34 protein-coding genes are annotated in these 57,671 nt (G+C 70.0%); 7 read left to right on the forward strand and 27 right to left on the reverse strand.

Annotated elements, in window-relative coordinates:
• Positions 1-123: 123 nt before the first annotated feature.
• Positions 124-1,266, reverse strand: a complete 1,143-nt coding sequence (locus ACFWZH_RS23060; RefSeq protein WP_384434228.1) for a CobW family GTP-binding protein — start codon at positions 1,264-1,266, stop codon at positions 124-126.
• A gap of 107 nt (positions 1,267-1,373) precedes the next feature.
• Positions 1,374-2,543 (reverse strand): citrate synthase/methylcitrate synthase, encoded by a 1,170-nt coding sequence (locus tag ACFWZH_RS23065; RefSeq protein ID WP_384434230.1) that lies wholly within the window; start codon positions 2,541-2,543, stop codon positions 1,374-1,376.
• A 113-nt stretch (positions 2,544-2,656) separates the two neighbouring features.
• On the opposite strand from ACFWZH_RS23065, the gene ACFWZH_RS23070 reads away from it, so the two are divergent.
• From ACFWZH_RS23070 to ACFWZH_RS23085, 4 genes are all read left to right on the forward strand, one after another.
• A complete protein-coding gene (locus ACFWZH_RS23070; protein ID WP_384434233.1) occupies positions 2,657-3,904 on the forward strand; it encodes a citrate/2-methylcitrate synthase in 1,248 nt (415 codons plus the stop codon).
• A 135-nt stretch (positions 3,905-4,039) separates the two neighbouring features.
• Positions 4,040-5,038 (forward strand): sucrase ferredoxin, encoded by a 999-nt coding sequence (locus tag ACFWZH_RS23075; RefSeq protein ID WP_384434236.1) that lies wholly within the window; start codon positions 4,040-4,042, stop codon positions 5,036-5,038.
• Positions 5,039-5,698: 660 nt separating this feature from the next.
• Complete coding sequence (locus tag ACFWZH_RS23080) at positions 5,699-7,357, forward strand: ATP-binding protein (RefSeq protein ID WP_384434501.1); 1,659 nt, start codon at positions 5,699-5,701, stop codon at positions 7,355-7,357.
• Positions 7,354-8,028, forward strand: coding sequence for a response regulator (locus tag ACFWZH_RS23085; RefSeq protein ID WP_384434239.1), 675 nt, complete (start codon positions 7,354-7,356; stop codon positions 8,026-8,028). The genes ACFWZH_RS23080 and ACFWZH_RS23085 overlap by 4 nt, the downstream gene beginning before the upstream one ends.
• A gap of 156 nt (positions 8,029-8,184) precedes the next feature.
• Here the strand turns inward: ACFWZH_RS23085 and ACFWZH_RS23090 are convergent, their stop codons facing one another.
• The 4 genes from ACFWZH_RS23090 to ACFWZH_RS23105 all read right to left on the reverse strand — a co-directional run bounded on the left by ACFWZH_RS23090 (position 8,185) and on the right by ACFWZH_RS23105 (position 12,867).
• Positions 8,185-8,859: a response regulator gene (locus tag ACFWZH_RS23090; RefSeq protein WP_384434241.1), complete on the reverse strand. Its 675-nt coding sequence runs from the start codon at positions 8,857-8,859 to the stop codon at positions 8,185-8,187.
• Positions 8,856-10,022 (reverse strand): sensor histidine kinase, encoded by a 1,167-nt coding sequence (locus ACFWZH_RS23095; protein ID WP_384434244.1) that lies wholly within the window; start codon positions 10,020-10,022, stop codon positions 8,856-8,858. The genes ACFWZH_RS23090 and ACFWZH_RS23095 overlap by 4 nt, the downstream gene beginning before the upstream one ends.
• A 78-nt stretch (positions 10,023-10,100) precedes the next feature.
• Positions 10,101-10,589: a DUF1453 domain-containing protein gene (locus tag ACFWZH_RS23100; protein ID WP_384434247.1), complete on the reverse strand. Its 489-nt coding sequence runs from the start codon at positions 10,587-10,589 to the stop codon at positions 10,101-10,103.
• Positions 10,590-10,746: 157 nt separating this feature from the next.
• The gene (locus ACFWZH_RS23105; protein ID WP_384434251.1) at positions 10,747-12,867 is read right to left on the reverse strand and encodes a type IIA DNA topoisomerase subunit B; all 2,121 of its coding nucleotides are present in this window, start codon (positions 12,865-12,867) and stop codon (positions 10,747-10,749) included.
• A gap of 444 nt (positions 12,868-13,311) precedes the next feature.
• Between ACFWZH_RS23105 and ACFWZH_RS23110 the strand changes: the two genes are divergently transcribed.
• The gene (locus tag ACFWZH_RS23110) at positions 13,312-13,542 is read left to right on the forward strand and encodes a hypothetical protein (protein WP_033267354.1); all 231 of its coding nucleotides are present in this window, start codon (positions 13,312-13,314) and stop codon (positions 13,540-13,542) included.
• A 124-nt stretch (positions 13,543-13,666) separates the two neighbouring features.
• Here the strand turns inward: ACFWZH_RS23110 and ACFWZH_RS23115 are convergent, their stop codons facing one another.
• The 7 genes from ACFWZH_RS23115 to def all read right to left on the reverse strand — a co-directional run bounded on the left by ACFWZH_RS23115 (position 13,667) and on the right by def (position 24,186).
• Positions 13,667-14,476 (reverse strand): serine protease, encoded by an 810-nt coding sequence (locus tag ACFWZH_RS23115; RefSeq protein ID WP_384434254.1) that lies wholly within the window; start codon positions 14,474-14,476, stop codon positions 13,667-13,669.
• A gap of 137 nt (positions 14,477-14,613) precedes the next feature.
• Complete coding sequence (locus ACFWZH_RS23120; protein ID WP_384434257.1) at positions 14,614-16,164, reverse strand: RNA polymerase sigma factor; 1,551 nt, start codon at positions 16,162-16,164, stop codon at positions 14,614-14,616.
• 402 nt (positions 16,165-16,566) lie between these two features.
• Entirely contained in the window at positions 16,567-17,571 is a 1,005-nt protein-coding gene (locus ACFWZH_RS23125; RefSeq protein ID WP_384434260.1) for a FadR/GntR family transcriptional regulator, read from the reverse strand.
• Between the two features lie 722 nt (positions 17,572-18,293).
• Positions 18,294-19,058: an NUDIX domain-containing protein gene (locus tag ACFWZH_RS23130; RefSeq protein ID WP_384434263.1), complete on the reverse strand. Its 765-nt coding sequence runs from the start codon at positions 19,056-19,058 to the stop codon at positions 18,294-18,296.
• 49 nt (positions 19,059-19,107) lie between these two features.
• A complete protein-coding gene (locus tag ACFWZH_RS23135) occupies positions 19,108-21,111 on the reverse strand; it encodes a glycogen debranching N-terminal domain-containing protein (RefSeq protein ID WP_384434504.1) in 2,004 nt (667 codons plus the stop codon).
• Between the two features lie 215 nt (positions 21,112-21,326).
• The gene (locus ACFWZH_RS23140) at positions 21,327-22,937 is read right to left on the reverse strand and encodes a DUF4192 family protein (RefSeq protein ID WP_384434266.1); all 1,611 of its coding nucleotides are present in this window, start codon (positions 22,935-22,937) and stop codon (positions 21,327-21,329) included.
• Between the two features lie 589 nt (positions 22,938-23,526).
• Positions 23,527-24,186 carry a peptide deformylase gene (gene def / locus ACFWZH_RS23145; RefSeq protein ID WP_384434269.1) on the reverse strand — a complete coding sequence of 220 codons (660 nt, stop codon included), beginning with the start codon at positions 24,184-24,186 and terminating at the stop codon, positions 23,527-23,529.
• A gap of 427 nt (positions 24,187-24,613) precedes the next feature.
• Here def and ACFWZH_RS23150 point away from each other — a divergent pair, with 427 nt between their 5' ends.
• A complete protein-coding gene (locus ACFWZH_RS23150) occupies positions 24,614-24,829 on the forward strand; it encodes a hypothetical protein (protein ID WP_384434272.1) in 216 nt (71 codons plus the stop codon).
• Between the two features lie 277 nt (positions 24,830-25,106).
• Here the strand turns inward: ACFWZH_RS23150 and meaB are convergent, their stop codons facing one another.
• From meaB to ACFWZH_RS23220, 14 genes are all read right to left on the reverse strand, one after another.
• Complete coding sequence (meaB, locus tag ACFWZH_RS23155; RefSeq protein WP_384434276.1) at positions 25,107-25,826, reverse strand: methylmalonyl Co-A mutase-associated GTPase MeaB; 720 nt, start codon at positions 25,824-25,826, stop codon at positions 25,107-25,109.
• On the reverse strand, positions 25,823-26,230 hold the full coding sequence (locus tag ACFWZH_RS23160; RefSeq protein WP_384434279.1) for a cobalamin B12-binding domain-containing protein: 408 nt from the start codon (positions 26,228-26,230) through the stop codon (positions 25,823-25,825). The genes meaB and ACFWZH_RS23160 overlap by 4 nt, the downstream gene beginning before the upstream one ends.
• Positions 26,231-26,273: 43 nt before the next feature.
• Positions 26,274-27,596, reverse strand: coding sequence for a crotonyl-CoA carboxylase/reductase (ccrA, locus tag ACFWZH_RS23165; protein ID WP_384434282.1), 1,323 nt, complete (start codon positions 27,594-27,596; stop codon positions 26,274-26,276).
• Positions 27,597-27,598: 2 nt separating this feature from the next.
• Complete coding sequence (locus ACFWZH_RS23170) at positions 27,599-29,422, reverse strand: condensation domain-containing protein (RefSeq protein ID WP_384434285.1); 1,824 nt, start codon at positions 29,420-29,422, stop codon at positions 27,599-27,601.
• Entirely contained in the window at positions 29,419-30,999 is a 1,581-nt protein-coding gene (locus tag ACFWZH_RS23175) for an amino acid adenylation domain-containing protein (RefSeq protein WP_384434288.1), read from the reverse strand. Before ACFWZH_RS23175 ends, ACFWZH_RS23170 begins: the two co-directional genes overlap by 4 nt.
• Positions 30,996-31,241, reverse strand: coding sequence for an acyl carrier protein (locus ACFWZH_RS23180; protein WP_384434291.1), 246 nt, complete (start codon positions 31,239-31,241; stop codon positions 30,996-30,998). The genes ACFWZH_RS23175 and ACFWZH_RS23180 overlap by 4 nt, the downstream gene beginning before the upstream one ends.
• Before the next feature lie 110 nt (positions 31,242-31,351).
• Positions 31,352-32,812: a methylmalonyl-CoA mutase family protein gene (locus ACFWZH_RS23185; protein WP_384434293.1), complete on the reverse strand. Its 1,461-nt coding sequence runs from the start codon at positions 32,810-32,812 to the stop codon at positions 31,352-31,354.
• Complete coding sequence (locus ACFWZH_RS23190) at positions 32,805-47,585, reverse strand: amino acid adenylation domain-containing protein (RefSeq protein ID WP_384434296.1); 14,781 nt, start codon at positions 47,583-47,585, stop codon at positions 32,805-32,807. Before ACFWZH_RS23190 ends, ACFWZH_RS23185 begins: the two co-directional genes overlap by 8 nt.
• Positions 47,586-47,993: 408 nt before the next feature.
• Positions 47,994-49,178 carry an NAD(P)/FAD-dependent oxidoreductase gene (locus ACFWZH_RS23195; protein ID WP_384434299.1) on the reverse strand — a complete coding sequence of 395 codons (1,185 nt, stop codon included), beginning with the start codon at positions 49,176-49,178 and terminating at the stop codon, positions 47,994-47,996.
• A gap of 55 nt (positions 49,179-49,233) precedes the next feature.
• A complete protein-coding gene (ddaH, locus tag ACFWZH_RS23200; RefSeq protein ID WP_384434302.1) occupies positions 49,234-50,109 on the reverse strand; it encodes a dimethylargininase in 876 nt (291 codons plus the stop codon).
• A gap of 217 nt (positions 50,110-50,326) precedes the next feature.
• Entirely contained in the window at positions 50,327-50,983 is a 657-nt protein-coding gene (locus tag ACFWZH_RS23205) for an FMN-binding negative transcriptional regulator (protein ID WP_384434305.1), read from the reverse strand.
• A gap of 2 nt (positions 50,984-50,985) precedes the next feature.
• The gene (locus ACFWZH_RS23210) at positions 50,986-52,275 is read right to left on the reverse strand and encodes a lysine N(6)-hydroxylase/L-ornithine N(5)-oxygenase family protein (RefSeq protein ID WP_384434307.1); all 1,290 of its coding nucleotides are present in this window, start codon (positions 52,273-52,275) and stop codon (positions 50,986-50,988) included.
• Between the two features lie 102 nt (positions 52,276-52,377).
• Positions 52,378-52,596 carry an MbtH family protein gene (locus tag ACFWZH_RS23215; protein WP_384434310.1) on the reverse strand — a complete coding sequence of 73 codons (219 nt, stop codon included), beginning with the start codon at positions 52,594-52,596 and terminating at the stop codon, positions 52,378-52,380.
• A gap of 1,621 nt (positions 52,597-54,217) precedes the next feature.
• Entirely contained in the window at positions 54,218-56,377 is a 2,160-nt protein-coding gene (locus ACFWZH_RS23220) for a RecQ family ATP-dependent DNA helicase (protein ID WP_384434313.1), read from the reverse strand.
• 467 nt (positions 56,378-56,844) lie between these two features.
• On the opposite strand from ACFWZH_RS23220, the gene ACFWZH_RS23225 reads away from it, so the two are divergent.
• The gene (locus ACFWZH_RS23225; protein WP_384434318.1) at positions 56,845-57,552 is read left to right on the forward strand and encodes a hypothetical protein; all 708 of its coding nucleotides are present in this window, start codon (positions 56,845-56,847) and stop codon (positions 57,550-57,552) included.
• The last annotated feature ends 119 nt before the right edge of the window (positions 57,553-57,671 follow it).

Consider the following 57,671-nt stretch of genomic DNA (forward strand, 5'->3'; position numbering starts at 1 on the left):
GGCCGGAAGTCCACCGGTCCGACAGCGCCCGTCCGCGTTCCTCAGCCGCTCTCCTCGGCCACTCTCCTCAGACGTCTGCCTCCACCGCCCCCCTCAGACGTCTGCCCTCCTCAGGCATTCCCCTCAGAGGTCCGATCCGATCTCTTCTTCACGGGCAGCCACATAGCGCAGTACGCCCCACATGCTGTTCACATCGGCATCCGACGGGCCGGTCTCCCGGCAGTTCTCCAGCTCCTTGCGCAGTGCCGGCGCGTCGATGCCGCTGCCGATCATGACGAGCTGGGTGCATCGCTCCTCGCCCTTCGGCCACGGCTCAGGGTAGAAGCGCAGGAAGTCGCCGACCGCGTGCAGCGTGAACCGCTGGCGGTTCTCCGGAACGTCGAAGTGGACGAAGCCCTTGATCCGATAGAGGCCGGTCGGGCGACTGTCGAGGAAACCCATGAGCCGGCGTGGGTGCATCGGCTCCGACGAGGTGAACTCCACGCTCTGATAGGCGGCGTGCAGATGGCCTGCGTGACCGGGGTGATGCGCGTGCTCCGGGTGATCGCAGTGCCCTTCGCCGTCATCGCAGTGGTCGTCGTCCTGGACGGCGGGCCCGCCGTTCGCCGCGGCCTCTCTCAGCAGATCCTCGAACGACAGCTGACGCACGGACGCGTCGAGGTCCTCCCCCGTCCCGCGATCGAAGAACAGCTCGGGGTCGACCCGGCCGTACGCCGTGCAGATCACCGGCCGTCCCGGAGCGAGCTCCGCGAGCCGGTCCATGAGTGCCTGTCGCGCCGCCTCCCCGATCCGGTCGGCCTTGTTGAGCACCACGATGTCGGCGATGCCCACATGCCGGTCCAGTTCGGGATGCCGCGCCCGGGTGTCATCGAACTCGGCGGCGTCCACGACCTCGATCAGCCCGCCGTAGACGATCCGGTCGTTGTCGCTGGCGAGGATCATCCGGATGAGTTCCTGCGGCTGGGCCAGCCCGCTGGCCTCGATGACGATCACGTCGATACGGGCGGCGGGGCGGGCCAGCCGCTCCAGGTAGGTGTCCAGTTCGCTGGTGTCGACGGCGCAGCACAGACAGCCGTTGCCGAGCGACACCATCGAGTCCACCTGTCCGGCGACGGTCATGGCGTCGATCTCGATGCTGCCGAAGTCGTTGACGATCGCGCCGATACGGGTGCCGTCGCCGGCGCCGAGCAGATGGTTGAGGAGGGTGGTCTTGCCCGACCCGAGGAATCCCGCGAGTACGACGACCGGGATCTGTTGCGTGGCCAAGGGGCGCCTCCATGGTGCGGGTGGCGGGCCGCCCGGACCGGCGGCGAACGAGCTGTCGATCGTAACGGACCGCCGGCCGCCACGGGCTCGGCCCGCCCCGTCGGCTCCTAGAGGGCCGCGGCGGCGGGCAGCGGCTGCGGCGGGGGCGGGCCGACGTACCGGGCCGCGGGACGAATGATCTTCGAATCCTCCGCCTGCTCCAGGATGTTGGCGCTCCAGCCGACGACGCGGGCCGCGCAGAACGTGGGCGTGAACATCTCACGCGGCAGTCCGCACAGCTCCATGACGACGCCCGCGTAGAACTCCACATTGATGTGCAGCTCACGACCCGGCTTGAGCTCGGCCAGCAGTGCCTCGGCCCTCGCCTCCACCTGGAGGGCGAACTCCACCAGCGGTCCACCGAAGCCCTCGGCGATACCACGCAGCATCCGGGAGCGCGGGTCCTCGGTGCGGTAGACGGGGTGCCCGAATCCCATGATCCGCTCGCCGCGCAGCACGCGGTCGCGGATCCAGGCGTCGATGCGGTCCGGTGTGCCGATGGCGTCGAGGGTGTCCAGTGCGCGGCTGGGCGCACCGCCGTGCAGCGGGCCGGAGAGCGCGCCGATGGCACCGACGAGGCAGGCCGCGAGATCGGCGCCGGTGGACGTGATGACGCGGGCGGTGAAGGTCGAGGCGTTGAACCCGTGGTCGATGGTGGAGATCAGGTAGGCCTCGATCGCGCGCACCTGCTCCGGCTGAGGCTCTTCGCCGGTGAGCATGTAGAGGTAGTTGGCGCCATGGCCGAGATCCGCACGCGGTTCCACGGGCTGCTGCCCCTGACCGAGCCGGTGCAGCGCGGTGAGCAGGGTCGGTACGGCGGCACAGGCGGCAAGTGCGTCGGCCCGCCGCTGGTCGGCATCGATGTCGTACAGAGGCCGAAAGCCGGCCGTCGCACCGAGCAGTGAGAGCGCGGTACGCAGCCCGGCAAGCGGGCCGGCGAGCGCACCGGCTTGGGCGAGGGCGGGAAGCGCGTCGCGCACGGCGGCGGGCAGCGGCCGCAGTACGGCGGTCTGGGCTGTGAAGGCCGCCAGCTGCGCCGCGTCGGGCAGCTCACCGTGGAACATCAGGTACCAGACGTCCTCGAAGCTGCGGCGCGCGGCCAGCTCGACGGCGGAGTACTGGCGGTAGTGGTAAAAGCCCTCGAGGCCCCGGACGTCGCCGAGTTGGGTCTCGGTGACGATGACGCCCGCGAGTCCCCGGGGCGCGTCGATCGGTGCGTTCGCCTCGGCGATCGGCATGGCGGATCTCCTTTGTTCTTCCTCCCCGAATATTGATCCGACTATCTATGCTTGACTCAACAGTCGTCAATATTGATTGAATCAATATGTATGAGTCTGGATACGGTGACCTCATGGCGGACCAAGACACCACGCAGGACGCGGGCGGGCGACGGCTGAACACCCGGGAGGCGGCCGACCGACTCGGAGTGAAGCCCGAGACGGTGTACGCGTATGTCAGCCGCGGCCAGCTGACCAGCCGCCGCGAGCCGGGCAGCCGTGGCAGCACCTTCGACGCGAAGGAGGTCGAGGCGCTGGCTCGCCGCAGCGGCCGGCGCGAACCGCCCGCCACCAGTGGCGAGTTGGCCGTCCACACCGGCATCACCCTCATCGACCGCGACCACTGCTACTTCCGTGGCGTCGATGCATCTGAACTCGCCGCCCACTACAGCTACGAGGAAGTGGCCGAGTGGCTGTGGACCGGCGAAATGCGCCGCGGCATCCGCTTCACCGCACCACACGACGCCCTGTCCGCCGCCCGCCGCGCCGTACACGCGCTGCCGGCCCACAGCGGACCGATGGACCGGCTGCGAGTCGCAGTGATCGCTGCTGCGGCGGCTGACCCGCTCCGCTTCGACCTGTCCGAGGACGTCGTCCTCGACACGGCCCGCACTCTGATTCCGACCCTCGTCGACGCGCTCCCGTCACAGGCCGCCGAGCAGTCCACCGCGGCAGCACTGGCACCTCGCCTGTGGTCACGCCTGACCTCTGAGCCAGCCGACCCCGCATCGCTGCGCATCCTGGACGCCGCGCTGATCCTGCTCATCGATCATGACCTCGCCGCCTCGACCCTCGCGGTACGAGTCGCCGCCTCCGCACGCGCGCATCCGTACGCGATCGTCTCGGCCGGCTTCGGCGCACTGGACGGCGCGCTGCACGGCGCGGCGAGCGGACTCGCCCACCGGATGCTGCTCGAGGTGCTGGACCGGGGCAGCGCAGCCGCCGTCGTCGCCGACCATCTGCGAGCCGGCCGCCGGGTCCCCGGCCTGGGGCATCGCCTTTACACGGGCGAGGACCCGCGCGCCCACACTCTCTTCGAGCTGTTGGAAGAGGTACCGCGCGCCAGCCCCGCACTGGAGGCTGCTCGCGAGGTGATCACCACCACTGCTCGGCACACCGAGCTGCACGCCAACGTCGACCTGGCACTTGCCGTGCTGACCGTCGCGAGCGGAATGCCGACCGAAGCAGGCGAAACCATCTTCGCCGTCGCTCGCACCGCCGGCTGGATCGCCCACGCCCTGGAGGAGTACGACGAGCCCCCCGTCCGCATGCGCCCCAGCGGTCGATACTGCGGCCCGAAGCCCCCGCAGCCGCTGCCGTAAGCGGAGGGACGGCACGTTCACGTGGCCCTGAGCTGCTCAAGCCTCTGTCCTCAGCCGGGCACTTTCCGTGGACGCGCGAGCCTCTGGGCCCCCTCCCAGAATCCGTCCACAGCAGATGAGGTTAGGCTCACCTTTGTGAGTACCTGCGCCTCCGCTTCCCTCGATTCGGCCGAACCTCTCGCTGGGACGGCAGCCACCGCCCTGACCTGGCTACTCATCGAGCAGTCCGGGCCGTGGGGGGCCAACGCACTGACGGACAGCCACCTTGCCCCTGACGTCGGCCGGGCTCTGGAAGCCGCTACAGAGCGCACGGGCGTACGCGTCGCCCTCATCCGCAGGCCAGGACGTCATGCCGACTGCCATGACGCCTCCCCGCGCCGCATGTTCCTCGCGCACACCGCCCCAGGGCGTTCATGGATCCGCACGACCACGGTCACCAACCCGCGAGCGGCCCTCGGCCTGGATTTCGCGGCCCTGAGTGCCGGAGAGCATGGCGGCCTCTGGGAGCCGTACACCGGTGAGCCTCTGGTCCTCGTGTGCACCAACGGCAAGCGGGACCGTTGCTGCGCCCTCCTCGGCCGGCCGCTCGCCGCCGAGCTCGCCGCCGGCGGAGTCGGGGCGTGGGAAGTCACCCACATCGGCGGCCATCGCTTCTCCCCCACCCTCTTCGTCCTCCCCTACGGCTACGCCTACGGCCGCGCCTCGGCCCCCCTGGTCAAGGACGCCGTGGAGTCGGCGCGCGACGGACGGATCGCGCTCGACCACTGCCGCGGCCGCTCGGCGTGGGGTCGCCCGGCCCAGGCGGCCGACCTCGCGGTCCGCCGGCTCATTTGGGAGGACCGCGCGGACGCACTCGATGTCGTACGGACCGACGCGGTGCGGCCCGAACCGTTGCCGGCCGACCACCGGGCGCTTCACAGCAGGACGCCTGCGGGTGCCGTCCCCACCTGGGCCGTCATCATTGCGCACACGGACGGCCGCACCTGGCGGGTGATCGTCCAAGAGCGGACCGACGGAGCTCCGGCGCCCGCTAGCTGTGGTGCGCCGCTCGGTCCACCGGCTCGGATGGCGGTTGGTTCCATCACCGCCATCGCTGGTGCGACACGGGCAAGGGCAACAGCATCCTGTAGCTGATCTCCCGGGCCTCCGCAGGGGCGCGCCCGAACCGTTGGCGGCGCCTCGCGGCCGCCTCACCGCCCGGGACTCACCGGGAGACTGCCGTAAGGACGCGTCGCCAACGGCCGCAGCGCGCGGCAGGCGCCCGGAGCCTCCAGGTCGCTTGATGACCAAGGCAGCGAGCCCCAGGCCCAGCATCGCTCCCGCTGCCCGCCACGCCACCATGCGGCGGCCGCCTCCCCGCGCTGCTGCACACCACGTCCCCTTGCCATCCCTCGTGGACCACATGACCGCTCCCCTCTTCGCGCCCTACCGCGCGGACGATCCGCATCCGGCCGGATTCGACTTCACGCTGCGAGGCTAAGTGCGTACGATCTGCGACCGAAAGGCCTGTGGATAACCACTCGCGCATCCTCCCCGTCGTCCACAGCAACGCTGCGAGTCGCCGCCCGAACACCCTCCGAATTCGGCCCGCCGGGGATTACCGCCCGGCCGCCCCCGCGCTTACTGTTCGTTCGTATGGGCGAGAAGGATGCGTCGGCTCCGCGCCCGAGAGGCGTTCGCCCCTCGGGTTCCGCGGCCATCCCCGCCGACGCGCTGGCTGCCGGCACCGCACCCAGGCTGCGCCTGAAGTGGCCGCGCCTTGGCTGGCCACGCCGCGTCTTCTCCCAGGTGCTGATGGTGCAGCTGGCCATCGCCACGGGAGTCACCGCACTGGCAACCGGCCTCTTCCTCGCTCCGCTCAGCGCCCAGCTGGACGATCAGGCGATGCGCCGTGCCCTCGCCATCGCGCAGACCACCGCCGCGGCACCATCGCTCGACGACGCCCTGGAATCCTCACACCCCAGCCGTCACGGCCCCGTCCAGAACGAGGCAGAGCGGATCCGTGCCGCCACCGGCGCCGAGTACGTAGTGGTCATGGACGAGCGCGGGGTGCGCTGGTCCCACACCGACCCTGACGAGATCGGGCACCACGTCTCCACCGACCCCAGCGTCGCCCTCTCCGGCCACGAGGTCATGCAGATCGACGAGGGAACCCTCGGTCGCTCCGCGCGCGGCAAGGTCCCGCTGCGCGACGAGAACGGCGAGGTCATCGGGGCCGTCTCGGTCGGCATCGCGTACGAGAGCGTGCAGGAACGGCTGCTCTCCACCGTCCCGCAACTGCTCGCTTACGCGGGCGGAGCTCTCGCCGTGGGCGCACTCGCCGCCTACCTCGTCTCCCGCCGTCTCCAGCGACGCACCCATGACCTGGCGTTCTCCGACATCTCCGCGCTGCTCGCCGAGCGGGAGGCGATGCTGCACGGCATCCGTGAAGGGTTCCTCGCGCTCGACGGCCGGGGCCGGATCCGCCTGATGAACGATGAGGCACAGCGCCTCCTCGACCTGCGCTCCGAGGACACCGGCCGCCCTCTCGAAGCCGCTCTGCCACCGGGCCGTACGACCGATGTGCTGGCCGGCCGTGTTTCAGGGGCTGATCTGCTGGCCGTCAGCGGACAGCGGGTTCTGGTGGCGAACCGCATGCCGACCGACGACGGGGGTGCGGTAGTCACTTTGCGCGACCGCACCGAACTGGAGCGGCTGGGCCGCGAACTGGACGGTACCCGCGGCCTGATCGACGCCCTGCGCGCCCAGGACCACGAGCACGCCAATCGGCTGCACACACTCCTCGGACTGCTCGAACTGGGGCTGCACGAAGAGGCCGTGGAGTTTGTGACACAGGCCGTGGGCGTGCATCGGGCGACTGCGGAACAGGTCACCGAGCGCATCCACGATCCACTGCTCGCCGCCCTCCTGGTGGGCAAGGCAACGGTCGCCACCGAGCGTGGCGTCTCCTTGCGCATCGCACCCGCAACCCATCTGCCCGACCGGCTGGTCGACCCACACAGTCTGGTGACCGTACTCGGCAACCTCATCGACAACGCCCTGGATGCCACATCGAGCGATCGTGACGCACAACTGGAGGTGGAGATCCGGGCCGACGGCCACACCGCCATCGTCCGCGTCAGCGACAACGGGCCAGGAGTGCCCGAGCCACGCCGCGCGGAGATCTTCACAGAAGGTTGGACGACCAAGGAGCCACCCGCCCACGGGCAGCGCGGCATCGGCCTGGCCCTCGTCCGCCGACTCGCCGAGCGCTACGGGGGCAGTGCGGAGGTCGGCGAGCGCCCGGGTGGTGGCGCGGTGTTCACCGTCACCCTCCCTGACGCACTGTCCAAGGAGATTCCCCGACTGGGTGGAACGCCCCGGGAGGCAGTGATGAACACCCGTCTCACCGGGGAGGCCGGAGATGGCGAGGACGCTCGTCACGCCGCAGGGGTCACGGAGGCCGGGCGATGATCGACGTACTGGTCGTGGACGACGATGTGCACGTCGCGCGGATCAACGCGGCGTATGTCGCCAAGGTAGGGGGGTTCCGAGTCAGTTGCCTCGCGCATACCGCCGCCGAAGCCCTCGCCGCCCTTGAGACGCACCCTGTCGACCTGATCCTGCTGGACCACTACCTCCCCGACAGAACGGGGCTTCAACTGGTCGGCGACCTGCGGCGGCGTGGTCTGCTCACTGACGTGATCATGGTGACGGCGGCTCGCGACATCGCGACCGTGCAGGCAGCGATGCGCCACGGCGCACTGCAGTATCTGGTCAAGCCGTTCACCTTTGCGGGTCTGCGCTCCAAGTTGGAGGGGTACGCGGCGCTGCACCGTACGTTCGCGGACGGCGGGCAGGCGGAGCAGTCCGAAGTGGACCGGATTTTTGGGGCGTTGGGAGCCGCCAACGCCGGCCCCGCCGAGTTGCCCAAGGGCCACTCCTCCGCCACTGCCGACCGTGTGCGCTCGGTGCTGCGATCCGCGGACTCCCCGTTGTCGGCCCAGGACGTCGCCCTCCAGGCCGGCCTCAGTCGGCAGACCGCCCAGCGCTACCTCAAGCTGCTGGAGCGGGCCGGACGGGTGCGCCTCACTCTCAAGTACGGCGAGACCGGCCGCCCGGAACACCGTTACGACTGGGTCTGAGACCGGAACGACGTATCAGGTGCCCGCGCTCTAAGCCGCCCCCGCCCCGTCAGCACCTGTGGCTACGTCTCCGCACTCCGGGACTTGTCGATAAATCGCCCAACCGCCCCGGGTAGTGCACTTCGTTCCAGTCCCTTCACCCCATCGGGTGATGAGCTATCCGGGCGGCTGTGCGAGACCGTGGCGGTAGGCGTAGTGGACGGCCTGAGTGCGGTCGCGCAGTCCCGCTTTGGCGAAGAGGTTGTTGATGTGGGTCTTCACCGTCGCGGTGGAGACGTGCAGCATGCGCGCGATCTCGGGATTGGACTGACCGTCGGCGACCAGCCGCAGCACCTCCACCTCGCGGGCGGTGAGTCCGTCCGGTGGCTCGTCGGGCGGTTGCGGCAGGGGCCGTACGGGCTCCGTGACGCGTTCCAGGAGCCTGCGCTGGATCCTCGGCGACAGCCCGGCCTCTCCCGAGAGCACGTCGTCGATGGCCCGGACGATCTCATCGCCGTCCGCGTCCTTGGTCAGGTAGCCACGGGCGCCGGCCTGCAGGGCAGGGAAGAGCGACTCGTCGTCCGCGTAGGTGGTGAGCACCACGACCTGGGTGCCGGCGTGGTCCGCGCGGATGCGGCGGGTGGCCTCGACGCCGTCGCAGCGCGGCATGCGCAGGTCCATCAGGACGACGTCGGGGGCCAGTTCGGCGACCATACGGACGGCTTCCTCGCCGTCTGCGGCCGATCCGACGACCTCGATGCCCGGCAGCAGCCCCAGCAGCATCACGATGCCCTCACGCACCACGGTCTGGTCATCGGCGACCACGACCCGTGCCGTCTTGCGCGCCGTCATGCCGGCACTCGCAGCCGCACCACGAAACCCTCCTCAGTGGGGCCGGACTCAAGCGTTCCGCCGAGGAGTTCGGCGCGCTCCCGCATCCCGAGCAGACCGTAGCCGGAGCCGCTCTCGGCGAGCTCGGCGGCCTGCCCCCGGCCTCCGAAGTCGCGCACCTCGAGGCGCACGTCGTCTGCCGTGTACTCCAGCAGCACGTTCACCCGGGCGCCCGGGGCGTGCTTGCGTACGTTCGTCAGCGCCTCCTGGGCGACTCTACGCACCGCGAGGCCCGCCTCGGCCGGCAGGGGGCGAGTCTCACCCGAGACGTCCAGCCGCGCGCCCTCAGCGGCCGCCAGACGGCTCAGGAAGTCCTCGACCGGGATCATCTCCCCGCGGAGTGCGGAAAGCGCCTCACGGGTGCCGTCCAGCCCTTCACGGGCCATTCCGCGGCACGCCACCACCCGTTCCATGAGCTGTTCACGGTCGGCCTCGAGGTCGGTGCTGCGCTGGATCAGCAGCCGCGCCGCCTCCAGGTGCACCAGCTGGGCGCTGAGGCTGTGGGCGAGGACATCGTGGATCTCCCGTGCGATACGTCCCCGTTCGGTCAGTGCCGCCGATTCGGCCTCGGCCTTACGGGCGGCCCGTTCCTGGGCCAGCAACCGCTGGGCGTTGCCGCGTGCCTCGGCGTCCAGCCGTACGACATAGCCCGCCAGCGCCAGGCCCGCGGTGGTCGTGGTGGTCGTCAGCCAGTTGTCGGTGTTCATCACCGCGTACGCACCGAGTGCCGCTCCGGCGCACGGTACGGCGACGCTCAGCGGGAGACGCTCCATGGCGACGATGGCACACGCGCACCACAGGACGATCGCCGGCGTGCGCGCATCGGCGTACCGGAAGCCGAAGGCGGCAGCCTCCAGTACGGCGAACAGCGCGATGGCCGGCCCCAGACGGTGCTGCAGCGTCACACGGAAGAAGCCGCGGAACGCCAGCATGGTGAGGGCCAGTCCGGCGACGGCCGCCACCAGTGCCCAGCTGTGGAAGTGCGGCCCCGTCACGGTGGCCCACGTCAGTCCCGCGACCACCAGGACGCGCACGGATCGGCCGATCCACAACCGGGCGCTGCTGATGCCTTCCCGGGACAGTGACTCCCTCAGGGGCCAGCTCGTCCAGGCGTTCGGCGTCACGTGCGGTCCTTCGTGGTTGCGGTGCGGTGCGAGGCGTTCACCCCATGGGCCTCAGCCCGGCGCGTACGGCCAGGGGCATCAGCCGACGGCAGGGACACGGTACGTCTGCCGCAGGTCCTGAGCCCGCCAAGCGGTGACACCTGCCCGTGTCAGCAGCATCGCGGCGACGCCGAGCATGACGGCCGCGCTGCCCTGGTGGATGCCCATGGTCGCGGCGACACCCATCAGACCGCCGCGCAGCGCCATGCCGCAGAGCCAGACACCGGCCGCCGCCCAGCCTCCCTTGGTCCATACCGCGCCCTCCGCGTCCGTCCAGATACGCGTCGTCCAGGCCCAGCCGGCGCCGCAGGCCAGTCCGATGAGCAGCTCCACGGCGAGCAGGACGGCAGATGCCGTGTGGTGCCGGGCGTCGAGGAGATCGGGTTGCCGCAGCGCCATGACCGTCAGGACGGCGGGGATCAGCCACCACTTCCTGCCCTCGGACGTGAGGCGCTGCGCCTTGAACTGCTGGATGAACACGAACACGACAGCCGCGGTGATCACGACGATGTTGACCAGGCCGCTCATGAACTGAGCCTCCGTGGAACGGGGAACTTCGACCCTCTCGACGCTATGGAGCGCGGCGGCCGTCCGGATCGGAGCCAGGGTGGGGAGCGGGTGGAAATGGCGTCGGGCGCCTCTCCACCCCAGGGTGGAGAGGCGCCCGACGGGTGCCGCGGTGCGCTCAGGTGTCGATGCGCGAACGGTCCAGGGTGGAAGCGGAGTTGGTGATGAACTCCTTGCGGGGGGCGACTTCGTTGCCCATCAGGAGGTCGAAGGCCTGCTCCGCCGCTTCCAGGTCGCTGATGTTGATGCGGCGCAGGGTGCGGTGGCGCGGGTCCATGGTCGTCTCGGCGAGCTGGTCGGCGTCCATTTCACCCAGGCCCTTGTAGCGCTGGATGCTGTCCTTGTAGCGGACCTTCTTGCGCTCGAGTTCGAGCAGCGTCTGGCGCAGCTCGTTGTCCGAGTACGTGTAGATGTACTTCTCCTGGCCCTTCTTGGGGTTGGTCAGCTCGACGCGGTGCAGCGGTGGGACGGCGGAGAAGACCCGGCCCTGTTCGACCATCGGCCGCATGTAGCGCTGGAAGAGGGTCAGCAGCAGGCAGCGGATGTGGGCGCCGTCGACATCCGCGTCGGCCAGGAAGATGACCTTGCCGTAGCGGGCGGCGTCGATGTCGAAGGTGCGGCCGGAGCCAGCCCCTATGACCTGGATGATGGCGCCGCACTCGGCGTTCTTGAGCATGTCCGAGACCGACGACTTCTGGACGTTGAGGATCTTGCCGCGGATCGGCAGGAGTGCCTGGAATTCGGAGTTCCGGGCCAGCTTCGCCGTACCCAGCGCCGAGTCGCCCTCGACGATGAAGAGTTCGCTGCGGTCGACGTCGTCGCTGCGGCAGTCCGCGAGCTTGGCCGGCAGCGAGGAGGATTCCAGCGCCGTCTTCCGCCGCTGGGCCTCCTTGTGCTGGCGGGCGGCGATACGCGTACGGGCCGCCGCGACGACCTTCTCCATGACGGCGCGTGCCTGCTGCTTGGCGTCCCGCTTGGTGGAGGTCAGGAACGCCTTGAGCTCCCGGCTCACCACCTGGGCCACGATCCGGGAGGCGGCAGAGGTGCCGAGCACCTCCTTGGTCTGGCCCTCGAACTGCGGCTCGGCGAGCCGCACGGTCACCACGGCGGTGAGGCCCTCCATGGCGTCGTCCTTGACGACGTCGTCCTCGGCGACGCGCAGCAGCTTGCTGGATCGCAGGGCTTCGTTGACGGTCTTGGTGACCGAGCGCTCGAAGCCGGAGACGTGGGTGCCGCCCTTGGGGGTGGCGATGATGTTGACGAACGACCTGACCGTGGCGTCGTAGCCGGTGCCCCAGCGCAGCGCGATGTCGACGCCCAGTTCCCGGGTGACCTCGGTCGGTGTCATGTGGCCGCGGTCGTCGAGGACCGGCACGGTCTCCTTGAAGGTGCCCTGGCCGGTCAGCCGCAGCACGTCGCAGACGGCCTTGTCCTGCGCGAGGTACTCGCAGAACTCGCTGATGCCGCCGTCGTAGCGGAACGTCTCCTCCGTCTTTCCGGCGCCGTCGATGCCGCGCTCGTCGCGGACGATGAGGGTCAGGCCCGGTACGAGGAAGGCCGTCTGGCGGGCGCGGGCGTGCAGCGTCTCCAGGGAGAGCTTGGCGTCCTTGAGGAAGATCTGCCGGTCGGCCCAGTAACGGACGCGGGTGCCCGTCCTGGTCTTGGGGATCCGCTTGCCCTTGAGCAGGCCGTTGCCCGGGTCGAAGGGCGCGTCGGGGCCGGATTCGGTGAAGATGCCGGGGACGCCGCGTCGGAAGCTGATCGAGTGCGTCTTGCTGTTGCGGTCGACCTCGACGTCGAGTCGTGCGGAGAGGGCGTTGACGACGGAGGCGCCGACGCCGTGCAGGCCGCCGGAGGCCGCGTACGAGCCGCCGCCGAACTTTCCGCCGGCGTGCAGCTTGGTCATCACGACCTCGACGCCGCTCAGACCGGTCTTGGGCTCGACGTCCACGGGGATGCCGCGGCCGTTGTCCCGGACCTCCACCGACCCGTCGTCGTGGAGGATCACCTCGATGTGGTCGCAGTAGCCGCCCAGCGCCTCGTCGACGGAGTTGTCGATGATCTCCCACAGGCAGTGCATGAGGCCACGGCTGTCCGTGGAGCCGATGTACATGCCGGGGCGCTTACGGACGGCCTCGAGGCCCTCGAGGACGAGCAGATGCCGCGCGGTGTAGTTGGAACCGTCCCGGTCTGCCCCGGTCAGCACTGCGGTGGACGGCACGGACATCTCGGCGGTCACGCGGTTCGCTCCTCGCTGAATTTCTGGCAGTCCGCATTCCGCGGACTCGGTTGTGGCGGTGTCGCCGGTCAGAGGGTACCGAGGCCTAGTAGAGCCGATGTGACGCCACCCGTAAGCATGCTCATGGTAGTAGAATTTCGCTCGTACGTTCGATCCCTCGTTGGGGTGACGTCCGAGTGACGTGCACATCACGTTCCCTTCGAGGCATGAACCATTTAGGCTCCGGGCACGTCCTCATCAACAACCGGCAAGCCAGCCGGGGGGACGGACCCAACAACCAACGTGAATCAGACCACCAAGCAATACGGCTCATTCGCCGCCACCCGGCAGCACCCGGCCCCCTCGGAGAATTTTTTTCGAGGAAAAGGCACGAGCGGGAACGTTTTCGGCCTGGTTGGATGTTGACCCTGGTACGACAGCTCGTCGAGCTAGAGAAGAGGCGACGTGACTACTGTTCTGACACCCGCGAGCCCGCTGACGGCCGCTGACCGCTGCGACCGCTGCGGCGCCCAGGCATACCTGCGCGTCGTCCTGATGTCCGGCGGAGAACTGCTCTTCTGCGCCCACCACGGTCGCAAGTTCGAGCCAGAACTCAAGAAGATCGCCGCGGAAATACAGGACGAGACGGAGCGGCTGACCGCCCCTCCGGCGTCCGCGTCCGATGAGGAACGCTGACACTTCGCATCCACGACGAGCGAGCAGCGGCCCAGGGCCGTGCAGCGGGCGGTTCCCCCGGCACCACCGGGGAGACCGCCCGCACTCGTACGCTCACGCATACCCGTCGGCTCCCCCGGCCTTCTCAGCCGGCCCCGTGTGCCAACAGCGCCGGAAGCAGCGCCGAAGCGCGCGTATAGACGCCGGGGCTGCCCGCCTGGCCGCAGCCGGTCCCCCATGACACCAGTCCCACGAGCCGTCCGCGTACGACCAGCGGCCCGCCGCTGTCCCCCTGGCAGGCGTCCCGGCCGCCCGCCGGTTCCCCTGCGCACAGCATCGAAGGCGACCGGTACGTACCGTCGGCGCTGCCCGGGTAGGCCCGCGCACAGACGGCGTCGCGCAGCACATTGACGTGCGCCGACCGCAGCCGCGTCGCATAGCTGCCCTCACCCGTGGTGTCTCCCCAGCCGTAGACCGTGGCCCTGCTTCCCGGCCGGTAGGCGGCGTCATGCCGTCCGGCTATCGGAATGGGTCGGTTCGGGACGGGCTTGTCGAGCGTGATCACGGCCATGTCGCCGTCGTTCGTCCAGTTGTCATAGCGCGGGTTGACCCACACCTTTGCGGGCTTGCGCTCCTGGCCACCGCCGCCGGTGAGGTTGTCGCGCCCGACCACGATCCGCAGATCCCGCACCTGCTGCCAGGGCACGCCCAGCACCTCCCTGCTCAGGCAGTGGGCGGCCGTCACCACCGTGGAGTGCCCGACGAGCACGCCGCCGCAGAACTGTCCGGAGCGCTGGGCCCCGAAGCGAGCGTGGGAGGCCAGCGCGACCGCCCAGGGGCTCTGCGACATCTGGGTGGGCTTGCCACCGATCACCGACTCGTCCGCGGCCGCCGACGCCGGCAGGGCAAGGACCAGGGCGAGGGCTCCGAAGGCAGCGCGTGCGGTCGGACGCATACGGACTCCTGACTCTGGGAGATAGCTCGCCAACCCAGAGTGACCCCAAGCGGCCTCGACCCGCACCCGGACGGACGCGAGCCCGGCCCCTCCACGCTGGAGGAACCGGGCTCGTGACGCTGTCCGGGCAGGTTGGACTAGTCGAGGTAGTCGCGCAGCACCTGGGAGCGGGACGGGTGGCGCAGCTTCGACATCGTCTTCGACTCGATCTGGCGGATCCGCTCACGCGTGACGCCGTAGACCTTGCCGATCTCGTCCAGCGTCTTGGGCTGGCCGTCCGTGAGGCCGAAGCGCATGGAGACCACGCCGGCTTCGCGCTCGGAGAGGGTGTCCAGCACCGAGTGCAGCTGCTCCTGCAGAAGCGTGAAGCTGACCGCGTCGGCCGGGACGACTGCCTCGGAGTCCTCGATGAGGTCACCGAACTCGCTGTCGCCGTCCTCGCCCAGCGGGGTGTGCAGCGAGATCGGCTCGCGTCCGTACTTCTGGACCTCGATGACCTTCTCGGGGGTCATGTCGAGTTCCTTGGCCAGCTCCTCCGGGGTGGGCTCGCGGCCCAGGTCCTGGAGCATCTGACGCTGGACACGGGCCAGCTTGTTGATGACCTCGACCATGTGGACGGGGATACGGATCGTACGGGCCTGGTCGGCCATGGCGCGGGTGATGGCCTGGCGGATCCACCACGTCGCGTAGGTCGAGAACTTGTAGCCCTTGGTGTAGTCGAACTTCTCGACCGCACGGATCAGACCGAGGTTGCCCTCCTGGATCAGGTCCAGGAAGAGCATGCCGCGGCCGGTGTACCGCTTGGCCAGGGAGACGACCAGTCGGAGGTTGGCCTCCAGGAGGTGGTTCTTCGCGCGGCGGCCGTCCTCGGCGATGATCTCCAGTTCGCGCTTGAGCTTCGGCGCGAGCTTGTCGGAGTTCGCCAGCTTGTCCTCGGCGAACAGGCCCGCCTCGATGCGCTTGGCGAGCTCCACCTCCTGCTCGGCGTTGAGGAGCGGGACCTTACCGATCTGCTTGAGGTAGTCCTTGACCGGGTCGGCGGTGGCGCCGGCCGCGGCGACCTGCTGCGCGGGGGCGTCGTCCTCGTCGTCGTCGGACAGGACGAAGCCGGCGTTCTCCGCGCCCTCGGCGGCCTCGGGAGCGTCGCCCTTGCCGGGCGCCGGGGTCTCCTCGGTCACCTCGTCGTCGAGCAGCTCGTCGACGTCCTTCTTGGACGCGGTCTTCTTGGCGGTGGCCTTCTTGGCCGTGGTCTTCTTCGCGACCGCCTTCTTGGCGGTCGTCTTCTTCGCCGCTGCCTTCTTCGCAGGCGCGGACTCGGACTCACCGACCGACGGGTCCGCCACGGAGGCGGGGGCGGCGGCGGTGGTCTTCCTGACCGTGGCGGTCTTGGCCGCGACGGTCTTGGTGGCGGTGCGCTTCGCCGGACTCTTCGCTGCGACGCTCTTGCGGGTGCGCTTGGGCGCCTCTGCGGCACTGACCATCAGCGTCACACCCTCCTCGTCGAGGATCTGGTTGAGGCTGCGCAGAACGTTCTTCCACTGGGTTGGCGGAATCTGGTCAGCCTCGAAGGCCCGACGCACGTCATCGCCGGCGATCTGCCCATCTGCCTTTCCCCGCTCGATGAGCGCCATCACAGACTCGGACTCGGCGATCTCCGGCGGGAGCGTACGGGATGTGCTGGCCGACACGAACAACCTCTCGGAACGATGGAAACGGCTTCCGACCCCGTCCAGTGTGGATCGGAGCCGACGACCGCCGGTGGGGATGGACCGACGGCGCAGGGGCAACCGGGGAGTTGAACAGCGTCACGAACGCCGTCCGTATTCCCTCCTCGGCTATCACCTCTTAAGTCATCGCGCTTCCCTGAAGAGCGTTACGCCCAATCTGCGTGGCCCGAGTCACACCCCATAACGACCCATTCCCAGTCATATGACATGCAATCCTCCCAAGGTCCGCCGCCGGATCCGGTCGACGTCCCGGATCCGGCGACCATGTGCGCCTCCGCCGCGTACGGCGTGCCCCGCCCAAGGGGTACGCGGGGCACGGGGCCGCGCGGCGCCTACGGTCCGTATGCGGTCGTGTACGGGCCTTCAGTGCTCGCGGGGCGCGGGGACGACGTGGTCGACGGGCGTCCCGGAGCCCTGGCCGGCGGCCTCGCCGTGTGAGGCGAGAAGCTGGCGCATCGCGGATTCGGCCGCCGTGGCGTCGCCGGAGCCGATGGCGTCGACGACCCTCATGTGCTGACCCACGGACGTCTCGACCGGTCGCTCGCAGCCGCCGCTGGGGCCGCCGGAGACGTGCAGGGCGGCGGAGACGATGCCCGAGAGGTGCTCGAGCATGCGGTTGCCCGCGAGCTGCAGCAGCAGGGAGTGGAACTCGGCGTCGGCGCGGGAGAAGGTCATGGTGTCGCCCTGGGCCGCGGAGTGGCCCATGATCTCGACCATGTCGGCGAGCCGCTGCTGGATGTCCTCCCGGCCGTGGCCGGCGGCGAGCCGGGCGGCCAGCGGCTCGATCGTCCAGCGCAGCTCGCACAGCTCACGGCGCTGATCGTCGCGCTGCGGCCCGTAGGCCCGCCACTCGATGATGTCGGGGTCGAGGAGGTTCCAGTCGCTGACCGGGCGCACCCGGGTGCCGACGTTGGGGCGGGCGCTGACGAGGCCCTTGGCCTCGAGGACGCGCAGCGACTCACGGACGACGGTGCGGGAGACCTCGAAGCGCTGGCCGATCTCCTCGGGGACGAGCGGGCGGTCGGCGCCGAGATCGCCGGAGACGATCATCTGCCCGAGCTGCTGGACGAGTTGGCCGTGCAGGCCGCGGCCGCGGCTGCCGGCGGCGCGGCGGCCGACTCGGCCGATGTCTGCTTCGGAGCCGTCCCAGACCTGCGAAACGCGCTCGGTACGCTCCGGACCGGCTGTGCTGTTGGCGCTCGCGGCGTTGGCGGCGGCGTTGGCGTAGGAGTAGCGGTCAAGCTCGCCCGGGCCTGCAAGGCCGGTGTCGCCGGGGCGAGCCGCGGTCATCATGGTGTGCGCAAGGGTACTCACGCATCCTTTGTCGGCGACACCCTGAACACCCTTGAGGTCTTTGGTGAAAAGCACACGAAAGGGTGATCGCCCCCCATCTCCGAATTGACGCTTTATCGGAAGGAAACGCACGCTCCATGGCGAGTTGCGAACAACAGCCATAACAACACCGCGCCAAAACAGGCGCCTTACTCGGTCAGAAGGCGAAGCCGTATCACGCCGAGGGGGCATCACCGCAGGCCAGGGCTGGTGAGCGCCAACGCCATTGCGCTGTCCGCAAGTTGGCTGACGAGCGACCTCGCGACCGATATGCCTCGGTCGATTCCGGAGGGGCACTTGACGGCGGCCGATGGATCGACGACCGACGCCGGGGCCGGCTCGCGCGGGGACGGGGAACTCCACGGCGCCAACCCTGTTGCGGCGAACCGGAGTACGGAGGCAGCCGGGATCCGGGTGCCGCCACGGCCGTTGCAGGCAAGGGCAGTTGAGGGCGCAACTCACCCTGTGAGCAGGTGAGGCGCCACAGCGCGCCCGCAGGGCATGGCGGACACAGACCGGCCCTGGCGCGGGGTTCGGCCGTGCGCGAGCCGGCCGGGCGGGGCGGCACGGGGCGCCGGGGGCATATCGCGCCCGGCCGGAAGCGCCGGCCGGGCGTCGACTATCGGGGGCACGAAGGAGTTCACCCAGCCAGGGTACTGTAATATGTCCTATTTTCTCGTAATTGGTCTTTCTTGACGCTGTGTCGTGTCCACGAGGGCGCACGCCGGTCCGGTGGCAGCGCGGTATGCGCCCCGGGCTCAGATCTCGGGGCGCAGCATGGGCGGGTTGAGCAGGGTCGCTCCGCCGGCCCGGAACAGCTGCGCGGGGCGGCCGCCCTGGCGTGTGGTGGTTCCCCCCGTGGGCACCAGGAACCCCGGCGTTCCGGTCACCTTGCGGTGGAAGTTGCGGGGGTCGAGCGCCACACCCCAGACCGCCTCGTAGACCCGGCGCAGCTCGCCCACGGTGAACTCGGGCGGGCAGAAGGCCGTGGCGAGCGAGGAGTACTCGATCTTCGAGCGGGCGCGCTCCACGCCGTCGGCGAGGATCCGGGCGTGGTCGAACGCGAGTGGCGCGGCCAGCTCGCCCTCGCGGGCGTGGGTGTCGTCCTGTTCCAGGAGGGTCTCCACCGGTGCCCAGCGCGCGCTGTGGGCGTCTCCACCGGCAGTGGGGGCGGGCAGGTCGGGGGCGAGGACCAGGTGGGCGACGCTGACGACCCGCATCCGGGGGTCGCGCTTGGGATCGCCGTAGGTGGCGAGCTGTTCGAGGTGCGCGCCGTAAGCGGGCGACGCGTCGGCCGGGGACTGGGCGTGCAGGCCGGTCTCCTCGGCGAGCTCCCGGGCTGCCGCGTCCTCGAGGTCCTCGTCGGCCCGGACGAATCCGCCGGGCAGGGCCCAGCGCCCCTGGAACGGCGGCTCACCGCGGCGCACGGCCAGTGCGCACAGGGCGTGGCGGCGCACGGTGAGCACGACCAGGTCGACGGTGACAGCGAAGGGCGGGAAGGCCGACGGGTCGTAGGGAGGCATGGCGTGATCATAGTCGTCCGCCTGACGATAAACAGGCCCACGAGCTACGTCACGTGCCCAGCTGCAGGCCTTCCGCCGCCGCCTCGACCATCCCCATGCCGAGTCTGCTGATCCGCAGGGCGAACGGCTGCTCCGCGACCCTCAGGTCGGTGAGCTCCATCGCGCCGAGCGGGGCGGTGCCCAGCGGCCGCAGGGACACCGTGCCGGCCGGGACGTCGGGGCGCAGTCCGGCGAGCGTGATCAGTATCTGCACCGCGCCGGCCGCCGCCACGGCCGCCGGACGGCAGGCCGCCGGGTGCGGGACGGGCGCACCGTCGGCGGTGCGCTGCTCCCCCGCGTACATCTCAGGAAGACGGTGTCCAAAGCTGTCGGCGGCGTCGAGGACGCCCTTGGTCAGGGCGCCGGCTGCCCGTTCGTGGCCGGCCGCGGCCAGGCCGGCGGCGGCGATCGCGGTCTCGTGGACGCGTACCGCGCCGCTGCGGTGGCCGAACGGGTTGTAGCCGCTCTCCTTGGCGCCCAGCCCGCGCAGGCCCCACCCGGAGTCCATGGCCGGGCCGCCGAGCAGTCTGGCCAGTTGGTCGGTCTGTGTCGGGTCCAGCAGACCGGGGGCGAGGGTGCCGCCGCCGAGGAGGCCGGTGTCGAGGAGGTGGGCGGTGGTGGCGGCGAGATGCGGGACGGGCCGTCCGTCGGCGGTGAGAAGAGCCGCGGGGCGGCCGCCCATGCGGTCCTCGACCCAGAAGTCCGTACGGAAGCGGGAGCGCAGGTCCGCGGCCCACTCCCGCAGGGCTGCCGCCTCGGACGAGCCGTACGCCTCGAGGAGATCGGCGCCGAGCAGGGCGGCGCGGTGGGCATGGGCCTGGGTCTCACAGCGGTACGGCCCGCCGGGAGCGGGGTCGGGCACATAGCCGCCGCGGCCGCCGCGCGGCGGGGCGGTCACGATGCGCAGCCAGCGCAGGCAGCGCTCCGCGGCGGGCATCAGCCGCTCGGTCTCCCGCTCGGGCAGGCCCCAACGACGCGCCTCGGCCAGAACGGTGGGAAACAGCAAGGTGGCCTCGATGCCCGTGCAGCTCGGCGGGGCATGCGGTCCGGCGTCCCGGAGGGCCCCGGGAATTCGGCCGAAATCCGCCCCTGGAGCGGCGTGTTGGCTACGGGCGAGCGCACGCAGGGTGCCCGCGGCAAGCCGGGTGCCGAGCGGCAGCAGCATCCGGGCGGTCCACAGCGCCTCGGCCGGTGCGAGGCCACAGCGCCAGGGGAAACCGCCTGCGACGTACACGTCCGCGGGTGCGATCGGGTCGCGCATCGCCAGGCCGTACAGATCGTCGAGGCTGCCTGCCATCAGGGCGTCGGCCCGATGGTCGTCGCATTTCAGTCGGGCGGCCGCCCAGGGCTGCGGTGGCCGGTCACCGCGTTTGTGCGGCGCGGACGTTCCGCGGCGGGGGCCGGGGATGCGGACGCCCCCGGTGCGTCGGCTGACGGGAGCGCCGGCGCCGGGTCGGCCGGGGGCGTGCTCCAGTCCGGCGTCCAGTTCGATGGTGCGGCTGCCGCCGGGCGGCAGGCTCAGCTCCCAGCGCAGCAACCCCGCCGAGGCGAGGGCGTCCTCGGGTGTGGGTGTCGCCCGCACCACCGCATGCAGCCCGGGCCCCGACCAGCGGAGCCCGGAGCCATGGACCACGGCCCGAAGTTCGGGGCCAGGGAGGCCGACGGCGACGGCTCCGAGCTCCGCGAGGTCCGTGCCGAGGCGGATCTCGACAGGCAGGCGGACCGGCCGGGCGGCGCTGCTGCGGAAGGTGATCCGCTCGGTGCCGTCGGCGTGGCGCAGCCGCTCCATGTGGATCTCCGGGTCCGGTCCGCGCTCGCCGGTCCTGCGGATCGTCCCGATGAACCGGGCGCGGTCCGCTCCGGTCAGCCTCCCCTGGACAACGAGCGGTTCGCCGCCCGCGACCCGCAGTTCGCAGTGGGACAGGACCCGTCGGCCGTCGCGGTAGAAGCCCTCCAGACCATGGCCGGTCAGCTGGCCCGAGCCGGGGGACACGGCGAGCGCGGGGAGGGCCACACAGACCAGTGAGGAGTGGACGGGTTGGGGTTGCGGGGTGCGGGGCGGCGCCGGACGCCGCTCTCCGGATGGTCGGTGGACCGGCTGGGTGGTGGGGACGATGCCTGGCACGCTCTGCGCTCCCTGGTGGGGTCGGGGATCCGTACGGCCTGCTCCAAATAGGTGAACGGTCCGGCCGGTGCCCAGGTCACGCCGGTCGCATGGCGGCGGTGCGATCATCGCCTGCTCCGGTCGTCGTCCCGGCGCGCCCTGCGCCTGCCGCGCCCGTCGGTCGTACGGGCACCGGGGCCGGTGCCGCCGCGTGGTCCCCGGGGACGGCCGGCGGGCCCGGAGCGGGCCGGGCCCGATCGCCGCGCGTGCTGCGACGTGTCTTCGGCGGCGGGCGCCGACTCGGTGGGAGGCGTCGACTCGGTGGGAGGCGTCGACTCGGCGGTGGGCGCGGCACCGTCGGCGGCGGCCAGCGCCTCCCGGTGCTGCTCGCGCAGGCAGCGGCGCAACGGCTCCGGATCGAGGCCTTCGTTGATCGCGCGGTGCAGCAACTGCGCGAAGGTGTAATCGGGGTCGATGGCCAGGGCGCGGCTGAGGGCGACCCGTGCCGAAGGGCCGTCCTCGGTGGACCAGCAGACCCATCCGGCGAGGGTGAGCGGCGCCACCGCGTGTTCCATGTAGCCACCCGCGCAGCGGCGGGCGAGGGCACGCCAGAGCCGGAGGGCCGGCGCGGCGGCGGGGCCGTCCATCCACTCGGCCGCCCGGTCGCGGGTGATCCGGTCCTGGAGGCCGAGGATGAGGTCGGCGGCCTCGGCGTCGGTGATCAGCGCGTCGTCGCAGGCGTCCCGGGCCCGGTTGCTGCCCGAGGGGGTGTCCTGGCGGAAGCGGTGGATCATGGCGGCGGCCAGGTCGAGGGTGTCCTTGCGGACGGCCACCGCACCGGCAGCCTGCAGCATGCGGGGGACGAGCGCACCGGCCGCCTTGTCCAGCGCCTTCTCCTGGTCGGTGGCGCGCGGCCCCCTGCGGGGCGCCAGCCGGGCCTCCATTTCCTTGAGTGAACCGCGCACCTGCATTCCCGCGTACGCGGCGGCCGCGGCCATCACGGAGGTGCCCGGCATGACCATGGGCGTGCCGTCCGCGGGGCAGCACCGGAAGTCGGGGCAGCAGTAGGACCAGAAGCGGCCGTTGGAGATGCAGAGTGCTTCGAGGACGGGGACGTCGAGTGCGCCGCAGGCGGTGCGCAGTCGCTGGGCGAGCGGGCGGAGGCGGTCCTTGACATCCTTGCCGCTCTCGCCTGCCGCGGGCTCCTGGCAGAGGTAGACGATGATCGCCGTGGGCCGGGCTGCACGCTCCTGACCTGCTGAGATCAGGCAGTCTGCGAGCTGGTCGGCGGTGTCGGGCCACTGGGTGGTGTCCGTCGGGATGCCGAGCCGGACCCGGCCGCCGAAGCGTCCGCGCTCGCCGTGCAGCGCCACCATCACGATGGAGTCGTCCGGGAAGAAGCCCATGAGATACGGCAGGGCGTCGGCGAGCTCGGCCGGTCCGCGCAGGGTGACCTGCGCTTCGGCATGCTCGGTCCGGGCCGAGTCGGCGGCGGCGGAGTGGGAAGGGCCTGCGGGCTGGGAGGGGTGGGAGGGGCCGGGGGAACTGGGCGAGGTGGTGCTCTGCGCGGGGATGGCCGGGGACGGTGGCTCGAAGGCGCGGGAGGCGGGTGAGGGAGGTGAGGAGTTCGCCGGGTGGCCGGAAGCGTCGGGGGAATTCGCGGCGGATGAAGCCGGGGGCGTTTCAGCGGAGTTGAGGTCGGTGCTGCGCTTGCGCGGTTCGCTGTGCGGATTCATGGCTCGAAGATCCCGCGACCGGCCGCCGCTCCGCGACCCCTGTGGATAACTCGCGGGCGACGAGGTTATCCACAGCTTCGGGCGAGGGTTCGCGCGTTGTCAGTGGCATCGGGTTGCATGGGGGCATGAGCGGCGAAGTAGATGTCTCACAACGCGGCGGCAAGAGCTGCGGTGGTCGCGGCCGCCAGTGTCAGCGTTCCCGCGAAGGCGCCCTCAGCCCGGGGAGGAGGAGACGGATACGAGGCGCCGTCCGGGCGCGCGGGTTTGTCGGCCGCGGCTGCGGCCGACAGGGCGACAGGGCGACAACGACGATCACTGCGAGGCTTGTCAGAGCAGAGTGATGACAAAGCTGACGCGGCAGATGCCACCGAGAGATGGGGGCTCTTGGCAGTCGAGTAAGCCCGCGTCGCGTTCTTTCGGTGACCGACTCAGGGCGGCGGGCCGGGAATTGCATGTCGTTCCGCTCCGAGAGAGCGGTGACGGGTGGGGAGACAGGTGGGGAGGTGGACTCGGGCGCCTGCCGGAGCGGGCAGGCAGGCGCCCGAGGATTTCTCCGCCGCTTACGCCCCCGCGTAGTGGGGGAGCAGGGTCACTTGCCCAATTCCTTAGCCACGGCGGCTCGGCGGGCGAACATCTTCTCCTTGGACTCGGCCATCTCGCGGAGCGCCGACTTCCGTTCCCGCTGGGCCAGCCGGTCCAGATAGAGGTGACCGTGAAGGTGGTCCGTCTCGTGCTGCAGGCATCGGGCGAAGTAGCCCCGGCCCTCGATCACCAGAGGGTTGCCGTCCTTGTCGCGGCCTCGTACGACGGCACGGTCGAGGCGGGGCACAACACGGTAGGGGCCGGGAACCGACAGGCATCCTTCGGTTTCCTCGATCAGCATGCGGTCCTCGGCCACGACCTCGTCCAGGACCGGGTTGGCGATGTGCCCGACGTGGCGCACGCCCCACTCATCGGTGATGTCCCACACGAACAACTGCAGGTCCACGTCGATCTGGTTGGCGGCGAGCCCCGCGCCCTCTGCCACCTGGTTCGTGGCGAACATGTCGTCGATCAGCTGCGAAAGCTCCGGCGTGCCGAACTCGGTGACCTCCCGGCACCGTCGGTGCAGGATCTCCTCCCCGACGACGGTGATGCGGCGCACGGCACCCCGTTCGACCTCGGGAGCCATCTGCGGGTAGGACTCGACGGGTTCGCCCTGCACTCGTACTCGGCGATCCTGCGAGATGTCACCGGATTGAACAGCCATGGAGTTTCAACGCCTTCCACACATGCGTGAGCCGACCGGGGACGGGCCCACCGGCCGGCTGCAGTCCAGCTTGATCGAATACTTTCCAAAGTAGCACTCTTTGCAAAGTGGGTGACGAAAACCGTCAAGCCGCATTCGTGGGGCCGCCGTTGCGACTCGCGGCGCAGCCGCCTTCGGACCATCTGACCCACAGCATCATGCTGACATCGAGGACCTGATCAATCGGCGGCTCACACTCACGACCCGTTACGAGCCCTTGTACGGCGGAGAGAACGGCACAGCGGACTAGGACCAATCCGTTGAAGTGCATCACCTGAGGGGCATCACCTCTGCTGAACTCACGTCAGCCCGACGTAGTGCAGACCGGGAACGAGGGAGATGAATGTGGTCAGGTAGGCACGACAGCTACTTCGAAGAGACTGCGCGGATGATCGCGGAGCAGTTGGAGCGAAGCCGTTCCAGGCAGCGCGCCGAAGCGGTCAAGTACAGCAGAGCGCAAGTCCGGCAGAGCCGTGAGATCTCCCGTGAAGCCGAGGTCACCGAGCTGGAGCGTCTCGCGGTTCTCGGGCAGATTCCTCAGGCCGCATACAAGGCTCGTCTGGCCGCCTTGGACGAAGCCGCCGAGGAAGGGACCGGGGAGTAGAAGCGTCGCCGCGCTGACAGCCGGGTTGCGGCCGTGCCCCATCACGGGAGTACGGAGGTACGACCTGGGCGACCCATGCGACCTGGGCGACCTGGGCGACCTGGGGGGGAGTGCTTCATTCCGTGCGTTTCCGCGTATTTTCGCGCCTCTTCCGCGCCTCTTTCCGCGCTTCTTTTCGCGCAGCCGGCATGGGCTGTCGACGCGGCGCCACGGCGATACGGCGTTGTCGTTGCCGGTCAGAAGCACTCCCCCGCTTGTGCGGTCGTCCTCGGCCCGTTCAGTCGACTTCGAGGGCCGCGATGACGTCCGCGGCCCCTTCGCGGCGGCTGGCGGTGGTGGTCACCACGGGTGTGGGTCGGGTGCCGAGTGCGACCATCGCCCGGAGTTCGCGCAGGATCGTGCCGACCCCGTCCTGGTCCGCCTTGTTCACGACGTAGAGGTCGGCGATTTCCAGTACGCCGGCCTTGGCCAGCTGAATGCCGTCGCCCGCTCCGGGGGAAAGGACGACGATGGTCCGGTCGGCGACGGATGCGATCTCGACCTCGGACTGCCCGGCCCCGACGGTCTCGATGAGGATGACGTCGAATCCCGCCTCGGAAAGGATCGAGATCATCGGCCGGGCGGTGGCCGAGAGCCCGCCGAGATGGCCTCGGCTGGAGACCGACCGGATGAACACCCCTGGATCTTCGGAGTGCTCCTGCATCCGGATCCGGTCGCCGAGCAGCGAGCCTCCGGTCACCGGTGACGACGGGTCGAAGCAGAGCACCGCCACACGGCTTCCGCGCCGCCGGAACTCGGCGATGAGGCACGACGTCAACGTCGACTTGCCGACGCCCGGCGGACCGGTCAGGCCGATCACCGTCGCGGAGCGTGAAGGCGCTTGGAGATCGGCCTCCGTGATGTCGTAGTTCTCCGCGCGGGCCATGAGACGGGCCAGCGCCCGCACATTGCCGTGCCGGGCGGATTCCAGCGATTCCCGAAGCTGCTGACTGGTCAATCCGTCACCTCGATGAGGTGCAGATTCGCCTGCGCCCATTCGATGATCTCCGGCAGCGAGTCACGTGAGGTGAACACCCTGAGCACACCCATCTCGACGAGTTCCCGGGCGTCCTCCGGCGGGATGATTCCGCCGCAGAACACCGGTACGTTCGCCGCGTCGTTCTCGACGAGCAGCTTCAGGATCCTGGGCACCAACTCCATATGCGCACCCGAGAGCAGGGACAGGCCGATGGCGTCGGCTCCCTCTTCCAGAGCGGTGCGGACTATCTGCTCGGGCGTCTGGCGCAATCCGGTGTAGATCACTTCCATACCGGCGTCGCGCAATGCCCGCGCGACCACCTTCGCCCCTCGGTCGTGGCCGTCCAATCCCGGTTTGGCGACAACCACTCGGACGCGATTCATCTGTCCCCCGGCCTTTCCTTTGTCTGAATGATGACGGGCGTCGTCATGCCGCCATCAGTGGGGTGATCCGGTCCTCGCCGATGTGCGAGCGCAGCACGGAGTCGGTCACGCCGAGGCCCCTCGACGGCGCCAGACAGAGCACGCCGACCTTGCCGAGGTGTCCGTTGCGCTGAATCATGCGTGCGGCTTCGGCGGTCTCGTGGAACGGGTAGACCTCGGACAGCATCGGCAGCACGCGCCCGCGCTGGATGAGGCGATTGGCCTGCCACTGCTCGTAGAGATTCGCTCCGTGGCTGCCGATGACCTTCTTCAGTCGCATCCACAGGTAGCGGTTGTCGAAGGTGTGCTGGTACCCGGTGCTCGACCCGCAGGTCACGATGACACCACCGCGCCTGGCCACGTATACCGAGATGCCGAAGGTGTCGCGTCCGACGTGCTCGAAGACGATGTTCGGGTCCTCGCCGATCTCGCGTCTGATGATCTTCCCCAGCCGCTTTCCGGTCGCCACGGTGGCGTCCGGGTCGGCGGAGATCTCACCGATCTCGCGCCGGTCGATCACCAGCTCGCAGCCGAGCTTGCGGGCGAGCTCGGCCTTCTTGTCCGAGCCGACGATGCCGATCGGGATGCCACCGCCGTTGCGGACGAACTGCACTGCGTAGCCGCCCAGGCCGCCGGCCGCGCCCCACACCAGCACCACATCGCCCTGGCGCATGTTGGCGCCGCGCTCGCTGATGAGCATCCGGTAGGCCGTACCGGCGCACAGCGGATTGCTGGCCGCCTCCTCCCAGCTGAGGTGAGCGGCCTTGGGCAGCAGTTGGCTGGCCCGGACGATCGCGTAGTGGGCGAGTCCACCGAAATTGGTCTCGAATCCCCACGCTCGCTGTTCGGCGCCCATCATGCCGTCGTCGTGCGTGTGTGCCTCCTGGTCGTCGACGTGGGCCGTCGCGATGGCCACATGGTCGCCGATCTTCCAGTTCCGGACGCCGTTGCCGACGCGTACGATCACTCCGGCGGCGTCCGAGCCGAGGACGTGGTACGGCTGGTCGTGCCGTGCGGCCCAACCGCCCTGCTTTCCGTAGTGGCGCAGGAAGTTGAAGGTGGGCATCGGCTCGAAGGTGGCCGACCAGATCGTGTTGTAGTTCATCGCCGCGGCCATGACGGCGACCAGGACCTCATCCGGAGCGAGCTCCGGCATGGGGACGTCCCCGATGTGGAGCGATTTCCGGACGTCCTTGTCGTCGACGCCGGCGAACATGCCGACGTCTTCGACCCGCAGGTAAGCCGCGGCGTACTCACTCGGAACCGGAATGCGTTCGAGTACGTCGGGAGAGGCTCCCGCTACCACCGCTGCCGAAAGCTCGTCCATGGTCATCCTTCCTTGCTGTCCATCTCGGAATCGCGGATCTGAATGCGTCCCGGCAGATCACTTCCGTGCAGCCACTTCCGCAGATACGCGCGGAACTCGCGCACGGTCGGGGCGTTCGGGCCACGTCCGGTCACGACCAGCACCGCGGTCTGGGTCCGGGCCTTCTCGAGCCGCACCTCCGCTTCCCGGACCCATGGGTGGGTCCGGGCGATGCGCGTGACGGCCGAGGTGTCGATCAGGCTGCGGGTGCAGATCCATCGGCCGTGCTCCGGCCCGAGCAGCCGCACGCCGCCGTCCGCGGCGACGTATCCGCAGTCGCCGGTGGGCTCCTCGCGGCCGTCGGGAAGACGGACCCGGAGCGCACCCGCGATCGACCGCGGCAGCGGCTGCCCCGACGGGCCGTGCGCCGTGAACGCCACGCCCTGCGCGGGGACCAGGCGCGGCGGGTTCGGGGGGTCCTCGTCCCGCAGCGTTCCGGCGCGGACACCGCCGCGGGTGTAGGGGGTCCCGTCGGTGGCGGTGTCCGGCCGGTCCGCGACCGCCGTGGTGACCGAGGACGTCGTACGGTTCGCCGCGAGGTCCGAGACGGCCGTGCGGAAGTCGGTCAGGAGCTGCTCCGCTTCCTGCGCTCCCATGAGGTCCTGGCGGTAGTCCAGACGCACCCGGCAGTCCGGCCAGTTCGCCCGGATCTGCAGTGTCCTGGCCAGCGTCGCCGACGTGTTCGGGGTGAAGAAGTCCCAGTCGGTGCGCAGGCCGGGGATCTCCAGGTCCAATCCGGCCGGCGGCCGGGGGAAGGAGAGACCGAGTTCGGTGCCGAGCCGGGCCAGCGGTCTGCCGGGCACACCGGCGACCAGGTCGACGAACGGCACCCGGCGGAAGCGCGCCAGGTGGGAGAGCGCTTGGCGGGCCGCGGCCACCGACTGCTCGATCGACGCCTGCCGGGTGGTCTCGACGGCCACGGGGACCACGTTGATCTGGAGGCCCGCGACATGGCCGGTGTGTTCGTCACTCACGTCGGAGGCCAGCGCCAGGAGGGCGGTGTTGTTGCCGTACACCGCCAGCTGACGGATCGACGCCGCCAGGAGCATGGTGAAGGTGCTCACCTTCAGCGTCCGGGCCGTCTCCCGCAGGGTGGCGACCGCGGAGGGGTCCAGTTCGATGGTGGGCGAGGACGTGATCGTCCGGTCTCCCAGCCGGCCGCCCTCGGGCAGGGCCATCGGCGTGGCCGTCTCGACGGTCCGGCGCCAGAAGGCCCTCGCCTCCTCGGCCACGTCGCCGGGGGCGACCGGGGTCGTGGGCGCGGCCAGTGGCGACGGCTGCACCGGGCGGCCCGCCCGGAGGTCCCCGAGGTATGCCGAGAAGTCCCGCGCCACGAGGAACTTGCTGCGCCCGTCGAAGCCGGCGTGGTGGGCCGCGAACACGACCGAGCAGCGGTCGTCGCCGTGCGTCAGGAGGTGGAACCGGATCGGCGCCTCGGTGGACAGGTCCCAGTGGCGGCGCTGGAGGTGCTGGGCCGTCCAGGCACGGACGGCTGCCTTCTCGGTGCCTTGCTCGCAGGTGAGTTCGGCGCGTGGGAAGGAGCAGGCGTCCCGCGCCGACAGCACGCACTGGCGCAGCTGCCCGTCGACCAGCCGGAGCACCGACCGCAGCGGCTCGTGCCGGTGCAGCACCGCCCGTGCCGCCGCCTTGAGGTCGTCTTCGTCGACGGCGCCGTGGAAGGTCGCGACGAAGTATCCGCCGCCGCTGATCGACGGATCGATCTCCGCTTCCGCCCACAGCGCGTACTGGCCGGCGTCCGCGGGCCGGTCGTGCAGGATGGCCGTCATGCGCGACCGACCGGGCCGCGTCGACGTGGCCTCAGATCATCGGAGATGGCCTGGACGACGGCCTCTCGATCGATCTTGCCGCTGGGCGTTCTGGGGAGTTCGGGCAGTTCGGTCACCGAGAGCGGTACCGACACCTCCGGCAGCACCGTGCGCAGGCGGTCGAGGACGTCGGCCTCGACGGACGCGTTGCCGCCGTCGCGGAGGACGACCGCGGCGCGGAGGCTGGTGTGACCGGACCTGCTCGGCACCATGGCCGTCGCGGCGGCGGCGATCTCGGGGGCCGAGAGCAGTTGCGCATCGACCTCCAGGAGGTCCACCCGGATTCCGCGGATCTTGATCTGGTCGTCCATGCGCGACAGGAAGCGCACACCGTCCGCGGTGAGTTCGACCAGGTCACCGGTGCGGAACGCCCGGGTGTGCCCGGCCGGGGAGGGAGCGATGTCGATGTAGCGCTGGGCGGTCAGTTCCGGTCGCCCCAGGTACCCCTCGGACAACGGGTGTCCGGCGACGAGGAGTTCGCCGATACGGGGGGTGTCCGGATCCTCCGGAGCGACGAGCAGCTCGCATCCGGGCAGGGGGACGCCGATCGGGGGCAGATGGGGCCAGGTCGCCGGGTCGGCGTCCAGTACGTGCGACGTCACCATGGCGGATTCGCTCTGCCCGTAGTGGTTGACCAGTCGGCAGGCGGGCATGGCGGCGAACATCGACCGGATGTCCTCCGAGCAGACCATCTGCTCACCGGCGGTGTTCACCTCGACCAGGTGCAGCTTGTCGAGCAGTTCCGCCCGCGCTGTGACGGCCAGCATCTGCAGGGCGACGAACGGGACGAACAGCCGCTCGACCCGGTGGTCGGCCAGCCAGCGCAGCAGGCGAGCCGGCTCGCGGCGCAGCTCCTCCGGCATGATCACCAGCGTGCCGCCGCCGCAGAGCGTGCCGAGGATCTCCTGGAACGAGACGTCGAAGTTCAGCGGGGCGAACTGGGCGGTGCGCAGGTCCGGTCGCGGCGAGTGCGACGCCTGCCAGTCGACCATCGCGTCGACACAGCGGTGGGTCAGTGCCACGCCCTTGGGCCATCCGGTCGAACCGGAGGTGTAGATGACGTAGACCGGCAGCTCGGGGTCGCAGGGGACCGCGCGGAGGTCCGGCGCCGCGGTCGTGGCGGGCGCCGCACCGATCCGCAGCATCGGGCCGTCGTACCGTACGCCGGTGTGCTCGGTGGCGATGACGGCACGCGGCGCGCAGTCGTCGATCATGAACTGGAGGCGCTCGACGGGGTATTCGGGATCCAGCGGCACGTACGTGGCGCCGCGGAGCATCACCCCGAGCAGCGCGGCGACCGCGCCCGCGCCGCGCGGCAGGGACACCGCGACCCGGTCTGCGGTGGCCACGCCGGCCGTCTCCAGGTCGGCCGACACGCACTGCGCCCAGGCCGCCAGCTCACCGTAGGTGTACTGGCGTTCGGTGTCGACGACCGCCGTGCGCTCGGGGTCGTCCTCGACGTGCCGCGCGAAGTCCGCGAGGAAGCACTCCGGCTTCGTCGGGCCGCCCCACAGCGAAAGGAATTCCTGTGCGGTCATGCACCGGCCCCCCGCTGTGGCACCGCGGTCAGCTCCTCGTTGAGGGCGTCCACGAACTCCTCGATGGTGGGGTTGTTGAATATCAGGCGCAGTTCCGCCTCGATGCCGTACTCCCGCTCGATCAGGGCGAGGATCTTCGCCGCCACCAGGGAGTCGCCGCCGAGGTCGAAGAAGTTGTCCTCGGGCGTGAGGCCGTCCACACCCAGTGCGCGCTCCCAGAACGCGGAAATGGTGGAGGTCATCTGCTGGTTCATATCTACTCGCTGCCTCTTCGCTGTCTCTTCGTTGTCTTTTCGAAAATTGCCGTCGGTACGTCGCCGCACTGCACGGGGACGTCGCTGCGCACTGCCGTTCAGCGGGCCTGCCCGTCGTTCGCGGCGGCCGCCAGTCCGTCCGCGACCGCACGTTGCATCTGGCCGATGCTGGCCCGTGCCCGCGCGGCCGCGATCATCGATTCCATGACGTTGCGGCCCGCCGCGACGTCGCCGGTCAGGGCGCGCAGTTCCGCCTCGCACGTCCCCCGCTCGAAGGGGCGTCGACGCCCCGGGACGACGCCGGAGCGAAGTTGCCGTTCGGTGAGCCACTCCTCTTCCTCGGACACCTCGGCATCGGCGACGCCGACCGTGGGGCCACCGCCGGCGTAGGCCATGTCGTCGATATGCGACTCCAGCCACCCACTGCGCAGACAGCTCAGCAGTCCGCCGCGGGCGGCGATGTCGTCGAGCCAGCCCTGTGCTTCCTGCTCGATTTCGTCGGCGATTCGGGAGATCGTGTCCGATCCGCCGAGCGGGTCGACGTACCGCGCCACGTCGGTTTCCTTCAGAAGGATCTGCTGCACGCGCAGCGCGACCCGCGCGGAGAGCTGGCCGGGGGTCTGCGCCGCCTCGTCGAAACCGCAGACGTGCAGGGACTGGACCCCGCCGAGGACCGCCGCCATCGCCTGAATGGTGGTGCGTGCGATGTTGTTGAGCGGTTCGCTCGCGGCCAGGGCCGATCCGAAGGTGTTGACCTGGATGCGCATGCGGGTCGACTTGTCGTTGGTGGCGCCGAAGCGGTCCACCATCCGCGTCGCGTACATCCTCCGCAGCACCCGGAACTTCGCCGCCTCGGCGAGCAGTTCCATGTGGGTGCCGAAGATGAAGCTCAGTCGTGGCGCGACCTCGTCGACGGTGAAACCGCGGTCGAGCATGCCGTGGAGGTACTGCTCGGCGTCGGCGATGCCGAGCGCCACCTCCAGCGAACGGTTCGCGCCGGCTTCGCGGGCATGGCCGCCCGAGATCGAGACGGGATTGACCTTGGGCAGATGGCGTACGCAGTACTCGATGACGTCCAGCGAGAAGCGGAAACTGTCGTCCAGGTCGAAGACGAACGCCTTGCGGGCCGCGTGCTCCTTCAGCATCTCGTTCTGCAGCGTGCCGCGCAGCAGTGCGGGATCGACGCCGGATTCCTCGGCGACCACGATCCACAGGGCGAGGATCATCGGCGCGGTCGCGTTGATGGTGAACGAGACCGACACCTGATCCAGCGGAATTCCGTCGAACACCGCCGCCAGATCGTCGACGGTGGCGACCGAGACACCCGCCCGGCCGACCTCTCCGACCGCGGCCGGATCGTCCGGGTCCAGCCCCAGCTGGGTCGGCAGGTCGAAGGCCAGGGAGAGCCCGGTCTCACCGCGTTCGAGGAGGTAGTGGAATCGCTTGTTGGTGTCGAGGCCGTCGCCCAGGCCCGCGAGCTGCCTGATCGTCCACGGCCGGGACGTATACCCCTTGGGATGGATTCCGGCCTCGTAGGGAAATTCACCGGGTTTACTCATCATCGACACCTGCCAATCCTGCTTTCAGAAGGTCGCCATAGGCGTCCAACACATCGGGGCTCAATATGTCGTTGTGTTCGCAGTCGACTGCGTATTCCTTGACCGGACCGGTGACGAAAGGTGTCCAGTCGCGCGAGTAGCCCGAATCGACTTCCGCCCCCATTGCCGTGAACACCACGGCGGTGCCGTCGAACACTTCCGGTGTATGGCCGTGCCAGAGTTCCGAGTTGTATCGGAGGTTGTGTACGACGTGGCTGATGATCCAGGCCGGCGGGATGGCGGCGCCGAGGGAGGACTGGCTTTCGACCCACTCCACGATCTGCTCGGAGGAGGTCAGTTCGGGCGGCGCGGGCAGCTCGACGTTCTTGGAGACGAAGTACCGCACCACGTCGACCTCGTCGAACTCCTCTTCCGCGGCCCGTGTCACGCCGGGCTCCACCATGGCCGCGTCCAGCAGCACCAGTCGTCGCACCTGCGCGCCCCGGCGCTGCAGCTCGACCGCCATCTGCTGGGCGACGACCCCGCCGAAGGACCATCCGAGCAGGTCGTAGGGGCCTTCGGGCTGGATCGACTGCACGAGGTCGGCGTAGCGCGCTGCCATCTCCCGTACGGTGCGGGGCCGTTCGCCCGTGTCGACGGTCTGCTGGATGCCGATGATCGGGCGCTTCAGGATGCTGCCGAGGGCCTGGTAGGCCCAGCTGACGCCGCCACCGGGGTGGATGCAGAACAGCGGATCGCCGGGTCCCTGCCGGAGCCTGGTGACCTGGGGCAGCTCGTCCGACTGCGACCAGCTGTAGAGCTGGCGGGCGAGTCCCCTGACCGTGGGTGCTTCCATCAGCGCGCGCACGCCGATCTCGGAGTCGAAGGACTCCCGTACGGCGGCGACCACCCGCATCGCCGACAGCGAGTTGCCGCCGAGGTCGAAGAAGGAGTCGTCGACGCCCACCTTCGGCAGGTCGAGCACCCGCGCGAAGATGCCCGCGAGGATCTCCTCCACCGGTGACGACGGGGCCCGGTACACCCCACCGGTGAACTCCGGCTCGGGCAGCGCCCGCTTGTCCAGCTTGCCGTTGACGGTGAGCGGAAAGTCCTCGACGACCATCACCACGGCCGGAACCATGTACTCCGGAAGCTGCACGGCCACCTCGCCGCGCACCGCCGAGCCGTCCAGGCCGGCCGTCGCGTCGGCGGGCACCACGTAACCCACCAGCTGCTTGCCCGCGTCGGTCGGCCGCACGATCACGGCGGCCCGGTCCACACCGGCCACACCGGCCAGGGCGGCCTCGACCTCGCCCAGCTCCACGCGGAAGCCACGGATCTTCACCTGGTCGTCCGAGCGCCCCACGTACTCCAGCTCGCCCCAGGCGTTCCACCGCACCAGGTCACCGGTGCGGTACATCCGCGAACCGGCCGGGCCGAACGGGTTCGCCACGAACCGCGACGCCGTCAGGCCCCCGCGGCCCACATAGCCCAGGCCGACGCTGCGCCCCGCCACGTACAGCTCGCCGACCACACCGACCGGCACCCGGCGCAGACCGGCGTCCAGCACGAACAGCGCGTCTCCCGGAACCGGCGAACCGATCGGCGCGCCCTTTCCTGGCTGCATGGGGCCGCTCATGGACGCATAGAACGTCTCGGTCTCGCCGTAGCCGTTGATCATGGCGCGGCCGGGCGCCCAGCGCTCGACCAGCTCGGGCGAACTCGCCTCGCCGCCCACGAAGACGGTCCGCACGCCGTCCAGTCCCTCGGGCGACAGCATTTCGAGCGCCGACGGGGTCTGGTTGACCGTGGTGACCTTCTCGTCGATGAGCAGCTGATGGAAGTCGGCGGCCGAGTGGACGGCGTCCTCGGGGACGACGACCAGGCGCCCGCCGTGCAGCAGCGCACCCCACATCTCCCACACCGACACGTCGAACGCGTAGGAGTGGAACAGCGACCACACCTGGTCCGGGGTCGGCACGAACGCCCGCTCCGACGGGGCGTACATCTGCGTCACGTTCGCCTGCGTGATCGCGACGCCCTTGGGAACGCCGGTCGTTCCGGAGGTGTACGTGATGTACGCGACGCGGTGTGCGTCCGGCAGCGGCAGCGCGGCGGTCGGCTGCGCGGCGGTTGCGGGATCTTCGACGTCCACCACGGCGACACCGGATCCGTCGACGCGATGCGCCTGCTCGGCGGTGGTCAGCACCGCGCGGGGCGCGGCGTCGCCGAGGATGAACACCACGCGCTCGTCGGGGTGGTTGACGTCGATCGGCAGGTACGTCGCGCCCAGCTTCAGCAGCGCCAGGATCGCTATCACGGTGTGCGCCGAACGGGGCAGCAGCAGCGCCACGACGTCCCCGGCAGCCACACCACGGCCGGCCAGCAGGTGCGCGAGCCGCGAGGACTCCTCGTCCAGCTCCCGGTACGTCCGTGACCGGCCCTCGAACACCAGGGCCACGTCGTCCGGTCGCCGCTCCACCTGGCCGGCGAACAGCTGCGGGATCGACGGGTCGTCGGCCTGCTCGAACAGCACGGGTCGTTGGCCGAGCGCGTCCAGCTGCGCCCGCTCCTCCTCGTCCAGGAGGTCGACCGACATCACCGGGCGGTCCGCGTCGGCGACCATCACCGTGAGCAGCCGCTGCCACCGTGCCACGACGCGTTCCACGGTCCCGGCGTCGAAGACGTCGGTGCGGTATTCGACGACACCGCCGATGCCCGCGGGCCGGCCGGCGTCGTCGAACCGCTCACGCAGGCTGAACGTCAGGTCCATGCGTGCGGTCAGGGTGTCCGCCTGGTCCGGGGTGATGTCCAGGCCGGGCAGGGACAGGTCGGGCAGGGGGATGTTCTGCCAGGCGAAGAGCACCTGGATCAGCGGGTGATGGGCCTGGGTGCGGACCGGGTTGAGCCGGTCCACCAGGGCGTCGAAGGGCACGTCCTGGTGCGCGAACGCGTCCAGGCTCCGCTCCCGGACCTGCCCCAGCAGCTCACCGAAGCTCTGCTCGCCCGACACCTGCGTGCGCAGCACCAGCGTGTTGACGAAGAACCCGACCATCTCGTCGAACTCGGACCGCCCACGACCCGCCGTCGGCACCCCGAACGCCACATCCGCACTGCCACTCAGCCGCGACAACAGCACCGACAACGCCGCCGACATCACCATGAACGTCGTCGCGTCGTGCTCCCGTGCGACCCGCTGCACCAGCTCCTGCAGCTCCGCGGGCCACTCGACGAGGACCTGACCGCCCCGGTGGTCGGCCACCGCCGGATACGGCCGGTCCGTCGGAAGTTCCAACAGCCCCTCGAATCCGGCGAGTTCCCGCTCCCAGAAGCGGGTCTGCCGGCCGAGTCGGCCCTCGGGGTCCGCCTCGTCGCCGAGGAGTTCGTGCTGCCAGAGCGTGTAGTCGGCGTACTGGACCGGCAGCGGCGACCACTGGGGTGCCGCATGGGCGCCACGCGCCTGGTAGGCGGTGAGGAGATCGCGTACCAGCGGAGCGAGCGACGAGCCGTCGCCCGCGATGTGGTGCACCACCAAGGCCAGCCGGTGTTCGGTGGCGGATACCGCGAACAGCCGCGCGCGGAAGGGGATCTCGGCCGCCAGATCGAACTCGTGGCGTGCCACGGCGCCGACGGCCTCGTCCAGCCGGTGTGCCGTCCATGCGGTGGCGTCGACGACGTCCCAGCCGAAGTCCGCCTCGGCCACATCGAGGACACGCTGCTCGGGCACACCGTCCACGTCCGGGAACACCGTCCGCAGACTCTCGTGCCGACCCACCACATCAGCGACCGCCGCACCCAACGCCCCGGCATCGAGCCCACCGGTCAAACGCAGCACCAGCGGAATGTTGTACGTCGCCGACAACCCCTCCAACTGATGAATGAACCACAACCGACGCTGCGCAAAAGACAACGGCAACCGCTCCGGACGCACCACCGGAACCCACGCCGCACCCCCACCCAGCGACCCACCCACCACACGAGCCAACCCCGCCACCGACGACGCGTCCCACAACGCACGCACACCGATCTCGGAATCGAAGGACTCCCGCACCGCCGCGACCACCCGCATCGCCGACAACGAATTGCCGCCCAGGTCGAAGAACGAATCGTCCACACCCACCTGCGGCAGACCCAGCACCCGCGCGAAAATCCCCGCAAGGATCTCCTCCACCGGCGACGACGGCGCCCGATAGACGCCACCCGTGAACTCCGGCTCCGGCAACGCCCGCTTGTCCAACTTGCCGTTCACCGTCAGCGGCAGGTCCTCCACGACCATCACCACCGCCGGAACCATGTACTCCGGCAGATGCACGGCCACCTCGCCACGCACCACCGTGCCGTCCACGCCCGTCCCGGGGTCGGCGGGCACCACATACCCCACCAACTGCTTACCGGCATCGGTCGACCGCACCACCACAGCGGCCCGCTCCACCCCGACAACACCCGCCAGAGCAGCCTCGACCTCACCCAACTCCACCCGGAAACCACGGATCTTCACCTGGTCGTCCGAACGCCCCACATACTCCAACTCACCGCCGGAGTTCCACCGCACCAGATCACCCGTGCGATACATCCGCGAACCCGCGGGACCGAACGGATTCGCCACGAACCGCGACGCCGTCAGACCAGGACGACGTACGTATCCGCGTGCGACACCGCGTCCGGCGATGTACAGCTCGCCGACCACGCCGACCGGCACCCGGCGCAGACCGGCGTCCAGGACGAACAGCGCGTCTCCCGGTACGGGCGAGCCGATGGGGGCTCCCCTGCCGGGCTGCATGGGTGCGCTCATCGCGGCGTAGACGGTGCCTTCGGTCGGGCCGTAGGAGTTGATCACGTCTCGGCCGGGCGCCCAGCGGTCGACCAGCTCGGCCGAGCACGCCTCGCCGCCCACGAAGACGGTCCGCACTCCGTCGAGTCCCTCGGGCGACAGCCGGCCCAGGGCGGACGGGGTCTGGGTCAGGACCGTGACCTGCTCCTTCACGAGCAGGGCGTGGAAGTCGGTGGCGGAGCGGACGGCGTCCTCGGAGGCGACGACCAGGCGCCCGCCGTGCAGCAGCGCGCCCCACATCTCCCACACCGACACGTCGAACACATAGGAGTGGAACAGCGACCACACCTGTCCGGGCGCGAGCTCGGACTTCCGTGGCGACGCGGCGAACAGCTGCGTCACGTTGGCGTGGGTGACCGCGACGCCCTTGGGGGTGCCGGTCGTCCCGGAGGTGTAGATGAGGTAGGCGATCCCGTCGGCACCGGGGAACGGCAGGGCCTGGGACGGCTGGTCGCCGAGCGCCGGGTCCTCGACGTCCACCACCGCGACGCCATGCCCGTGCAGCCGGTCCGACAACGCCTCCGTCGTCACGACGGCCACCGGTGCGGCGTCGTCGAGTACGAACGCCACCCGCTCGTCCGGGTTGTTCACATCGATCGGCAGATACGCCGCACCCAGCTTCAGCACCGCCAGGATCGCGGTCAGCGTGTGCTCCGAACGCGGCAGCAGCAGCGCCACGACGTCCCCGGCGCCCACACCGCGACGTGCCAGCAGGTGCGCGAGCCGCGACGACGCCTCGTCCAGCTCCCGGTACGTCCACGACCGGTCCTCGAACACCACCGCCACGGCATCCGGAGTCCGCCGTACCTGAGCCCCGAAGAGCTCGGGTATCGACGTGCCCGCCACCGACTCCGACAGCACCGCACGGTTGCCCAGCACATCCAGCTGGGCCCGCTCCCCCTCGTCGAGCACGTCGAGCGACGCCAACGGCCGATCGGCGTCGGCCGCCATGGCGGTCACCAGGGTCTCCAGCCGCGCCACGATCCGCTCCGCCGCCGCTTCGTCGAAGACGTCGGTGCGGTATTCGAGGCGGAGCCGCAGCTGCCGGCCCGGCCAGGCCTGCAGGGCGATCGGGTAGTGCGTGAACTCGCGGCTGGACGCGATCCGGATGCCCAGCTCCGCGGTGTCGAGCTGTCCGCCGGACGCCTCCAGCGGATAGTTCTCGTACACGAAGATCGCGTCGAAGAGCCGCTGGTGACCCGCTGCGCGCTGGACGTCGGCCAGTGCCATGAACTGGTGGTCCAGTCCGTCGTGGTAGGCGTCCCGCAGCGTGCCGATCAGTTCGGCCGTCGTCGTCCCGGCGGTCATCCGGGCGCGTACCGGAATCGTGTTGATGAACATGCCCACGGCCGCTTCGCTGCCGGGCAGATCCGCCGGACGGCCGGAGACGGTGGTGCCGAAGACGATGTCCTGGCCGCCGGTCAGCGCACCCAGCAGTCGCGCCCAGGCGGCCTGCAGCACGATGTTCAAGGTGGTGTTCCGCGACCGCGCCAGCCGCTCCAGGGCACGGGTGGTGTGCGCCGGGAGGTCGGCTCGGATCAGCGCTCGCCCGGCGGCGCCGGACCGTTCGACCGGATCCACCAGGGTCGGCGACTCCAGCCCCGCCAGCAGCTGCTGCCAGTGCCGCTGTGCGGCGCTCCAGTCCTGGGCGGACAGCCACTCGACGTAGGTCCGGAACGCCGGGGCGGGCGCCAGGGGCTCATGCCGGTAGGCGGCGAAGATCTCCCGGAGCAGGATCTGGATCGACCAGCCGTCCACCACGATGTGGTGCACGGACAGCACGAGCGTGTGCCGGTCCGGCCCCGCCGCGCGCAGCAGGACGCGCAGCGGCGCCTCGTCCTCCAGCCTGCTGCAGGCGGCCAGTTCCGTGTCGAGCAGCTCCTGGTCGTCGCCGGCGTCGCCGCTCACCACGGTCCACGGCACGTCCGGGTACTTCGGAACGATCTGCACCGGATCGGTGAGCTGGTCGGCGACGAACCTGGCCGCGAGGTTGGGGTGGCGGGCGATCACCGTGTGCACGGCCTCGCGCAGGCGCTCCGCGTCCAGCGCACCGGTGATCTCGATGCCCAGCTGCACGGTGTACAGCTCCGCGGGCTCGGCCCCATCGGACCGGCGGTGGAAGAGCAGTCCGGTCTGGAGCGGGGTGAGCGGGAGGATGTCGGCCGGCTCGACGACCTGTTCGAGCCGGGATATCTGCTGCCGGGTGACCGAGGCGGGTACGACGTCGGAGGGCGTCAGTCCGCCGCCGCCGTTCTTCACGTACGCGGCGATCCCGGCAAGGACGTCGTGCCACCGCGCCTGGAGGCCGGTGATGTACGCGCGGTCGACCCGCGCGCCGGCCCAGCTCCAGGTGGCGTGCAGCTCGGGCCGTTCGCCGTTGTCGAGCACGACCGCGTTGATGTCGACGGTGTGCGGCAGCAGCATCGACTGCGAGGTGAAGCGCCGGGCGTCGGGGGCGTCGAGCGGCCCGAGGATCCGCCAGTCGCCGCTTTGCTCGGCGGTCTGCGGCGTGCCGCGGCGGCCGAGGTAGTTGAAGCCGACCGCCGGGTCCCCGCCGGGCAGCTCCGCGCTGTCGCCGAGGTACTTCAGCAGACCGTAGGTGAGGCCGTCCGGGACGGCACGCAGCTGTTCCTTGGCGTCCTTGACCCATTCGCCCAGGGCCGGGCCGCCGGCGAGGACGGTGTCCCGGTCCAGCGGGGCGGCGGTCAGCGCGACCGGGTGCTTGGCGGTGAACCAGCCGACCGTGTTGGTCAGGTCGAGTCCGGTGCCCACCTCGTCGTGGCGGCCGTGGCCTTCCACGTCGATCCGCAGGGGTGCGCCGAAGTGCCGGTGCTGCTGCGCCAGTGCCGCGCCGAGCGCGATGAGCAGCAGCTCCTGGACGTTGATCCGCAGTGCCGCGGTCGCCTCGGTCACCAGCACGTCCGTCAGCGCGGGGTCGACCGACATCGACAGCTGCTCCACGGTCGACCAGGTGTCGACCTCCGGACGTGGCGTCGGCAGCAGGGCGGCGGCCGATTCGATCCGCTGCCAGTCCGGGAGCCGGCCTGCGACCTCGGGGGACGTGGCGTGGTCCGCCAGGGTCGTGGCCCAGCGCCTGAAGGAGGTGCCGCTGGTGTCCAGCGTGATCTCTCGGCCGTCCGCGAGGCAACGCCACCCGGCCGCCAGGTCCCGCTGGATGATCCCCCAGGAGACGACGTCCACCGCGAGGTGGTGGACGACCAGCATCAGGCGCTTCGCGGGGGCGGCCCAGACGGCGCGCACCATGGCTCCGCCGCGCGGGTCCAGCTGCCGCAGCGCGGCGGTGAAGGACTGGTCGGTGAACTCGTCGACGACGGTGACGCAGCGGGCGGCGTCGACCGATCCGGCCGGCGGGACCGTCGGGTTCCAGGGCTCACCGGGCGGGGTGTCGCCCACCTTCAGCCGGAGCATCGCGTGCCGGTCGAGCAGCGCCTGCACGAGCGCGACCACGTCGCTGTGCTCGGTCTGCGGCGGTGCCTGGAACAGCATGGTCTGGTTGAACTCGTCGATCGGCGCCCGGAGGGAGTCGAGCCATCGGATGATCGGCGTCGCGGTGAGGGGACCGGAGTCGTCGTCCGGCTCGCCCTGCGGCTCCTGCGGGCCAAAGAGCCCGAGTACCCGGGCCACGCGTGCCACGGTCTGCTCGACGAGGATGTCGCGGGGCTTGCAGCGCAGGCCCGCCTCCCGGGCCTGGGACACCACCTGCATGGACGAGATGCTGTCGCCGCCGAGATCGAAGAACGAGTCGTCGACGCTGACCCGCTCCACGCCCAGCACCCGCGCGTAGATGGCGGCGAGGGTCTCCTCGACCGGAGTGGTCGGTGCCCGGTATCCGCCCGCGTCGCCGTATTCGGGCACCGGCAGGGCGCGCTTGTCCAGCTTGCCGTTGACCGTCATGGGCAGTGCGTCCACGACCACGACCGCCGCGGGCACCATGTACTCCGGCAGGCGCTCGCCCGTCAGGCGGCGCAGCCGGGCACCGTCGAGCGCGCCCGCCCCGTCGGCATCGGGGACGACATAGCCGACCAGCCGCTTGTGGCCCGGCTGGTCCTCACGGACGACGACCGCGGCCTGTCCCACCCCGGGGCCGGCGCGCAGCACCGACTCGATCTCGCCGAGTTCGACCCGGTATCCGCGGATCTTCACCTGGTCGTCGGCGCGCCCGACGTACTCCAGCTCACCGTCGTGGTTCCACCGCACCAGGTCACCGGTGCGGTACATCCGCGAACCGGCCGGGCCGAACGGGTTCGCCACGAACCGCGACGCCGTCAGTCCGGAACGGCGTACGTAGCCGCGGGCGACACCGCGTCCGGCGACATACAGCTCACCGGCGACCCCCACCGGAACCCGGCTCAGTGCGCCGCCCAGCACGAACAGTGCGGTGCCCGAACCGGCGGCGCCGATCGGCACCGCCGCGTCGGGGACCAGCGGCCTGCTCATCGAGGCGTAGACGGTGCACTCCGTCGGGCCATAGGCGTTGATCATGGCGCGGCCGGGTGCCCAGCGCTCGACCAGCTCGGCCGGGCAGGCCTCGCCACCGACCAGCAGCACCGCGATCGACGCCAGTCCCTCCGGAGACAGCCGTCCCAGCGCGGACGGCGTCTGGGTCAGCACCGTCACCTGTTCGTCGACGAGCAGGTCGTGGAAGTCGGACGGCGAGTACACGACCTCCTCGGGGACCACGACCAGGCGCCCGCCGTTCAGCAGCGCGCCGCACATCTCCCACACCGCGAAGTCGAAGGCGTAGGAGTGGAACAGGGTCCACACGTGCTCGTGCGGCTGGGGGGAGCCGGTGCCCGGGGCGCCGGATGCGGTCAGCCGCTGGAGGTGGGTGACGATCAGGTCCGCGATACCGCGGTGCGTGACCGCGACGCCCTTGGGGGTGCCGGTCGTCCCGGAGGTGTAGATGACATAGGCGGCCTGGTCCACGTCGGGGTACGGCAGGGCCTGGGACGGCTGGTCGCCGAGCGCCGGGTCCTCGATGTCCACGACCGCCGCCCGGCTCCCGTCGAGCCGGTCCGCGAATTCCCGGGTGGTGACCACGGCCACCGGTGCGGCGTCGTCGAGTACGAACGCCACCCGCTCGTCCGGGTTGTTCACATCGATCGGCAGATACGCCGCACCCAGCTTCAGCACCGCCAGGATGGCGATCACGGTGTGCGCCGAACGCGGCAGCAGCAGCGCGACCACGTCCCCGGCACCCGCACCACGGCCGGCCAGCAGGTGCGCGAGCCGCGAGGACTCCTCGTCCAGCTCCCGGTACGTCCACGACCGGTCCTCGAACACCACCGCCACGGCATCCGGAGTCCGCCGTACCTGAGCCCCGAAGAGCTCGGGAACCGACGTACCCGCCACCGACTCCGACAGCACCGCACGATTGCCCAGCACATCCAGCTGGGCCCGCTCCCCCTCGTCGAGCACGTCGAGCGACGCCAACGGCCGATCGGCGTCGGCCGCCACGACGGTCAGCAGCTGCTGCCAGCGCGCCACCATGCGTTCCACGGTCCCGGCGTCGAAGACGTCGGTGCGGTACTCGACGACACCGCCGATGCCCGCGGGCCGGCCGGCGTCGTCGAACCGCTCACGCAGGCTGAACGCCAGGTCCATGCGGGCGGCTTCGATGTCGACCGACGCGATGTCGATGCCGAGTCCCGGCGCCGAGATGTCGGGCAGCGTGTTGTTCTGCCAGGCGAAGAGCACCTGGATCAGCGGGTGATGTGCCTGGGTGCGGACCGGGTTGAGCCGGTCCACCAGGGCATCGAAGGGCACGTCCTGGTGCGCGAACGCGTCCAGGCTCCGCTCCCGGACCTGCCCCAGCAGCTCACCGAAGCTCTGCTCGCCCGACACCTGCGTCCGCAGCACCAGCGTGTTGACGAAGAACCCGACCATCTCGTCGAACTCGGACCGCCCACGACCCGCCGTCGGCACCCCGAACGCCACATCCGCACTACCGCTCAACCGCGACAACAACACCGACAACGCCGCCGACATCACCATGAACGTCGTGGCATCGCGCTCCTGCGCGACCCGCTGCACCAGCTCCTGGAACTCCACGGGCAGGTCGACGACGACCCGGCCGCCGCGCTGATCGGCCTCCGCCGGGTACGGCCGGTCCGTGGGAAGCTCCAGCCTGCTGGGAAGCTCGGCCAGCGTCCGCTCCCAGAACCGCATCTGCCGGCGGAGCACACTGCTCGAATCCGCTTCCTCGCCGAGGAGTTCGTGCTGCCAGAGCGTGTAGTCGGCGTACTGGACCGGCAGCGGCTCCCAGCTGGGCGCGTCACCCGTGGTGCGCGCCGCGTACGCGTCCCACAGGTCGCGCAAGAGCGGCGCCAGCGACCATCCGTCGCCCGCGATGTGGTGCATGACCAGCACCAGCCGGTACTCGGTGGCCGACACCGCGAAGAGCGTTGCGCGGAAGGGGGTTTCGGCGGCCAGGTCGAATGCGTGCCGACCTCGCTCGCCGACGGCGTCGTCGATGTGCTGTGCCGTCCATGCGGTGGCGTCGACGACGTCCCAGCCGAAGTCCGCCTCGGCCACATCGAGGACACGCTGCTCGGGCACACCGTCCACGTCCGGGAACACCGTCCGCAGACTCTCGTGCCGACCCACCACATCAGCGACCGCCGCACCCAACGCCCCGGCATCGAGCCCACCGGTCAAACGCAGCACCAGCGGAATGTTGTACGTCGCCGACAACCCCTCCAACTGATGGATGAACCACAACCGACGCTGCGCAAAAGACAACGGCAACCGCTCCGGACGCACCACCGGAACCCACGCCGCACCCCCACCCAGCGACCCACCCACCACACGAGCCAACCCCGCCACCGACGACGCGTCCCACAACGCACGCACACCGATCTCGGAATCGAAGGACTCCCGCACCGCCGCGACCACCCGCATCGCCGACAACGAGTTCCCGCCCAGGTCGAAGAACGAATCGTCCACACCCACCTGCGGCAGGCCCAGCACCCGCGCGAAAATCCCCGCAAGGATCTCCTCCACCGGCGACGACGGCGCCCGATAGACGCCACCCGTGAACTCCGGCTCGGGCAGTGCACGCTTGTCCAACTTGCCGTTCACCGTCAGCGGCAGGTCCTCCACGACCATCACCACCGCAGGAACCATGTACTCCGGCAGATGCACGGCCACCTCGCCACGCACCACCGTGCCGTCCACGCCCGTCCCGGGGTCGGCAGGCACCACATACCCCACCAACTGCTTACCGGCATCGGTCGACCGCACCACCACCGCGGCCCGCTCCACCCCGACAACACCCGCCAGAGCAGCCTCGACCTCACCCAACTCCACCCGGAAACCACGGATCTTCACCTGGTCGTCCGAACGCCCCACATACTCCAACTCACCGCCGGAGTTCCACCGCACCAGATCACCCGTGCGATACATCCGCGAACCCGCAGGACCGAACGGATTCGCCACGAACCGCGACGCCGTCAAGCCACCGCGGCCCACATAGCCCAGGCCGGCGCCGGGGCCCGCCACGTACAGCTCGCCGACCACGCCGACCGGCACCTGCCGCAGACCGGCGTCCAGGACGAAGAAGGCCAGGTCGGCAAGGGGGACGCCCACGGGGCTCACATGGCTGTCCAGGTCCGCGGCGACGATGCTCCGGAACGAGGCATGGACGGTCGTCTCCGTCGTGCCATACATATTGATCATGTGGGGCCAGGTCGCCCGCTGATCGAGCCACGCCCGCAGTTTGGACGGTTCGAGGGCCTCGCCCGCGAAGACCACGGCTTCCAGGGCGTCCAGCCGGTGCCCGTCCGGCTGCCGCATGTCGGCGGCCTGCAAGGCGTAGAAGGCCGACGGCGTCTGGCTGAGGACGGAGACGTTCTCGTCGAGGAGCAGCCGGTGGAAGTCGGTGGCGGACTGGACGACGTCCTCGGAGACGACGACCAGGCGCCCGCCGTGCAGCAGCGCACCCCACATCTCCCACACCGACACGTCGAACGCGTACGAGTGGAACAGCGACCACACCTGGTCCGGGGACGGCACGAATCCCGGTGCCGTCGAGGTGAACAGCCGCGTGACGCTCGCCTGGGTGACCGCGACGCCCTTGGGGACGCCGGTGGTACCGGACGTGTAGATGATGTAGGCGACGCGGTCGGCGTCGGGGACGGGCAGGGCGGCGACCGACTGCGCGGCCGGGCCGGGGTCGTCGACGTCCACCACCGCGATGTCGAACCCGTCGACCCGGTGCACCAGCCGTGCCGTGGTCACGACGGCGGCCGGCGCCGCGTCGCCGAGGATGAAGGCCACCCGGTCGTCGGGGTGCTTGACGTCGATCGGCACATACGTCGCGCCGAGCTTCAGCACCGCCAGGACCGCGAACACGGTCTCGGCGGAGCGCGGCAGCAGCAGGGCGACGGTGTCGCCCGCGCCCACACCACGGCCGGCCAGCAGGTGCGCGAGCCGCGACGACGCCTCGTCCAGCTCCTGGTACGTCCACGACCGGTCCTCGAACACCACCGCCACGGCATCCGGAGTCCGCCGTACCTGAGCCGCGAAGAGCTCGGGTATCGACGCGCCCGCCACCGGCTCCGACAGCACCGCACGATTGCCCAGCCCGTCGAGTCGTGCGCGCTCGTCGTCATCGAGCAGATCGACCGAGAGCGCCGGCTGGTCCATGTCGGCGACCATCGCGGAGACGATCCGCTGCAGCCGGGCCACCATCTCTTCGATCGTCGCCGCGTCGAACACGTCGGTGCGGTACTCGACCACACCACCGATCCCCGCCGGCTCGCCGGACGCGGTGTAGCGCTCGCGGAGGCTGAAGGTCAGGTCCATGCGCGCGGCGTGGGAGGCGGTGGGCACGATGTCGGCCCGGACACCCGGCAGGTCCAGGTCGGCCGAGATGTTGTTCTGCCACCCGAGCATGACCTGGACCAGCGGGTGATGCGCCTGCGAGCGGGCGGGGTTGATCAGGTCGACCAGGGCGTCGAACGGCGCGTCCTGATGCGCCGAGGCGTCCAGGATCCGCTCGCGGACCTGCCGCAGCAGCTCGGCGCAGGTCAGATCGCCGGAAACGTCCGCGCGGAGCACGAGGGTGTTGGCGAAGAACCCCACCAGCTCCGCGACATCGGCATCGCGCCGGCCCGTGGTCGGCACGCCGAAGGCCACATCGGGGTTGCCGCTCAGCCTGGACAGCAGAAGCGCCAGCGCCGCCGAGACGACCATGAAACCGGATGCCCGATGTGCGCGCGCCACCTGCCGCACCTGTTCCTGCAGCGACGCGGGCCACTCCACGGCGATCCGGTTGCCCCGGTAGTCGGCCGCCGCCGGATACGGCCGATCCGTCGGAAGCTCCAGCCGCCCCTCGAAGCCGGCGAGCGTCCCCTCCCAGAACCGCAGTTGACGGCTCAGCACGCTGTCCGGGTCGGTCTCGTCCCCGAGCATCTCGCGCTGCCGCAGCGTGTAGTCGGTGTAGCGCACCGGAAGCGGCGCCCAACCGGGAGCCTCGCCGACGGCATGCGCGCGGTAGGCCAGTTCGACGTCCCGCAGGAGCGGCGCCAGCGACAGGCCGTCCGACGCGATGTGATGCATCACGAGCACCAAAAGGTGCTCCTCGGCCGACCGCCTGAAGAGCCGTGCGCGGAAGGGGACCTCGGCGGCCAGGTCGAACTCGTACCACGCCACCTCGGCGACGGCGTCGTCCACGTCACCCGCCGGCCAACCCGACGCGTCGACGACCTCCCACCCGAAGTCCAGCCCGGCCGCGTCGAGGACGCGCTGCTCGGGCACCCCGTCGACGGCCGGGAACACCGTCCGCAGACTCTCATGACGACCCACGACATCGGCGAGGGCCGCACCCAGCGCCCCGGCATCGAGCCCACCGGTCAAACGCAGCACCAGCGGAATGTTGTACGTCGCCGACAACCCCTCCAGCTGGTGAACGAACCACAACCGACGCTGCGCAAAAGACAAGGGGATCAATGCTCAACCTTACTTCCAGCGGGCAGCAGAGAACTGCCAGCGAGCCACAGGGATGCGGCGCGGTCATGCGACAGGCACACGGGGCCACTGCCGGATCTCCCCCGGGCAGGGGCTTACGCGGATGTCGGACTTTCGAGTATGGCCACGCCAATGAATTCCCGGGAACCCAGCCCGAGAAAGTACCTGCAAGTCGTTTGCAAGCCGTTATTCGTCAGTAGTCACAGAAGGCCGTCTACGATTCATGAGAAGTTGCCGGGGTTCCGGGTCTGCATTTTTCCCGTAGGGCACTCGACCGGCGCTTGATCTCACACAAGCTTCAGGTCGAACCTAACAGGTCAAGATCACATTCGCAACCATGCGATCTCGGTGACGCGGTGCGGGGGTTGCCCCCCGCACCACCTACAGCACGTCCACGACATCGGCCGTCATGAATTCGCGCATTTTTATGACTCCCGCCACCAGGGCAAAGTACCGAGAAGTGAGTTCCGGCGACCCGGAAATACCGTGCAACATGCGCAGCCTTGCCTTTGTCGGTTGAAGGCTCGCCAGCTCGAGAGTGCTCATGTACGGCTCTTCCAGCACGGCACTCATCGCCTTGGCGAAGTGCGCCGTCGCCTCGTCGACGGCGGCCTTGTCCGCCACCTCCGCACCGGACAGGGAATCGGCGATCAGATCGGCCTGGATCAGCGCGTTGGTGATACCCCGAGCGCTGATCGTGTCGAGATGGTGAGCGGCATCGCCCACCAGCGCCCAGCCCGGCCCGTGCGCCTTGCGGAAGAAGTTCTGCTGATCCCCCGTTCCCCGCCACCGATCGGCACGTTCGGTGGACATCAACTGTTCGTGCAGTTGCGGAGCGGTCGACTCGACGGCCGACATGTACGCCGCCTCGGGATCGCGGCGGGCCACCGGGAATTCGTCCTGCGGCAGATACGCGGCCACGATCGTGAGGTCGTCGTGGGTCGGAATCCGGGCGATCCACCGCCCGACCCTTTCATGGAATCCGAATCCGGTGCGCAGGCCGGGCCAGAACGTGTAGTACACACAGCTCGCCAGCGGATGCGACCGGACCACAGGAGCGCCGACCAGCTCGGCGACCTTCGATCGCATGCCGTCGGCCCCGATGACGAGTCCGGCCGACACGGTCGTCGTCGACTCGCCGACCCGCATGCGGACCCCGGTGACCCGATCGTCGTCCCAGACCAACTCCCGTACCTGCGCACGGTCCACGAATTCGGCGCCGGCCGACACGGCGGCCCGAACCAGCAGATCGTCGAGGATGTACCGCCTGGGCGCGTAGGCGGCGGGCACACCGTCCATCGTCGGCGCCGCCGAGGTCAGGCGAAGACCGTCGATCTCATGGCTGATGGTGTCGAGAGGCGGGCAGCCGGAGGCCACGACGGCGTCGAGCACTCCCCATTGCGCAAGCCGCTGCACCCCCGGCTGGTGAATGTAGAGCGACGACATCGTGTCCGACGGGAAGGTCGCCTTGTCGACCAGGAGAACGCGTCGCCCCTGTCTGGCCAGCAGAAGAGCGGTCGATGCACCCGCACATCGCGCGCCCACCACCACAACGTCATAATCCATTACCGAATCCCCCTTGGGTCCCGCCGTCACATGGCACGCGAATGGACTTTGCCGCTCAGGCCGTCGTCCGACGTGCTCCGTCGGGACGCAGTTCCAGGGTGCAGCACTTCGCGCTGCCGCCGGCCTTGAGCAGTTCGGAGAGGTCCACACCGATCGGGTTGAATCCGCGCTTGCGCAGTTCTTCGGCAAGGCCCGTGGCCGCCTGCGGAAGGACCACGTTGAAGCCGTCACTGAACGCGTTGAGCCCAAATACCGCGGCGTCCTCGGGGGACGCGAGGATCGCGTCGGGGAACATTTCCCTGAGCACTGCCTGACTGCCGGGCGAAAAGGCCTCCGGGTAGTACATGACCTCGTCGGCCGAGAGCACCGCCAGTGCGGTGTCGAGGTGGTAGTGGTTGGGGTTGACCAACGTCAGGCCGGTGACGGGGAGTCCGAAGAACTCCTGCGCCTCGGCGTGCGAGCGCTGGTCGGTACGGAATCCGGTGCCCGCCAGAATGCGCCGGCCGACGAGCAGATAGTCGCCCTCCCCCTCGTTGATGAACTCCGGCCACAGAAATTCCGTGAATCCCTGCTCCTGGAACCACGAGAGATAAGCGGGCCCCTCGGCCGTCCGCTCCGCATGGCGAAAGCGCGCCCCGAGCACCTTGCCGTCCACCACCGTCGCGCCGTTGGCGGCGAACACCATGTCGGGCAGCCCGGATATCGGGTCGATCACGTCCACGGTGTGGCCGAGCGAGAGGTAGAGCTCGTACAGCTTCTCCCACTGGGAGAGCGCCAGCTCACGATCGCACGGCTTCTCCGGGTGCATCCACGGGTTGATGGAGTAGACGACGCCGAAATGGCTGGGACGGCACATCAGGAGACGACGCGGGGTCGCCACCCGGGGCTGACCGTACTGATGTGCCGGACGGATCACGTCGGTGATGGGCACGGGCACGCTCCTCTGGTAAAGGACGATGAATGTTCAGGGCTCGATGAGGCACGGATACGGCTCGCGCCGACCGGGCACTGTGCTGCACGGCGGTTCGACGGGCATGGTGCGGGGCACCGGCGCGGAAGCGTGGGGTGGTACCTCGGCACGCCGGACGCGGGCCTCCGGGAGGCCGGAGGTTCCCGCGGACGCCCCGGCTCTCGGGGCCTTTGCTGCGTCAGGCGCTGTTGTGGTCGGGCTGGTTGAACTTCCGCATGAAGGAGGCGAGTTCCCGGCCCCGTCCGGTGTCACCGGCGCCGAAGCGGTCGGCGACCCGTTCGCGGACCTCCGGGTCCTTCTCCTGGCTGAGCTTGAACATGCCGTCCGCGGACTCCACCTGGAAACGGAAGGCGCCCACGGCCGGACCGATGTGCCGGAAGTAGTCCAGCGAGCTGTCCATCTCCCACCCGTCGCCGAAGTTCTTCTCGTAGGCCTGGACCGTCAGTTGGACGACTTCGAGCGTCTCCTCGAAAGTGGGGATGAGCTCCAGCCTCCCCTGAAGGTGGACCGAGACGAAGTTCCAGGTCGGTGCCGCCGGCGTCGTCTCGTAGACAGTGGGGGTGACATAGCCGTGCGGCCCGGTGAAGATCAGCTGGGCGTGGGCGCCGTCGGCCAGCGAGTCCCAATGGGAGTTGGCCCGGTTCATGTGGCCGAGCAGCGTCGCGCCCTCCGGGCTGCCGTCCCCTGAGGCGTCATCAGGGCTGAAGATGATCGGCAGATGTGTGGCGTACGGCATCTGCGGGCCGTTGGTGATCATCGTGGCCAGGGGGTACTGCTCGACGATGCGGCGGAGCCACGCCGGGTCTTCTGCCTGGTAGATCGAGGGAACGTACATGGCTACCTCTTGAGGATGGAGTCGGCGATCTCACCGGATCGGACCGCGGTGTTGGACAGGAGGCCGGCCGAGAGGCCGTGGGAGCTTTCGGTGCTCGCGCCGTGGACGTAGATCCCGCAGCGCACCGCGTCGGAAGTGGTCACGCGGTAGTCGCGCTCGACGCTGAGGCGCCCCTCTTCGTCGCGCTTGCACTCGGAGAGCAGGTCCTGGAGCAGCGGTACCGGGTCGCTCGGCCGGTAACCGGTGGCGAAGACGACGGCGTCCGCGTCCAGGGTCTGCGGGTGGCCGGACGACATCGACTCCACCACGACCCGTACACCGGCCGCGTGCTCGTCGACGGACGTGACGCGCGAGGTGTTGAGCATCCGCAGCCGCTGCTTGCCGAGAACCTTCTCCTGGTAGCTCCGGCGGTACAGGTCCTGGGACAGGTCGAGGTCGACCACCGAGTAGTTGGTGTTGCCGTGGTAGTCCAGGAGGCGCTGCTTCGCTTCGGACGGAGCGTCGAAGAACTGGTCGACCGCCTCCGGGTCGAAGATGCCGTTCACGAACGGGCTGTCGTCGGCGACGCTGTAGCCGTAGCGCGAGAGCACGGTGTGCACGACGGCGTCGGGGAAGGTGCGGTGCAGGTAGTCGGCGGCCTCGGCGGCACTCTGACCGGAGCCCACGACGACGAGGCTCCGAGCGTCACGGGTGAGAGCACCCGCCCGGTGCAGCAGCCGTGAGCTGTGCCAGATCCGCTCGGACTCCTCGACGCCCTCGGGGAGTCGCGGTGTCAGCCCCAGGCCGATCACGACGTTCCGCGTGCGCTGGACGACGGTTTCGGGGCCCCCGGACGTCCGGCCCACCACGTCGACGTACTCCACCACACCGTTCTCGACCACCGGCCGGATGCCGGTGATCTCGGAGCCGTACGACACGTTCGACTGGAATCGATGGGCCGCCCACTCCAGATAGTCGTGGAACTCGACGCGCAGCGGGTAAAGGGTCTTGCTGTTGATGAATTCGGCGATCCGGCCCTTCTCCTGGAGATAGGACACGAACGTGTACCGACTCATCGGATTACGCATGGTCGCCAGGTCCTTGAGGAAGGAAACCTGCATCGTCGCGTCTTCCATCAGCATGCCGCGGTGCCAACCGAATTCAGGCTGCCGCTCATAGAACTTCATGCCGACTTCCGACGATCCCGCTCCGGTGCCGGCGATGTCCTCAAGAGCGATCGCCAGCGCGAGATTGGAAGGTCCGAACCCGATCCCAACGACGTCTGCTATGGATGAGCCTGGCTGTGCCGTCATAGATTGAACTACCTTCCAATTTCATCTTGCGTTGCGCGATCTCTGCGCAGTACTCACCGGCGGAGCTGATGACTCCCGACGGCCTTGCATCGAAGAGGCGTTTTACTTCTCGATGTCGCCCGTCGCCTCGACGAGCGACTTGGGGCGCAGGTCGGTCCAGTTCGTGTCGACGTACTCCAGGCACGCCGCCCGGTCGGCCTCACCGAAAGTGATCGACCAACCGGCCGGGACCTCGGCGAACGCCGGCCAGAGCGAGTACTGCCCCTCCTCGTTGATGAGCACGTGGAAACTGCCGTCCTCCGCATCGAACGGGTTGCTCATGTTGCCCTCGCTTTCTCAGGAAAGGTTTATGACGGCGCCGCCGCACTGTCACGGCAAAGCCTTGCCCATTTTCGGCGAGCGCCCACGGTGGTCAGGTCATACCGACGTGGCCGCAGCCCGGGCCATCATTCTCGATGAAACCGGAAGTGTACGCATGGGTTCCACGGGCAATGGCCGGGAGATCGGATCTCTCGCTGCATATCTGCCGCACAGCAGGGCAGAGCATGCCGCCGTGGAAGTGGTCGGAGTCAAAACTACACAGCTACGAAAATACTGGAGAGCCCAGGGGGCAAACCGTTTCACCCTGCCGGTGAAGTCCGGCCGCCATGACGCAATAAGGCGGAGGGCTGCCGTGGCCATCCCCATAAGTGCGGCGGGCCACTCGGCTGGATTTCCGTGATCCACTCTAAGCATTCGACGGCGGACGCCGCCAGGTCATTTGCCGGTGACTTTTCCTCGAAATGCCGGCGCGACGGGACGCCATGGCCCGTGGGGCGTTCGAAGAAGTTCCGCGGAGCGGATTCGGCGCGCAGGGCCGCCCGCGTCGTCGCGCGCGGACGAGTGGCGGCGGGAGGGTGGCTCCCCGGCCCTGATACGTGTGGCGCACCGGGCGCGTGCTGCGGCACCGGCCGCGGTCCGGCGTCCAGCGCACAGCTGTGGCGTCCGGCCGGAGGGCGGCCGCTCCGTAAGGGTGTGTCGGGCGCGGACTGCGCGCCCCTGCTCCTGTGTGTCGCGGAGTCGGTCGTCTCCGCGAGGCCGTGGCTGTCGACGGCCGTGAACTGCGGGCGCTGCGCCGTGCGTCGGCGCACCGCCTCCGCCGAGACGGCACTCCGGCCCGCAAAAAAATCCCCCTGCATCTGCTCGAACCGGTTGGGCCGCTGCCGTACGGCGCTCTGCAGCGCCTCCGCGGTCGGCCTTAACTGGTCAGCAGGCTCGGCTGCGACGAGGTGCGCCGCGTACGCGACGACACCGGCCATACCCCGCAGGGCGTCGGCCTCGGCAGCCCACTTCCGGAAAAATAACGATAATTCGAGCTTGGCGCTCTGCGTCGCACCGCACTCGGGGCGGTGGCCCCGGCGACCGCTCGCCGAGCCGCTCACGCCGTTTCACCAGGTCGGCAAGACCTACGTATCGCCGTGCCGAAACAGCAACTTCCGGACGAACTCACGTCCCTACCCCCCGATAGGTGCACGACACCCCCGTTAAGTGCACGACATGCCACCTGGCTGCCCACAGGCAACCTGAGTGGCCCTCGGCCATAGCCGGCCCGCCAAACCAAGATCGTTCCAGAATCTACCTGATCCGCAGCAAGTAAGCCACCCTGGCCGGATGCGTGGCCTTCCCATACTGGTCGGTATCCTGTATGCAAACCGAAGCATCAAGCATGGCGAGCTGCGAGTTGGCGCTCCACGCTGACGCAACTCGGATCTGGCGCTTGGCAGTTGACGCCCCGCCGCGGGCCACCGCGCCGTGTCCGGCAGCCCTCGGGTCGGCTGCGAGGGCGGCCGGCTCCGGCTACCGCACGCGTGCCGACCCCCGTGACCACCGACAACCCGCCGTCGGCCCATGGTGATCCGGCCACCCTGCTTGCCACTCCCGTCCAGGAACGACAGGGGGAAACTCAGCCCGCCGCGGCGAGGACCAACGGAAGAACCCCTTCGCTGCCTGCCCTGCGGAGCAGGCGGGCGGCGACCGCGAGTGTCCAGCCGGAGTCGGTGTAGTCGTCCACGAGCAGCGTGGGGCCGGGAGAGTGCGCCAGCGCACCGGCCAGTTCCTCGGACACGGTGAAGGCGCCGGAGAGCGCCCTGAGGCGTTGCGCGGAGTTGCTGCGGCGCGCCGTGTGCGCACCGTCCGGCCCGGTGTACGTCAGGGTGCCCAAGAACGGGAGCCGGCCGACGGCGGCGATCCCCTGGGCGAGCGAACCCACCAGCTGCGGGCGGGCCAGGGAGGGCATGGCGACGACCCCCACCGGCCGGGCGGCTGCGTCCGGGGCGCTCGACGCCCAACCGCCCGGAGAGCGCGCCCAGTCGGCGAGGACCTCCACCGCGGCCCGCAGGACATCGTCGGGAACCGGCCCGTCCGGCGCGTGCTCGGCCAGCAGCGGGCGCAGCCGGTTGCCCCAGCCGATGTCGGAGAGGCGTCCCAGGGCGCGCCCGGTGGAGCACTGCTCCTTGGCCGGGATACGGCCCTTGAGGTCGATGCCCAGTGCGGGCATCCCCGTCGGCCACATCCGGCGCGGCTCGACCTCCACCCCGGGGCGGTCCAGTTCCTTCGCCGCCGCCGTCAGCGTCTCCGACGAAACGGAGGAATCGGCCCAGGGGCCGGCGCAGTTGTCACAGCGGCCACACGGGGCCGCCCCCTCGTCGTCCAGCTGCCGGCGCAGGAACTCCATCCGGCACCGGGACGTGCTCACGTAGTCGCGCATGGCCTGCTGCTCGGCGGCCCGCTGCCGGGCGACCCAGGCGTACCGCTCGGCCTCGTAGACCCACTCGGCTCCCGTGGCCGTCCAGCCGCCCTTCACCCGCTTCACCGCGCCGTCGACGTCGAGCACCTTCAGCATGGTCTCCAGCCGGCTGCGGCGAAGATCCACCGACGCCTCCAGGGCCGGCACCGACAGCGGCCGCCCCGCTTCGGCGAGGGCCGCCAGGGTCTGTCGGACCTGCGCCTCGGGCGGGAAGGCGGTGTCGGCGAAGTAGCGCCAGATGGCCTCGTCCTCCTTGCCCGGCAGCAGCAGCACATCGGCATGGGCCACACCTCGGCCCGCGCGGCCGACCTGCTGGTAGTAGGCGATCGGTGAGGACGGCGAGCCGAGATGGAGCACGAAGCCCAGGTCGGGCTTGTCGAAGCCCATGCCCAGCGCCGACGTCGCCACCAGCGCCTTGACCCGGTTCTCCAGCAGGTCGGACTCGGCCTGCAGCCGATCGGCGTTCTCCGTGCGCCCCGTGTAGGAGGCCACCTGGAAGCCGCGCTGCCGCAGGTAGGCGGTGGCCTCCTCGGCCGCGGCCACCGTCAGCGTGTAGATGATCCCGGAGCCCGGCAGCTCGTCCAGGTGCTCGGCGAGCCAGGCCAGGCGGTGTGCGGCGTCCGGCAGCCGGACCACCCCCAGCCGCAGGCTCTCCCGCTCCAGCGGGCCGCGCAGCACCAGGGCCTCGCCGGCGCCGGTGCCCAACTGCTCGGCCACGTCCGCGGTGACCCGCGCGTTGGCGGTCGCGGTGGTGGCCAGCACCGGCACGCCCGGGGCGAGCTCGGCGAGCATCGCCCGCAGCCGGCGGTAGTCCGGGCGGAAGTCGTGGCCCCAGTCGGAGATGCAGTGCGCCTCGTCGACCACCAGCAGACCGGTCGTGGCCGCGAGCTTGGGCAGCATCTGGTCGCGGAAGTCCACGGAATTGAGCCGCTCCGGACTGACGAGGAGCACATCGGTCTCGCCGCGCTCCACCTCCTCGTGGATGGCGTCCCACTCCTCCGGGTTGGCCGAGTTGATGGTGCGCGCCCGGATTCCTGCCCGCGCCGCCGACTCGACCTGGTTGCGCATCAGCGCCAGCAGCGGCGAGACGATCACCGTCGGGCCGGAGCCGCGCCGGCGCAGCAGAGCGGTGGCGACGAAGTACACCGCCGACTTGCCCCAGCCGGTGCGCTGCACCACCAGGGCGCGCCGGCGCTCGCGCACCAGAGCCGCCACCGCCTGCCACTGGTCCTCACGCAACCGCGCCGAACCCCCCGGGTCGCCGACGAGCTCGGCGAGGATGGTGTCGGCTTCGGTGCGCAGCTCCATGTCGTCCATGCCCCCATGCAACCCGATGGCACTGACAATGAGCCACCTCACGCCGCGTGACGGGCGGCTCGCGAGCGGTCGACGAGCCATACGCCGATCAGGGATGACCGGATCGCAGCGCTTGATGGGCCGGCCCCGACCGGCCGCCCCCCGGGGGTGGCCCTCCGCCGACACCGGCCGGCCCCCGGCCGCGACCGCTCGGGCCGGGGGGCGAAGGGGGCGTTTTCGCTGGTCCTCGCCTTAAAGGGGTGGTGGCCGTGCGGCACGGGTCGGCGCGAGCGGGCACAGACATTTGCGATGTACCGGGGGATTCCGGGGCGCGTGCGGGAATTGCTCGTTGCCCGCATGCCTGTACGACCGCAAGAATTGGAGGTGCTTCCCCGTACCGGCCGTCCGTGCTCAGGCAGGGCCGTGCCCTGGTGCACAGGCGCACCCGGTCACACCCTACGCGCTGACGCGTAGACGAAGGGAGGAACGTGACCTTCGGCTTCGCCCCGCCCCCGCATACGCCCCCGCCCACGTCCGCCGACTCAGCCGCCCGACTGGGCCGGATGCTGGAGCCCGCCGAATGGGCCTCCGCCGGTATCCCGTTGCTGCGCAACCCGCGTGAGGTCGTCACCGGCCTGCATGATCGTCATCGTCCGGGGCCGTCGACGGCCATCGTGGCGGTGCTCGATCCGCAGGAGCGGGTGACGGCCAGCGCATCGTTCACCGAGCCCGCGGCCGCTCCCGACGGCTGGGAGTTCCGCAATGCGCTGCTGACGCATCTGCGCCGGGTCATCCCGCACGACCTGCGGCTGCGCTCCCCGGTCCGTACGGCCGTGCTGCTCTACTGCCGTGAGGGCGAGCCCCGTTGGACGGAGACCGACGGGGCGTGGATGTGGGGCCTGCGCGATGCCTGCACCCTGCACGGGCTCCGCTGCGGCGCGTACATCACGCTGACTTCCGAGCGCTGGCAGGTGCTGGGAGAGGGCCGCGGCGGGCGCCGCCCCAGCAGGTCCCCCACGGACAAGCCGGACGCGCCCGCACACCGCGTGGGGTCGGGTCGGATACCCGCGCCCCGGACGACGTCGGCGCGCTCGGACGCTCCCCGTATGACCGCGCCGGCCGCCCCGCGCCGGTCGGCCCCGCGCAGCACCGGCGGCGGCGCCCCGGAAGCCCATCGGCACACGGCGGCGCGCTGACCGCGTCGGACACCCCCTAGGGCGCCGGGAACGGCCGGCCGCGGGGTGGGCCGGCCGCACCGCGCCGCCATGGTGCGCAGCGCCGCGGCGGCCGGCTTCCGGGAACGGGAGCGAGCCCG

The sequence above is a fragment of the Streptomyces sp. NPDC059008 genome, from assembly GCF_042749045.1.
In the GTDB taxonomy this organism is placed as follows: domain Bacteria; phylum Actinomycetota; class Actinomycetes; order Streptomycetales; family Streptomycetaceae; genus Streptomyces.

Bases quoted from the DNA above. Each gene is read 5' to 3' on its own strand.
- ACFWZH_RS23070 (WP_384434233.1), top strand. From the start codon at position 2,657: ATGGCGGACCAAGACACCACGCAGGACGCGGGCGGGCGACGGCTGAAC.
- ACFWZH_RS23170 (WP_384434285.1), bottom strand. From the start codon at position 29,422: ATGACGGCCATCCTGCACGACCGGCCCGCGGACGCCGGCCAGTACGCG.
- ACFWZH_RS23220 (WP_384434313.1), bottom strand. From the start codon at position 56,377: ATGGACGACATGGAGCTGCGCACCGAAGCCGACACCATCCTCGCCGAG.
- ACFWZH_RS23080 (WP_384434501.1), top strand. From the start codon at position 5,699: ATGGTGCAGCTGGCCATCGCCACGGGAGTCACCGCACTGGCAACCGGC.
- ACFWZH_RS23175 (WP_384434288.1), bottom strand. From the start codon at position 30,999: ATGACCGCACAGGAATTCCTTTCGCTGTGGGGCGGCCCGACGAAGCCG.
- ACFWZH_RS23215 (WP_384434310.1), bottom strand. From the start codon at position 52,596: ATGAGCAACCCGTTCGATGCGGAGGACGGCAGTTTCCACGTGCTCATC.
- ACFWZH_RS23085 (WP_384434239.1), top strand. From the start codon at position 7,354: ATGATCGACGTACTGGTCGTGGACGACGATGTGCACGTCGCGCGGATC.
- ACFWZH_RS23090 (WP_384434241.1), bottom strand. From the start codon at position 8,859: ATGACGGCGCGCAAGACGGCACGGGTCGTGGTCGCCGATGACCAGACC.
- ACFWZH_RS23205 (WP_384434305.1), bottom strand. From the start codon at position 50,983: ATGTACGTTCCCTCGATCTACCAGGCAGAAGACCCGGCGTGGCTCCGC.
- ACFWZH_RS23100 (WP_384434247.1), bottom strand. From the start codon at position 10,589: ATGAGCGGCCTGGTCAACATCGTCGTGATCACCGCGGCTGTCGTGTTC.
- ACFWZH_RS23210 (WP_384434307.1), bottom strand. From the start codon at position 52,275: ATGACGGCACAGCCAGGCTCATCCATAGCAGACGTCGTTGGGATCGGG.
- ACFWZH_RS23185 (WP_384434293.1), bottom strand. From the start codon at position 32,812: ATGAGTAAACCCGGTGAATTTCCCTACGAGGCCGGAATCCATCCCAAG.
- ACFWZH_RS23065 (WP_384434230.1), bottom strand. From the start codon at position 2,543: ATGCCGATCGCCGAGGCGAACGCACCGATCGACGCGCCCCGGGGACTC.
- ACFWZH_RS23115 (WP_384434254.1), bottom strand. From the start codon at position 14,476: ATGCGTCCGACCGCACGCGCTGCCTTCGGAGCCCTCGCCCTGGTCCTT.
- ACFWZH_RS23180 (WP_384434291.1), bottom strand. From the start codon at position 31,241: ATGACCTCCACCATTTCCGCGTTCTGGGAGCGCGCACTGGGTGTGGAC.
- ACFWZH_RS23150 (WP_384434272.1), top strand. From the start codon at position 24,614: ATGATCGCGGAGCAGTTGGAGCGAAGCCGTTCCAGGCAGCGCGCCGAA.
- def (WP_384434269.1), bottom strand. From the start codon at position 24,186: ATGGCTGTTCAATCCGGTGACATCTCGCAGGATCGCCGAGTACGAGTG.
- ACFWZH_RS23160 (WP_384434279.1), bottom strand. From the start codon at position 26,230: ATGAATCGCGTCCGAGTGGTTGTCGCCAAACCGGGATTGGACGGCCAC.
- ACFWZH_RS23195 (WP_384434299.1), bottom strand. From the start codon at position 49,178: ATGGATTATGACGTTGTGGTGGTGGGCGCGCGATGTGCGGGTGCATCG.
- ccrA (WP_384434282.1), bottom strand. From the start codon at position 27,596: ATGGACGAGCTTTCGGCAGCGGTGGTAGCGGGAGCCTCTCCCGACGTA.
- ACFWZH_RS23130 (WP_384434263.1), bottom strand. From the start codon at position 19,058: ATGCCTCCCTACGACCCGTCGGCCTTCCCGCCCTTCGCTGTCACCGTC.
- ACFWZH_RS23140 (WP_384434266.1), bottom strand. From the start codon at position 22,937: ATGAATCCGCACAGCGAACCGCGCAAGCGCAGCACCGACCTCAACTCC.